General features: G+C 70.8%; 52 protein-coding genes (1 of these 52 only partly in view). 15 read left to right on the top strand and 37 right to left on the bottom strand.

From position 1 onward, the window contains the following. Both AC3RX0_RS16180 and AC3RX0_RS16175 read right to left on the bottom strand, forming a co-directional pair. A protein-coding gene (locus tag AC3RX0_RS16180) for a dihydrofolate reductase (protein ID WP_491507039.1) crosses the window boundary here: on the bottom strand, window positions 1-294 show its 5' portion. The gene continues 222 nt to the left of window position 1, outside the view; the window shows 294 of its 516 coding nt (coding positions 1-294); the start codon lies at window positions 292-294; its stop codon lies off the left edge, out of view. 1 nt (window position 295) lies between these two features. After that, window positions 296-1,123: a thymidylate synthase gene (locus AC3RX0_RS16175; protein WP_491507038.1), complete on the bottom strand. Its 828-nt coding sequence runs from the start codon at window positions 1,121-1,123 to the stop codon at window positions 296-298. A gap of 49 nt (window positions 1,124-1,172) precedes the next feature. Between AC3RX0_RS16175 and AC3RX0_RS16170 the strand changes: the two genes are divergently transcribed. From AC3RX0_RS16170 to AC3RX0_RS16155, 4 genes are all read left to right on the top strand, one after another. Then, complete coding sequence (locus AC3RX0_RS16170; RefSeq protein WP_491507037.1) at window positions 1,173-1,607, top strand: TlpA family protein disulfide reductase; 435 nt, start codon at window positions 1,173-1,175, stop codon at window positions 1,605-1,607. Continuing rightward, a complete protein-coding gene (locus AC3RX0_RS16165; protein WP_491507036.1) occupies window positions 1,600-2,208 on the top strand; it encodes a DUF4395 domain-containing protein in 609 nt (202 codons plus the stop codon). Before AC3RX0_RS16170 ends, AC3RX0_RS16165 begins: the two co-directional genes overlap by 8 nt. 106 nt (window positions 2,209-2,314) lie before the next feature. Further along, window positions 2,315-2,740, top strand: coding sequence for an OsmC family peroxiredoxin (locus tag AC3RX0_RS16160; protein ID WP_491507035.1), 426 nt, complete (start codon window positions 2,315-2,317; stop codon window positions 2,738-2,740). Beyond that, on the top strand, window positions 2,733-3,680 hold the full coding sequence (locus AC3RX0_RS16155) for a TIGR01777 family oxidoreductase (protein WP_491507034.1): 948 nt from the start codon (window positions 2,733-2,735) through the stop codon (window positions 3,678-3,680). The genes AC3RX0_RS16160 and AC3RX0_RS16155 overlap by 8 nt, the downstream gene beginning before the upstream one ends. On the opposite strand, the gene AC3RX0_RS16150 is transcribed toward AC3RX0_RS16155, so the two are convergent. Beyond that, on the bottom strand, window positions 3,644-4,090 hold the full coding sequence (locus AC3RX0_RS16150; protein ID WP_491507033.1) for a tetratricopeptide repeat protein: 447 nt from the start codon (window positions 4,088-4,090) through the stop codon (window positions 3,644-3,646). The genes AC3RX0_RS16155 and AC3RX0_RS16150 overlap by 37 nt on opposite strands. After that, window positions 4,087-4,851, bottom strand: coding sequence for a 4-hydroxy-tetrahydrodipicolinate reductase (dapB, locus tag AC3RX0_RS16145; RefSeq protein WP_491507032.1), 765 nt, complete (start codon window positions 4,849-4,851; stop codon window positions 4,087-4,089). The genes AC3RX0_RS16150 and dapB overlap by 4 nt, the downstream gene beginning before the upstream one ends. A gap of 95 nt (window positions 4,852-4,946) precedes the next feature. Between dapB and AC3RX0_RS16140 the strand changes: the two genes are divergently transcribed. Then, window positions 4,947-5,411, top strand: coding sequence for a GNAT family N-acetyltransferase (locus tag AC3RX0_RS16140; RefSeq protein ID WP_491507031.1), 465 nt, complete (start codon window positions 4,947-4,949; stop codon window positions 5,409-5,411). A 17-nt stretch (window positions 5,412-5,428) separates the two neighbouring features. Here AC3RX0_RS16140 and AC3RX0_RS16135 read toward each other — a convergent pair whose 3' ends face one another. The 3 genes from AC3RX0_RS16135 to AC3RX0_RS16125 all read right to left on the bottom strand — a co-directional run bounded on the left by AC3RX0_RS16135 (window position 5,429) and on the right by AC3RX0_RS16125 (window position 9,729). Beyond that, entirely contained in the window at window positions 5,429-6,031 is a 603-nt protein-coding gene (locus tag AC3RX0_RS16135) for a histidine phosphatase family protein (protein ID WP_491507030.1), read from the bottom strand. Between the two features lie 94 nt (window positions 6,032-6,125). Further along, window positions 6,126-7,199: an aldo/keto reductase gene (locus AC3RX0_RS16130; RefSeq protein WP_491507029.1), complete on the bottom strand. Its 1,074-nt coding sequence runs from the start codon at window positions 7,197-7,199 to the stop codon at window positions 6,126-6,128. A 262-nt stretch (window positions 7,200-7,461) separates the two neighbouring features. Further along, window positions 7,462-9,729 carry a polyribonucleotide nucleotidyltransferase gene (locus AC3RX0_RS16125; protein ID WP_491507028.1) on the bottom strand — a complete coding sequence of 756 codons (2,268 nt, stop codon included), beginning with the start codon at window positions 9,727-9,729 and terminating at the stop codon, window positions 7,462-7,464. 346 nt (window positions 9,730-10,075) lie between these two features. Here AC3RX0_RS16125 and AC3RX0_RS16120 point away from each other — a divergent pair, with 346 nt between their 5' ends. Next, window positions 10,076-10,261, top strand: coding sequence for a DUF5302 domain-containing protein (locus tag AC3RX0_RS16120; RefSeq protein WP_491507027.1), 186 nt, complete (start codon window positions 10,076-10,078; stop codon window positions 10,259-10,261). 197 nt (window positions 10,262-10,458) lie between these two features. Here the strand turns inward: AC3RX0_RS16120 and AC3RX0_RS16115 are convergent, their stop codons facing one another. From AC3RX0_RS16115 to efeU, 5 genes are all read right to left on the bottom strand, one after another. Further along, on the bottom strand, window positions 10,459-11,103 hold the full coding sequence (locus tag AC3RX0_RS16115; RefSeq protein ID WP_491507026.1) for an FMN reductase: 645 nt from the start codon (window positions 11,101-11,103) through the stop codon (window positions 10,459-10,461). After that, a complete protein-coding gene (locus tag AC3RX0_RS16110; protein WP_491507103.1) occupies window positions 11,100-12,296 on the bottom strand; it encodes an LLM class flavin-dependent oxidoreductase in 1,197 nt (398 codons plus the stop codon). The genes AC3RX0_RS16115 and AC3RX0_RS16110 overlap by 4 nt, the downstream gene beginning before the upstream one ends. Window positions 12,297-12,445: 149 nt before the next feature. After that, a complete protein-coding gene (gene efeB, locus AC3RX0_RS16105; protein WP_491507025.1) occupies window positions 12,446-13,819 on the bottom strand; it encodes an iron uptake transporter deferrochelatase/peroxidase subunit in 1,374 nt (457 codons plus the stop codon). Further along, the gene (gene efeO, locus AC3RX0_RS16100; RefSeq protein WP_491507024.1) at window positions 13,816-15,045 is read right to left on the bottom strand and encodes an iron uptake system protein EfeO; all 1,230 of its coding nucleotides are present in this window, start codon (window positions 15,043-15,045) and stop codon (window positions 13,816-13,818) included. The genes efeB and efeO overlap by 4 nt, the downstream gene beginning before the upstream one ends. Continuing rightward, window positions 15,042-16,043: an iron uptake transporter permease EfeU gene (gene efeU / locus AC3RX0_RS16095; RefSeq protein ID WP_491507023.1), complete on the bottom strand. Its 1,002-nt coding sequence runs from the start codon at window positions 16,041-16,043 to the stop codon at window positions 15,042-15,044. Before efeU ends, efeO begins: the two co-directional genes overlap by 4 nt. A 236-nt stretch (window positions 16,044-16,279) precedes the next feature. On the opposite strand from efeU, the gene AC3RX0_RS16090 reads away from it, so the two are divergent. Both AC3RX0_RS16090 and AC3RX0_RS16085 read left to right on the top strand, forming a co-directional pair. After that, window positions 16,280-17,284, top strand: coding sequence for an isopenicillin N synthase family dioxygenase (locus AC3RX0_RS16090; protein ID WP_491507022.1), 1,005 nt, complete (start codon window positions 16,280-16,282; stop codon window positions 17,282-17,284). 161 nt (window positions 17,285-17,445) lie between these two features. Continuing rightward, entirely contained in the window at window positions 17,446-20,478 is a 3,033-nt protein-coding gene (locus AC3RX0_RS16085; RefSeq protein ID WP_491507021.1) for a S8 family serine peptidase, read from the top strand. A 193-nt stretch (window positions 20,479-20,671) separates the two neighbouring features. On the opposite strand, the gene rpsO is transcribed toward AC3RX0_RS16085, so the two are convergent. After that, a complete protein-coding gene (gene rpsO / locus AC3RX0_RS16080) occupies window positions 20,672-20,941 on the bottom strand; it encodes a 30S ribosomal protein S15 (RefSeq protein WP_491501784.1) in 270 nt (89 codons plus the stop codon). Window positions 20,942-21,080: 139 nt separating this feature from the next. Here rpsO and AC3RX0_RS16075 point away from each other — a divergent pair, with 139 nt between their 5' ends. Next, window positions 21,081-21,302 (top strand): DUF167 domain-containing protein, encoded by a 222-nt coding sequence (locus AC3RX0_RS16075; RefSeq protein WP_491507020.1) that lies wholly within the window; start codon window positions 21,081-21,083, stop codon window positions 21,300-21,302. Between the two features lie 81 nt (window positions 21,303-21,383). Next, on the top strand, window positions 21,384-22,691 hold the full coding sequence (locus AC3RX0_RS16070) for an MFS transporter (protein ID WP_491507019.1): 1,308 nt from the start codon (window positions 21,384-21,386) through the stop codon (window positions 22,689-22,691). 78 nt (window positions 22,692-22,769) lie between these two features. Here AC3RX0_RS16070 and AC3RX0_RS16065 read toward each other — a convergent pair whose 3' ends face one another. The 3 genes from AC3RX0_RS16065 to AC3RX0_RS16055 form a co-directional block, all read right to left on the bottom strand. After that, a complete protein-coding gene (locus tag AC3RX0_RS16065) occupies window positions 22,770-23,333 on the bottom strand; it encodes a YceI family protein (RefSeq protein ID WP_491507018.1) in 564 nt (187 codons plus the stop codon). Window positions 23,334-23,472: 139 nt separating this feature from the next. After that, window positions 23,473-23,841: an FKBP-type peptidyl-prolyl cis-trans isomerase gene (locus tag AC3RX0_RS16060; protein WP_491507017.1), complete on the bottom strand. Its 369-nt coding sequence runs from the start codon at window positions 23,839-23,841 to the stop codon at window positions 23,473-23,475. A 182-nt stretch (window positions 23,842-24,023) separates the two neighbouring features. Continuing rightward, window positions 24,024-25,199, bottom strand: a complete 1,176-nt coding sequence (locus tag AC3RX0_RS16055) for a PrsW family intramembrane metalloprotease (protein ID WP_491507016.1) — start codon at window positions 25,197-25,199, stop codon at window positions 24,024-24,026. A gap of 65 nt (window positions 25,200-25,264) precedes the next feature. On the opposite strand from AC3RX0_RS16055, the gene AC3RX0_RS16050 reads away from it, so the two are divergent. After that, window positions 25,265-26,155 carry a fumarylacetoacetate hydrolase family protein gene (locus tag AC3RX0_RS16050; RefSeq protein ID WP_491507015.1) on the top strand — a complete coding sequence of 297 codons (891 nt, stop codon included), beginning with the start codon at window positions 25,265-25,267 and terminating at the stop codon, window positions 26,153-26,155. 22 nt (window positions 26,156-26,177) lie between these two features. Here AC3RX0_RS16050 and AC3RX0_RS16045 read toward each other — a convergent pair whose 3' ends face one another. The 6 genes from AC3RX0_RS16045 to AC3RX0_RS16020 all read right to left on the bottom strand — a co-directional run bounded on the left by AC3RX0_RS16045 (window position 26,178) and on the right by AC3RX0_RS16020 (window position 31,906). Next, window positions 26,178-26,768: a DUF4190 domain-containing protein gene (locus AC3RX0_RS16045; protein WP_491507014.1), complete on the bottom strand. Its 591-nt coding sequence runs from the start codon at window positions 26,766-26,768 to the stop codon at window positions 26,178-26,180. Window positions 26,769-26,921: 153 nt separating this feature from the next. Further along, a complete protein-coding gene (locus AC3RX0_RS16040; RefSeq protein ID WP_491507013.1) occupies window positions 26,922-27,401 on the bottom strand; it encodes a DUF4190 domain-containing protein in 480 nt (159 codons plus the stop codon). Between the two features lie 104 nt (window positions 27,402-27,505). Beyond that, a complete protein-coding gene (locus AC3RX0_RS16035; RefSeq protein WP_491507012.1) occupies window positions 27,506-28,978 on the bottom strand; it encodes an aspartate ammonia-lyase in 1,473 nt (490 codons plus the stop codon). A gap of 136 nt (window positions 28,979-29,114) precedes the next feature. After that, entirely contained in the window at window positions 29,115-30,035 is a 921-nt protein-coding gene (locus AC3RX0_RS16030) for a phosphodiesterase (protein ID WP_491507011.1), read from the bottom strand. A 57-nt stretch (window positions 30,036-30,092) separates the two neighbouring features. Then, a complete protein-coding gene (locus tag AC3RX0_RS16025; RefSeq protein ID WP_491507010.1) occupies window positions 30,093-30,422 on the bottom strand; it encodes a peptidase in 330 nt (109 codons plus the stop codon). Beyond that, window positions 30,419-31,906 carry an inorganic phosphate transporter gene (locus AC3RX0_RS16020; RefSeq protein WP_491507009.1) on the bottom strand — a complete coding sequence of 496 codons (1,488 nt, stop codon included), beginning with the start codon at window positions 31,904-31,906 and terminating at the stop codon, window positions 30,419-30,421. Before AC3RX0_RS16020 ends, AC3RX0_RS16025 begins: the two co-directional genes overlap by 4 nt. A gap of 153 nt (window positions 31,907-32,059) precedes the next feature. On the opposite strand from AC3RX0_RS16020, the gene AC3RX0_RS16015 reads away from it, so the two are divergent. Then, complete coding sequence (locus AC3RX0_RS16015; protein WP_491507008.1) at window positions 32,060-34,189, top strand: S9 family peptidase; 2,130 nt, start codon at window positions 32,060-32,062, stop codon at window positions 34,187-34,189. 22 nt (window positions 34,190-34,211) lie between these two features. Here the strand turns inward: AC3RX0_RS16015 and AC3RX0_RS16010 are convergent, their stop codons facing one another. Both AC3RX0_RS16010 and AC3RX0_RS16005 read right to left on the bottom strand, forming a co-directional pair. Beyond that, complete coding sequence (locus tag AC3RX0_RS16010; protein ID WP_491507007.1) at window positions 34,212-35,240, bottom strand: ATP-dependent 6-phosphofructokinase; 1,029 nt, start codon at window positions 35,238-35,240, stop codon at window positions 34,212-34,214. Between the two features lie 130 nt (window positions 35,241-35,370). Then, a complete protein-coding gene (locus tag AC3RX0_RS16005; protein ID WP_491507006.1) occupies window positions 35,371-37,524 on the bottom strand; it encodes a DEAD/DEAH box helicase in 2,154 nt (717 codons plus the stop codon). A gap of 256 nt (window positions 37,525-37,780) precedes the next feature. Here AC3RX0_RS16005 and AC3RX0_RS16000 point away from each other — a divergent pair, with 256 nt between their 5' ends. Next, window positions 37,781-39,211: an MFS transporter gene (locus AC3RX0_RS16000; RefSeq protein WP_491507005.1), complete on the top strand. Its 1,431-nt coding sequence runs from the start codon at window positions 37,781-37,783 to the stop codon at window positions 39,209-39,211. Here AC3RX0_RS16000 and AC3RX0_RS15995 read toward each other — a convergent pair. The 7 genes from AC3RX0_RS15995 to AC3RX0_RS15965 form a co-directional block, all read right to left on the bottom strand. Then, window positions 39,197-40,183, bottom strand: a complete 987-nt coding sequence (locus AC3RX0_RS15995; protein ID WP_491507004.1) for an SLAC1 family transporter — start codon at window positions 40,181-40,183, stop codon at window positions 39,197-39,199. The genes AC3RX0_RS16000 and AC3RX0_RS15995 overlap by 15 nt on opposite strands. 102 nt (window positions 40,184-40,285) lie before the next feature. Beyond that, on the bottom strand, window positions 40,286-41,137 hold the full coding sequence (locus AC3RX0_RS15990) for an aldehyde dehydrogenase family protein (RefSeq protein WP_491507003.1): 852 nt from the start codon (window positions 41,135-41,137) through the stop codon (window positions 40,286-40,288). Then, complete coding sequence (locus AC3RX0_RS15985; RefSeq protein WP_491507002.1) at window positions 41,134-42,687, bottom strand: aldehyde dehydrogenase family protein; 1,554 nt, start codon at window positions 42,685-42,687, stop codon at window positions 41,134-41,136. The genes AC3RX0_RS15990 and AC3RX0_RS15985 overlap by 4 nt, the downstream gene beginning before the upstream one ends. A 13-nt stretch (window positions 42,688-42,700) precedes the next feature. Next, window positions 42,701-43,702 carry a deoxyribose-phosphate aldolase gene (gene deoC / locus AC3RX0_RS15980; protein ID WP_491507001.1) on the bottom strand — a complete coding sequence of 334 codons (1,002 nt, stop codon included), beginning with the start codon at window positions 43,700-43,702 and terminating at the stop codon, window positions 42,701-42,703. Continuing rightward, complete coding sequence (locus tag AC3RX0_RS15975; protein WP_491507000.1) at window positions 43,702-44,649, bottom strand: sugar-binding transcriptional regulator; 948 nt, start codon at window positions 44,647-44,649, stop codon at window positions 43,702-43,704. The genes deoC and AC3RX0_RS15975 overlap by 1 nt, the downstream gene beginning before the upstream one ends. Window positions 44,650-44,731: 82 nt before the next feature. Beyond that, complete coding sequence (locus AC3RX0_RS15970) at window positions 44,732-45,706, bottom strand: bifunctional riboflavin kinase/FAD synthetase (protein ID WP_491506999.1); 975 nt, start codon at window positions 45,704-45,706, stop codon at window positions 44,732-44,734. Beyond that, complete coding sequence (locus AC3RX0_RS15965; RefSeq protein ID WP_491506998.1) at window positions 45,703-46,146, bottom strand: hypothetical protein; 444 nt, start codon at window positions 46,144-46,146, stop codon at window positions 45,703-45,705. The genes AC3RX0_RS15970 and AC3RX0_RS15965 overlap by 4 nt, the downstream gene beginning before the upstream one ends. Window positions 46,147-46,325: 179 nt before the next feature. Between AC3RX0_RS15965 and AC3RX0_RS15960 the strand changes: the two genes are divergently transcribed. Then, a complete protein-coding gene (locus AC3RX0_RS15960; protein ID WP_491506997.1) occupies window positions 46,326-47,474 on the top strand; it encodes a peptidoglycan DD-metalloendopeptidase family protein in 1,149 nt (382 codons plus the stop codon). A 51-nt stretch (window positions 47,475-47,525) separates the two neighbouring features. On the opposite strand, the gene AC3RX0_RS15955 is transcribed toward AC3RX0_RS15960, so the two are convergent. From AC3RX0_RS15955 to AC3RX0_RS15945, 3 genes are read right to left on the bottom strand one after another with little or no spacing between them, the layout of a single operon-like run. Continuing rightward, entirely contained in the window at window positions 47,526-47,894 is a 369-nt protein-coding gene (locus AC3RX0_RS15955) for a hypothetical protein (protein WP_491506996.1), read from the bottom strand. Further along, window positions 47,891-48,823: a tRNA pseudouridine(55) synthase TruB gene (gene truB / locus AC3RX0_RS15950; RefSeq protein WP_491506995.1), complete on the bottom strand. Its 933-nt coding sequence runs from the start codon at window positions 48,821-48,823 to the stop codon at window positions 47,891-47,893. The genes AC3RX0_RS15955 and truB overlap by 4 nt, the downstream gene beginning before the upstream one ends. Beyond that, a complete protein-coding gene (locus AC3RX0_RS15945; protein WP_491506994.1) occupies window positions 48,823-49,458 on the bottom strand; it encodes a nucleoside/nucleotide kinase family protein in 636 nt (211 codons plus the stop codon). Before AC3RX0_RS15945 ends, truB begins: the two co-directional genes overlap by 1 nt. 52 nt (window positions 49,459-49,510) lie before the next feature. On the opposite strand from AC3RX0_RS15945, the gene AC3RX0_RS15940 reads away from it, so the two are divergent. After that, entirely contained in the window at window positions 49,511-50,425 is a 915-nt protein-coding gene (locus tag AC3RX0_RS15940) for an iron-sulfur binding domain-containing protein (protein WP_491506993.1), read from the top strand. Window positions 50,426-50,474: 49 nt separating this feature from the next. Here AC3RX0_RS15940 and AC3RX0_RS15935 read toward each other — a convergent pair whose 3' ends face one another. The 3 genes from AC3RX0_RS15935 to infB form a co-directional block, all read right to left on the bottom strand. After that, the gene (locus AC3RX0_RS15935) at window positions 50,475-53,822 is read right to left on the bottom strand and encodes a S8 family peptidase (protein ID WP_491506992.1); all 3,348 of its coding nucleotides are present in this window, start codon (window positions 53,820-53,822) and stop codon (window positions 50,475-50,477) included. Between the two features lie 249 nt (window positions 53,823-54,071). Then, window positions 54,072-54,506 carry a 30S ribosome-binding factor RbfA gene (rbfA, locus tag AC3RX0_RS15930; protein ID WP_491506991.1) on the bottom strand — a complete coding sequence of 145 codons (435 nt, stop codon included), beginning with the start codon at window positions 54,504-54,506 and terminating at the stop codon, window positions 54,072-54,074. A 56-nt stretch (window positions 54,507-54,562) separates the two neighbouring features. Then, on the bottom strand, window positions 54,563-56,664 hold a 2,102-nt coding region (infB, locus tag AC3RX0_RS15925; RefSeq protein ID WP_491506990.1), incomplete at its 5' end, for a translation initiation factor IF-2.

The following is a 56,664-nucleotide window of genomic DNA, read 5'->3' as shown; positions in this document are numbered from 1 at the left end:
GTCGGCATCGACGGCGCCGTCGGCGGCGAGCGCGAGGGCTTGGTCGAGCGACGCGGCCCGCTCGGCGCCGTCGGCGTGCCAGGCGTCATCGCGCGTGATCACGATGTTGCGCCGGTGCGGCAGCGGGCGGAATCGGTCGGGGAACGAGTCCCAGGTGCGCCTTCCCATGACGACCGAGCAGCCCAGGGTCAGCTGCTTGAAGTGCGCCAGGTCTTCGGGCACGTGCCAGGGCATGCCGCCGGACGCGCCGATGACACCGTCGCGGGCCTGTGCCCAGATGAGTCCGATGCGCATCTCAGACGGCGACGGCGCCGCGGATCGTCGGGTGATGGCGGTAATCCTCCACCACGAAGTCCTCGTACGCGTAGTCGAAGATCGACTCGGGCGTGCGGGCGAAGCGCAGCGTCGGATACGGGTAGGGCTCGCGGCTCAGCTGCTCGCGCACCTGCTCGAGGTGGTTGTCGTAGATGTGACAGTCTCCTCCGGTCCAGACGAACTCGCCGGGCTCCAGCCCCGTCTGCTGCGCGACCATGAGGGTCAGCAGCGCGTACGAGGCGATGTTGAACGGCACTCCGAGGAACATGTCGGCGCTGCGCTGGTACAGCTGGCACGACAGCCTGCCATCGGCGACGTAGAACTGGAAGAACGCGTGGCACGGGGCGAGCGCCATCTGCGGGATCGCGGCGACGTTCCACGCCGATACGATCAGCCGGCGCGAGTCGGGGGTCTGGCGGATCTGCTCGATGATCTGCGAGATCTGGTCGATGTGCGATCCGTCGGGCGTCGGCCAGGACCGCCACTGCACGCCGTAGACGGGTCCCAGCTCACCATCGGCATCCGCCCACTCGTCCCAGATCGACACGCCGTGCTCCTGCAGCCACCGCACGTTCGACTCGCCGCGCAGGAACCAGAGCAGCTCGTACGCGAGCGACTTGAAGTGCACCCGCTTGGTCGTGATCAGGGGGAACGACTGCGACAGGTCGAACCGCAGCTGCCGCCCGAAGACGCTCGTCGTGCCGGTTCCGGTGCGGTCGCTCTTGTGCGTGCCGCCTGCCAGCACATCGCGCAGCAGATCCTCGTAGGGCGTGGGGATGCTCACATCCGCCACGATACCCGCTGACATAGATCGTCATCCCGAGCCGCGCGGGTCGGAGCCGGGCTACCGTGTGAGCATGCCCCTGTGGATCGCGCTTCTCGCCGTCGTCGGCCTCGTCGCCGTGACCGCGGTCGCCGGCTGGGCCTGGCGCCGCGGCCAGGATCATGCGCGCGCCGTGTCGGCCGGCAGCCTCGACCTCGCCGATCTGGAGCTCGGCGAGCGCGGGCGACGGGCGACGCTCGTGCTGTTCAGCACCGAGTACTGCTCGCGGTGCCCGCAGGTGCGACGGACGCTGGACGCCCTCGCCCACGACCTCGACGGCGTCGCGCACGCCGAGGTCGATCTGACGCACCGGCCCGACCTCGCGACGCGGCTGCACATCCTGCAGACGCCCACCGTGTTCGTGCTCGACGCCGCCGGCGCCGTGCACTCGCGCTTCGGCGGCGCACCGCACCGGCAGGCCGTCGCCGCCGAGCTGCACCGCCTGATCGGAGAACCCGCCCATGTCTGACGCACCCGCCGGCATCGACCCCCGGGGTCCGCGGTTCGTGGCCGCGATCACATCCGTGCTGCTGCTGGTCACGGTCATCCTCGGCCTCACCGGGCTGCCGACCGCGCGGATGTCGGCGCTCCTCGGCCTGTCGGGGTCGCCGGGCGGCCACACGGCGACGTTCGGCTGGTTCGCGTATCGGCCGCTCGATTTCGCCTTCGTCGCGAACGCCTATGCGCTGCCCGCCATGCCCCTCACCGCCCGCGTGCTCGACCCCGCCTTCCTGCTGCTGCTCGCGGTCGCCCTCCTGTTCCTGTGGGGCGTGGCCTGGCCCCGCACCGCGCCGTGGGGTGTGCTGTTCCGCCGGCTCGTGCAGCCGCGTCTGGCCCGGCCCGATGAGCTCGAAGACCCGCGCCCGCCCCGCTTCGCGCAGGGCGTCGGCCTGTTCGTCAGTGCGATCGGCCTGGTGCTGCAGCTGGTCGGCGTGCCGTGGGCCCTTCCGATCGCCGCGGCCGCTGCGTTCATCGCGGCGTTCCTCAACGCGGCCTTCGGCTTCTGCCTCGGCTGCCAGCTGTACCTGCTGCTGCAGCGGGTCGGCGTCTTCGGCCGCGCCGCAGCGTAGGCAGCTCGGCCGCGGTGTCGTCGGGCGGCCGTCGCGAACGCCATGAGCCGCGATTAGGCTGGGCGGCACACGACCGACGACCCCCACCGAAGACGGAGGAACATCCATGAGCGTCACCAGTGAAGCCGCGGCCCAGTGGAGCGGCAGCCTGTTCGAAGGATCCGGCCAGGTGAGCCTGACCAGCTCCGGCCAGGGCACGTTCCCCGTGAACTGGAAGGCGCGCAGCGAAGGCTCCGAATCCGTCACGACGCCCGAAGAGCTCATCGCCGCCGCGCACGCCTCGTGCTACTGCATGGCGCTGTCGAACGCCCTGGCGCAGAACGGCACCCCGCCCGAGAACCTGCAGGCCACGGCATCCGTCACCTTCACACCCGGCACCGGCATCACCGGCAGCCACCTGAACGTCTCGGCCACGGTGCCCGGCATCAGCGAGTCGGATTTCGAGCGGCTCGCCGACGAGGCCAAGACCGGCTGCCCGGTCTCACAGGCGCTCGCCGGCATCGAGATCACCCTCGAGGCGTCGCTTGCCTGAAGCCCCTGTACGCTCCCGCCGCATCATCGTGGCGGGAGCGTCCGGCCTCATCGGCACGGCCCTGGTGGCCGCGCTCGAGGCCGACGGCGTGCACGTCACCCGGCTCGTGCGCCGTCCCCCGCGCCGCCCCGACGAGGTGCGATGGCTCGCCGACGCCCGGCCGCTCGACCCGGAGGTGCTCGCCGGCGCCGACGCGGTCGTATGCCTGAACGGCGCCTCGATCGGGCGGATGCCGTGGACCGCGGCGTACCGCAGCACGCTGCTGTGGTCGCGCATCACGCCGACGCGCACGCTCGCCACCGCGATCCGTGCGCTGGGGGTGGATGCCCCGGCCTTCGTCAGCGCGTCGGCGGTGGGCTTCTACGGCTCGGCGCCGGGCGCGACCCTCACCGAACGAGCCGCGAAGGGCGACACGTTCCTCGCCGACCTGTGTGCGGAATGGGAGCACGCCGCCCGGTCGGCGGGGCCGCATGCCCGGGTCGCACTGCTTCGCACCGCACCCGTGGTGCACGCCGACGGCGTGCTCAAGCCGCTGCTGCTGCTCACCCGGCTGGGACTCGCCGGTCCGATCGGGCGCGGCACCCAGGCCTGGCCCTGGATCTCGCTCGAGGACGAGGTGCGCGCGATCCGGCATGTGGTCGACGGCGGCCTCGCGGGCCCGGTGAACCTTGCCGGCCCGACACGCGCCACCGCGAACGATCTCGGCTTCGCGCTGGCGAGGCGGATGAACCGCCCGTACCTGGTCCGCGCACCCGCGTGGGCGATGCGCCTCGTGCTGGGAAGGCCCGCCGCCGACGCCGTGCTGCTCACCGACGCGCACGTGGTGCCCGCCGCCCTCGAGGCATCCGGATTCACGTTCTCGCACCCCACCGTCGAGGACGCGATCGCCGCGGCCGTACCCGCTCAGGCCCGGTCGGCCGCCTCGAGCCTCAGCGACTGACGGATCGCGCCGCGGGCGCGCTTGCGGTCGCCGGCGGCGTCGTACGCGAGTCCCAGCCGGTACCACGCGCGCCAGTCGTCGGGGTGCTCCTGCACCTCGTCGCGGTAGTGCGGGAACACCGCGTCGGCATCGGCGCGGATGACCCGGCCGCTGGGGTGCACGGCCACGTCGTCGTCGGGCAGTCCGCCCTCGGCCTCGAGCCTGCGCCCGACCCGCTCGGCCCGCACGCCGAACCACAGCTCGCGCCCGACCGCCCACGCGCCGACCGCGGGGATCACGATGAGCGCCGCGCCCATCGCAATGGCCGCCGGCCGGCCGCTGGTCATCAGCAGCCAGGCCCATTGCCCGATCACGATGATGTAGAGCACGAGCACCGCCGCGATCAGGGCGACCGAGACGCGCGTCTTCATGCGCGATCGGCGCCCGCCGCGGGCGCGCCGATGCCGATGTCGAGAAAGCTGTCGAGTCCGACCACGACGCCGCGCACGTCGAGTGCGCTTCGCAGCGCGAGGCGGATGCCGGGTGCGTACGCGGTGGCGGGGTCGACCGTGTCGTGCACGATCGACAGCGACTCACCGGGGCCCGAGAGGATGACCTCCTGCCGGGCGACGACGCCGGGCCGGCGCAGCGAGTGCACCGGGACCGAGGCGACCTGCTGGCCGCGCGCCCGCTGGTCGGCGTGCGGCGCGAGCACCGGCCCCTGAGACGTTCGGGCGGCGGCGATCAGCTCGGCCGTGCGCACCGCGGTTCCGCTGGGCGAGTCGACCTTGGTCTCGCGATGGGTCTCGACGATCTCGGCCGACGGGAAGAACGGGGCAGCCGCGGCCGCCAAGGCAGAGCCGAGCACCGAGCCGAGCGAGAAGTTCGGGATGAAGACCGCACCGGTGCCGGCGGCCTCGACGAGGGGACGGACCAGGGCGATGCGCTCGGTGGACCACCCCGACGTGCCGACCACGATCGCGATGCCCCGCTCGGTGGCCGCTCGCACCACGTCGACCGAGACGGCCGGGGTCGAGGCATCCACCACCAGATCCGCGCCGTCGATCAGCGCGATGTCGTCGCGCGACGACAGGGTCGCGTGCACCTCGAAGCCGGGTTCGGATGCCACGACCTCGCGGATGATGCCGCCGAGCTTGCCGGTGCCGCCCACGATCGCCACACGTGTCGTCATGCTTCCAGCCTACGTTGCGCGGGGAGGGGGATGCGGCAGCATGACGCCGACGGCATATGAATGCCGCCGCGCGCCCGCGGGCATACGCTCGAAAGATGGCGTCGCTGTCTACCGTCCCCGTCGACTCCCCCGTCGCACGGGACCTTCTCGCCCAGTACGTCGCGATGCGCGCGGACACCTTCCCCGGTCAGTACACGTCGGCGACCCCGCCGCGCGCGATGTTCGAACCGCCGGCGGGCCTGTTCCTCGTCGTGCACGACGACGACGGCGCGGCGGTGGGCTGCGGCGGCATCCGCCGGCTGCACGACGACGACGGGCGGGTCCGCTTCGAGGTCAAGCATCTGTTCCTCACCCCGGCCACCCGCGGACGCGGCTGGGGGCGGCTGCTGCTGGACGGGCTCGAGCGCCACGCCCGCGCGTGGGGCGCGACCGACCTGGTGCTCGACACGCACCACACGCTGGCGGCCGCCGGCGGCCTGTACGCGTCGTCGGGCTTCGTCGAGATCGAGCCGTACAACGACAACCCCAACGCGACCCGCTGGTACGGCAAGGCGCTCTGACCGGGTCGGCTCGCAGCTCACACCGGCAGCGGCTCGGGCAGCCCCGTCTGCAGCTCGAACGGCAGGTGCGCCAGGTCGTTGTGGGTCAGCAGGCTCCACGGCCGACCGGCCTTCTGCGCGATGACGGTCAGCCCGCAGTGCGCCTGGTTGAGCGTCATCCAGCGCCACTCGGGCATCTGCAGCACCTCGCGCACGAACCAGCTGATCACGAAGTTGTGCGTGATCAGCACCTCGTGCACGTCACCGGGTTTGCGCACCAGGAACGCGCTGATCGCATCGTTCATCTGCGCGCGCCCCGCCTCGATCTCGGCGTCGGTGACCGACCCGAAGAACGGCTCGTAGACCGCCGGAGTCTCCTCTGTCATTCCGGTGGGCACGCAGTCGAACAGCAGCGCGGACGGCTGCGGGTCGACGGAGGGAAGACGCGCGGCGACCGCACGCGCTGTCTCGGCGGCGCGCTCGAGCGGCGAGTGCCACACCGCCGACAGGGGAAGTCCCGAGAGTCGGTCGGCGAGCGCCTCGGCCTGGCGCTTGCCGCGCGCCGACAGCGGCCCGTCGGCGACCCCCTGATCCGCGTCCTGATGCTCGCCGTGCCGCACAAGGTAGATGTAATGCGTCACGCCGTCTCTCTCTTCATCGGGAGGTTCACCGAGCCTGAAGGCCCTCTTCCACACTAGGCGAGGTTCGGACCCCTCGGGTCGCCGAACCCCGTGCTTATTCGGCCGCGCGCGCGATCTCGGCGAGGTGGGCTCGGCTGAGCGGCACGCCGACGCCGCGGACCAGTTCGTCGACCTGAGCGGGCGCGTAGGCGCTCACGATCGGGGCGGTCACGATCGGCTGGGCGAGCAGCCAGGCGACGGCCACCGCGGCGGTCGGCACCGACAGCTCCGCGCCGATGGAGTCGAGGGCCCGGAGAGTCCGGTTGCCGCGGCGGTTCATGCTGCCGGCCAGCTGCGAGCCGCGCACCGATCGCACCACGGCGCTGCGCGAGCGGTGCCGTCCCGACAGGAACCCGTGCTCGAGCGCATGTGACGGCGTCACCGCCATCGACTGGGCACCCGCGACGAGCTTGAGGTCGCCCTCGAAGTCGCGACGCCGCAGCACGTTGTACGGCACGTCCAGCACGGTGATCCGCGGGTAACCGGCCGACGCGAGGATCCGCGCCTCGACGAGCTGCTCGGGGGCGAACCCGTACGCCCCGATGGCGCGCGCCTTGCCGGTGTCGACGAGCCACTCGGCGGTGGCGAGGGTCTCCTCCATCATCACCATGCCGCCACCCGCGTTCAGATAGAGCACGTCGATGCGGTCGGTGCCCAGGCGGGTGAGGGATGCCTCGACCCCGCGGACGAGGTTCACCGGATCCAGTCCGGTGTGATCAGGGTGGGCGCCCACGCGCACGGCGACGACGACCTCGTCGCGCACGCCGCGGGTGCGCATCCATTCGCCGATGATGTGCTCGCTGCGGCCGCCGGCGAAGCTGTCGGAGGTGTGCACGGCGTCGCCGCCGCGCTCCAGATACGCGTCGAGGATCTCGTGGCTGGACTCGATGTCGACGTTCCAGCCGAACTCGGCCCCGCCGAGCATCAGGGGGAAGATCCTGTGCCCGGTCTCGCCCAGGGCGACCCGCAGGTCGGCCCCGACGGCGCGACCCTGCACCGGGATCGGCGCGGACGGATGCGGCGTGGCGGCGCGCTCGGGTGTGGGAACCGCGGATGGGGCGGGCGCGGCACCCGCCGCGGAGTGCCCCCCGGTTGCTCGCGCGTCGGACCCGACACTGAAGTCCGCCATACCCACCCCCTCACGAATCGCCATGATCCGTGGCCGCTGTTCGTGTGCGCCCCCCGGCGCGTACTTCGAGCGTAGGTGACGGCCCCGACCTTGAAGGGCACTGAAGCAGCGCTGGGGTAAACATTCCGTAACGCTTTGGCCGCCGCGCGCGAATTCGTCCCCTCTGCAGTGGACGAAGGGCGGCGGACGAAGGGGATCCGGCCGGCCGAAACGAAAGGCGCCCGTGCCCCACGAGGGGGCACGGGCGCCGGGTGACTCTCGCTCAGGCCTCGGCCGGAGCGGCCTCCGTCTCGGCGGGGGCCGCCTCGGCGGCCTCTTCGAGCACCGGCTCGAGCGACAGCTTGCCGCGGTCGTCGACCTTGGTGATGCGCACGAGCAGCTTCTGCCCGACCGACAGGACGTCGTCGACGTTCTCGACGCGCTTGCCGCCGGTGAGCTTGCGGACCTCGCTGACGTGCAGCAGGCCGTCCTTGCCGGGCAGCAGCGAGATGAACGCGCCGAACGTCGCGATCTTCACCACGGTGCCGAGGAACTGCTCGCCGACCTCGGGGTTGGTCGGGTTGGCGATCGCGTTGACCTGGGCGCGGGCGGCCTCGGCCGACGGGCCGTCGGTCGCGCCGATGTAGACGGTGCCGTCCTCCTCGATGGAGATCTCGGCGCCGGTCTCGTCCTGGATCGCGTTGATCGTCTTGCCCTTCGGGCCGATCAGCTCGCCGATCTTGTCGACCGGGATCTGCACGCTGATCACGCGCGGCGCGGTCGGGGCCATCTCGTCGGGCGAGTCGATCGCGGCGTTGAGCACGCTCAGAATCGTGATGCGCGCATCGTGCGCCTGCTGGAGGGCAGCCGACAGCACCGACGACGGGATGCCGTCGAGCTTCGTGTCGAGCTGGATCGCGGTGACGAACTCGCTCGTGCCGGCGACCTTGAAGTCCATGTCGCCGAGGGCGTCCTCGGCTCCCAGGATGTCGGTCAGGGCGGCGTAGCGGGTCTCGCCGTCGACGGTGTCGGACACGAGGCCCATCGCGATGCCCGCGACCGGAGCGCGCAGCGGCACACCGGCGTTCAGCAGCGACAGGGTCGACGCGCAGACCGAGCCCATCGAGGTCGAGCCGTTGGACCCGAGGGCCTCGGAGACCTGCCGGATCGCGTACGGGAACTCCTCGCGCGAGGGCAGCACCGGCACGAGCGCGCGCTCGGCCAGGAACCCGTGACCGATCTCGCGGCGCTTGGGGCTGCCGACCCGGCCGGTCTCACCGGTCGAGTAGGGCGGGAAGTTGTAGTGGTGGATGTAGCGCTTGTGCGTGACCGGCGACAGCGAGTCGATCTGCTGCTCCATCTTCAGCATGTTCAGCGTGGTGACACCCAGGATCTGGGTCTCGCCGCGCTGGAAGATGGCGGAGCCGTGCACGCGCGGGATGACCTGCACCTCGGCGTCCAGCGGACGGATGTCGGCAAGGCCTCGCCCGTCGATGCGCACGCCCTCGGCGAGGATGCGTCCGCGGACGATCTTCTTCGTGACGGCCTTGTACGCGGCCGAGAACTCGGAGGCCGCGATCTCGTCCAGCGACCCGTCGGCGATGGCCGCCGACAGCTGCTCCTTGACGCGGTCCTTGACCGCGTCGTCGGCGTTCTGGCGCTCGATCTTGTCGGCGATCTGGTAGACGCCCACGAGGTCGTCGTACGCGCGCTGGGCCACGAAGTCGTAGGTGGCCTGCGAGTAGGGCAGGAACACGGGGTACGACTGGATCTCCTTCGCGGCGGTGTTCGCCACGACGTTCTGCGCCGCGACGAGCTCCTTGATGAAGGGCTTGGCTGCCTCGAGGCCCCCGGCGACGATCTCTTCGCTCGGCTTGGTGGCGCCGGCCTTGATGAGGTTCCAGCTGTTCTCGGTGGCCTCGGCCTCGACCATCATGATCGCGACGTCGCCGTCCTCGAGGACGCGACCGGCGACCACGAGGTCGAACACGGCGTCTTCGAGCAGCTTGGCGTTCGGGAACGCGACCCACTGGTCCTCGTGCTCGCCGTGACCGGGGATGAGCGCCAGGCGCACACCCGCGATCGGGCCCGAGAACGGCAGACCCGAGATCTGCGTCGACAGCGAGGCGGCGTTGATCGCCAGCGCGTCGTAGAACTCGCCGGGCGCGATCGACAGGACCGTGACGACGATCTGCACCTCGTTGCGCAGGCCGTCGACGAACGACGGACGCAGGGGGCGGTCGATCAGACGGCACACCAGGATCGCGTCGGTCGAGGGGCGGCCCTCACGGCGGAAGAACGAACCGGGGATCTTGCCGGCGGCGTACGAGCGCTCCTCGACGTCGACGGTCAGCGGGAAGAAGTCGAAGCCTTCACGCGGGTGCTTGCCGGCGCTGGTGGCCGACAGCAGCATGGTCTCTTCGTCCAGGTAGGCGGCGACAGAGCCCTGCGCCTGCTGGGCGAGACGCCCGGTCTCGAACCGGACGGTACGGGTGCCGAAGCGGCCGTTGTCCAAAACGGCCTCGGCGGCGGTGATTTCAGGACCTTCCAAGAGGTCTCTCCTTCTTTGTTTAGACTCGTCCGCGCGTCTCGCGGGCGAGTGATCCGAAGGAGCAGCAGGCAGATATGAGCGCACGGTGGCGCACGAAAGGCGCACGCCGCCGCGACGACCGCCCGCGCTGGTCACCAGTAGAAGATCACCCTCGGGCCGACGGTCTCGGGCCGGAGAGGAACCCACCACAGGAGACCAGCTTCCTGCCGGTCTGCTCCTGGAGAGCTCAGTGTTCATTTGAGCGGATGCCAGACGGCAACCTTCACGAGCCTACCAGGGGTTCCGGCATACGAGATCTCCGTCGCGCGGGATGGCGGGAGTCGAGCCCCTCGCCTAGGGTTGGGGCATGAGCGACGACGACACCACGCAGTCTGCGGCATCCGACGAGATGAAGCGCAAGTTCCGCGAGGCGCTCGACAGGAAGAACGCCCAGAGCCGCAACGGCGAAGCGCACCTCGACGGTCAGAGCGCCGTGCACGAACCGCACGGCCGGGCCGGCCACAAGCGCGAGTTCCGCCGCAAGAGCGGCTGAGCCGAGTGTGACCCTGACACGGTGCGACTGGCTCACCGGGCTGCAGCAGCCGGTCACCCGCGCCCGACGGCCCCGCCCCGATCGGCCGCGTGGCAGCGTCTCACAGGGTTCGGACGATCGCGCGAAGTTCGGATGCGTTCGCGTGTTCGGCTCCGAACTTCGCCGGATTCTCCGAACTCTGTGAGACGCGCGCCAGCTCAGTCCCCCGCGAAGCCGCCGAGCAGGTTCTCGAACGAGTTGCCGCCGCGCAGGTAGTTCGCCGGATCGAACGGGTCGGACGAGGTCGCCGGCTCGCGCCGTGCGACGGCGTCGGCCAGCTCGGCGGCACCCTTCTCGATACGGCCGCCCAGAGGCGCGACCCGGTCGCCGGTGCCGCCCCAGTCGTCGGACGCCGCGAACACACCCGTCGAGACGGCCTCGGCGTGCAGGTAGGCCAACAGCGGACGGATCGCGTAGTCGATCGCGAGCGAGTGGCGCGGCGTGCCGGCCGTGGCGCCGATGAGGACGGGCTTGCCGATCAGCGCGTCTTTGTCGATCACGTCGATGAACGACTTGAACAGGCCCGAGTAGCTGGTCGTGAAGATCGGCGTGACGACGATGATCGCGTCGGCCGAGACGACCGTGTTGATCATCGACTCCAGCTCGGGGGCGGCGAAGCCGGTGAGCATGTTGTTCGTGATCTCGTGCGCGTAGTCGCGCAGCTCGAACGTGTCGATGGATGCCTCGATCCCGCGTTCGCCCAGGTGCCGCAGCGTCGCCTCGGCCAGACGGTCGGCGAGCATGCGGGTCGACGAGGGCGTGGAAATGCCCGCCGAGACGACGGCGATGCGCCGGGCGCTCATCGAGTGCCGCCCAGACCGAACGCTGCACCGGCGGGGGCGGGGCTGTCCTGGTAGGGCGAGCCGCCGGTGACGTTGTCGCCGCGGTTCGCGTTCGGGCGGGGCTGGCGCACGGGCCCGTCGCCGTATGTCGCCGTGACGAGCGATGCATGGGTGGGGGCGTCCGGCACGGTCGCGGGCCGGTTCTTGGCGAGCTCCTTGCGCAGCACCGGCACGACCTCGCCGCCGAGCAGGTCGAGCTGCTCGAGCACCGTCTTCAGCGGCAGGCCGGAGTGGTCGATGAGGAACAGCTGACGCTGGTAGTCGCCGAACAGGTCGCGCATGCCGGCGTAGCGGTCGATGACCTGCTGCGGCGAGCCGACGGTCAGCGGCGTCATCTTCGTGAAGTCCTCCATCGACGGGCCGTGGCCGTACACCGGCGCGTTGTCGAAGTAGGGACGGAACTCGTTGACCGCATCCTGCGAGTTCTTGCGCATGAACGCCTGGCCGCCCAGACCCACGATCGCCGTCTCGGGTGCACCGTGGCCGTAGTGGGCCCAGCGCTGGCGGTACAGCTCGATGAGGCGCTGGTAGTGCTCGGCAGGCCAGAAGATGTTGTTCGCGAAGAAGCCGTCGCCGTAATAAGCGGCCTGCTCGGCGATCTCGGGCGTGCGGATCGAGCCGTGCCACACGAACGGGGGCACCCCGTCCAGCGGCCGAGGCGTCGAGGTGAAGCCCTGCAGCGGCGTGCGGAACTTGCCGTCCCAGTCCACGACGTCCTCACGCCACAGCTTGTGCAGCAGCGCGTAGTTCTCCACGGCCAGCGGAAGTCCCTGGCGGATGTCCTTGCCGAACCAGGGGTAGACCGGACCGGTGTTGCCGCGGCCGAGCATGAGGTCGGCGCGGCCGCCGGACACGTGCTGCAGCACCGCGAAGTCCTCGGCGATCTTCACCGGGTCGTTCGTGGTGATGAGGGTCGTCGAGGTGGAGACGATCAGCCGCTCGGTCTGAGCCGCGATGTAGGCGAGGGTGGTGGTGGGAGACGACGACCAGAACGGCGGGTTGTGGTGCTCGCCGATCGCGAAGACGTCCAGCCCCACTTCTTCGGCGTGCTTGGCGATCGTGAGCGTCGCCTGGATGCGCTCCGCCTCGCTCGGGGTCACGCCCGTGGTCGGGTCCTGGGTGACGTCGCTGACCGAGAACAGGCCGAACTGCATTCCTGCGTCCGCCGCGCTCTCTTTCGTCGTGTTCCCGCTCATTGAAGTCTCGCTTTCCGGGATGCCGTGGCATCCGTTTCTATGCAACTGAATGTATCTGATAGAACGTGGTGCCGTCGAGATTATTCCTCACGGTCGAGAGGGCGGACTCAGGCGGTGCCGAACAGCCCCGCGCCGACGTACGAGCCCGCCTTCGCCCCGGGCGGGACCGCGAAGATCGCCGAGCCGACGTGCACGAGGTACTCCGCCAGCAGGTCCTTGGCCACCGAGCGCTGCACGCGGATGAACCGGTCCGGCGTGCGCTGATAGGAGAGGAAGAACAGGCCCGCCGACAGGTCGCCGGTCAGGTCGTTGCCGCCCACGAAGTTGTAGCCGCGGCGCAGCAGTCGGATCCCCTGGTTGAGATCCGGATGCGCGAGGCGCGCGTGCGCCTTCGGATCGATCGCGGGGCGGCCCGAGGCATCCTTCTTGTGGAAATCCAGCGCCGTGAACTCGGTGCCGCCCGACAGCGGTGCACCCTCGCCCTTGTCGCGGCCGATGATCTGCTCCTGCTCGATCAGCCGCACGCGGTCCCACGTCTCGATGCGCTGGCGGATGTTGCGCACCGCGAGGTACGAGCCGCCGGCCAGCCACGCGGGACCCTCGGCGGCGGTGGCCCACACGTGGGCGTCGAGCGCTTCGGGGTCGTCGGCGAGGATGTTGGCCGTACCGTCCTTGAAGCCGAACAGGTTGCGCGGGGTGGACTGGTCGGCCGTCGTCTTGGACGTGCGCCCGAACCCGAGCTGCGACCAGCGGATGCGGGCGCGGCCGAACGCGATGCGGCTGAGGTTGCGCACGGCGTGGAACGCGACCTGCGGGTCGTCGGCGCACGCCTGGATGCACAGGTCTCCCCCGCACAGCTGCGGATCGAGCTGCTCGCCGACGAACGGCGGCAGATCCTGCAGCTGCGCCGGGCGCTGTGCGGCCAGGCCGAACGCCTTGTTCGCGAACAGGCCCGGGCCGAAGCCGAACGTGATCGTGAGGGCCGCAGCCGACAGGCCGAGCGCCTCGCCGGTGTCGTCGGGCGGGGCCTGCGGCGAACCCCCCACGGCGCCGGTGGCGGTGACGTCCAGGCCTTGCGTCATGCGCGACGACGCGTAGGTCCAGTCCTTCAGCAGTGACACGAGGTCGTCGCGGGTGGCGTCGTCGGCCATGTCGAACGCCGCGAAGTGCAGGTGCTCCTGCACCGGGGTCGCGATGCCGGCCTGGTGCGCGCCGTAGAACGGGTGCACCAGACCCGTCCCGTGCGTCGCGGACGAGGCGATGCCCGCGCCGATCGCCGCTCCCCCGATGCCGCCCACGACGAGCCCGCCGGCGCCGGCGCCGAGCATGCCGAGCAGGCCGCGGCGGCTGAGCCCGGTGACCTTCGCCTCGGCCGCCGGCGCCTCCGTCCCCGGTGCCTCTGTCCCCGGCGGCTGGGCGTCCGTCGGCTCGGTGTCCGTCGGCTCGGTGCCCGTCGGCTCGGTGCGCCTGCCGTCGCTCATGCCAGGATCGTCTGCGTCAGCTGCGACAGCGGCTCCGCGAGCCGGTTGATGAGGTCGGTGAGGTCGCGGCGGTCCTGGTCGGTGAGCTTGCCGTAGGCGACGTAGCCCTTGTCGGCGTCGCCGTACGTGGCGAGCTTGGCCTGCAGGGCCGCATAGCCCTTGTCGATCTCGGCGACCAGCGCCTTGCCCTCGGCGCCCGAGGACTCGGCCAGGTCGCGCACGAGCGAGAAGGCCATCTTCGAGCCCTCGACGTTGGCGGCGAAGTCCCACAGGTCGGTGCCGCTCCACCAGTCCTCTTCGCCGGTGATCTTGTTCTTGGCGACCTCGTCGAGCAGGCTGATCGCACCGTTCGACAGCCGCGCGACCCCGTCGGCCTCGAGCGTGGAGACGAACTCGCCGCCGTGCGCGTAGTCGTACAGCGACTGCACGTCGGTCACCAGCTGCGCGCCGGTCTTCGCCCGCTCGGCCGGCGTCGACGGTGCCCAGTCCTTCCATGCGGGAGTCGCGTCGTCGGCGTTGACCGCGTCCTTCGCGGGCACCCACAGATCCTTCTCGATGCGGTGGAAGCCGGTCCACGGGATGCCGTCGGCCTTCGCATCGACTTCGCGGAAGTCGATCTTGGGGTCGAGGTCGCCCAGCGCCTCGGCGATCGGCTCGATGCGCTCGTAGTACGACCGGACGCGCGGGAACTGCTCCTTCGCGGCGGCGTCGTCGCCCTTCTCATAGGCGGCGGCGAACGTCTTGACCGCCGGCAGCAGCTGCCCCGCCTGGTCCTTGACGAATGCCGCGTACAGGTCGACGGCCTTCTTCTTCTGCGCCGCGTCCGATCCCGAGACCTCGACCTTGCCGCCGGCGACGGTGAACGCCGCCTTGCCGACGCCGTCGCCGACCATGCCGGGCTTGCACAGCGTGTAGTAGTCGCCGGGCTGGGCCACCAGGGTCAGCGTCCGTTTCGCACCCGGTGCGATGTTCTCGACTTCGCCGACGATGCGCAGGCCGTCCTGGGCGAGCAGGTAGAACTCGGTGACCTGGCTGCCGGTGTTGGCGATGTCGAAGGCAAGGGTGCCGCTGGCGGCCCTGGAGGCCGAGACCGTGCACGCCGTGTCGGTGGCGGTGACCGTCAGCGCGTCAGACGCGGCGACGTCGCTCTTGGCGACGCAGCCGGTCAGGGCGAGGGCGGCGACGCCGACGGCGGCGGACAGGGCGAGGGCGCAAGGCGCGGTCATCGGGCTCCTTGATGCGAGGGTGCTGTGCTCGGGGAAACGGTGGTCGGTGCAACGGTGCTCGGTGAGACGGCCCGCGCCGACACGGATGGTTCGGTTCGGGATGCCGCGGCCGGCGCGGTCGCGGTGCTCGCGGGCGCGCGCAGCCCGCGCAGGAAGAAGGTGCCGACGAGCGCGACGTAGAGCACCCAGGCGATCACCTGGACCCAGCTCATCTGCGGCATGAACCCCACGAGCGCCTGGAGCACCACCGCAAGCGCGCCGCCGGGAGCGACGACCGACGAGACGTCGAACGCCCAGCCGAACGGGAGCCCGGCCCACCCGACCGCGACGGTGCCGTGCGTCGTGATCGGGGCGAGCGCCGTGAACGGACCGGGGACGACGCCGGCCTCCTGCAGGTCGTGCAGCGCGTAGGCGAGGACGCCCGCGGCGACGATGACGAGGAACCCGCCCGTCCACGCGAAGAACAGCCGCAGATTCAGCCGCAGCATGCCCTTGGCCAGCGCCCACCCGGCGACGGCGGCGACCACGAAGCCGAGCACGGCGCCCAGCAGCACTGTCGGCGACGACCCGAACGACTGCGTCATCGACCACAGCAGCAGCGCCGACTCGACGCCCTCGCGCGCGACCGAGACGAAGCCGACCAGGATGAGCGCCCAGATGGTGCCGGACGCGAGCGCCCGGTCGAGGTGGCCCTCGAGCGCCTTCTTCATGTGCCGCGAGGTCTTCTGCATCCAGAAGATCATCCAGGTGACCATGGCGACGGCCACCAGCGACAGCGTGCCGCCGAGGATCTCCTGCCCCTGGAACGTCATCGCGTACTCGCCGAACGTGAGCACGGCGCCCACGCCGACGGCCAGCGCGATCGCCAGGCCTACTCCGATCCACAGTCGCGGCAGCACGTCGCGGCGGCCGACGCGGCTCAGATACGCGGCGAGGATGCCGACCACGAGGGCCGCTTCGAGGCCTTCGCGCAGGCCGATGAGGAACGTTGCGAGCACGGGGTGTCCGATCTCGATGTGTGGGGGAAGGTCGGCTGCCCTCGCGTCGTGCGACGCCCGCGCTCCGCGGACCCGTTCATGTCAGGTAAGGCGAACCTCAGTAAGTTAGACCTTACCCGCTCCCCCGCCGGGTGCTCAACCCGCAGACTGCGACCGGCCGCGTCACATTCCGACCCGGGCGTTCACGTGGGGCAACACGGCGCGCGCGAGCCGCGGCATCCCTCTACCGTCGGACCATGACGTCGCTGAACCTCCCGATCCTCGACCTGTCGCTGCTCGACGCCGGCCCGGCCGCCGCCGCCCGCTTCCGCGACGAGCTGCGCGCCGCCACCCGAGACGTCGGGTTCTTCTACCTGACCGGAACGGGCATCACGGACGCGCTCGAGGAGCGTCTGCTGCGCACGGCACGAGCGTTCTTCGCGCTGCCCGAGGCCGACAAGCTCGCGATCGAGAACGTGAACAGCCCGCACTTCCGCGGCTACACGCGGGTCGGCGGCGAGCGCACGCAGGGCCGGGTCGACTGGCGCGAGCAGATCGACATCGGGCCCGAGCGCGCGGCCGTCGACTGGGACGGCGCACCGGGCTACGCGCGGCTGATCGGTCCGAACCTGTGGCCGGCGGCCCTGCCCGAGCTGCGCGAGGTCGTCGGCGAGTGGGAGGATCGCCTGCGCGGCGTCGCCCGCCGGCTGCTGCGCGCCTGGGCCCTGGCGCTCGGCGCCGACGAATCGTACTTCGACGCGCACTTCGGCGAGCCCTCGACCCTGACGAAGATCGTGCGGTACCCGGGCGTCGACGACCCGGCGCCCCGGCAGGGCGTGGGCGCGCACAAGGACTCCGGGGTGCTCACTCTGCTGTGGGTCGAGCCGGGCAAGGGCGGGCTGCAGGTTCAGCGCGCCGGCAGGTGGGTGGATGCCCCGCCCGTGCCGGGTGCGTTCATTGTGAACATCGGCGAGCAGCTCGAGTACGCGACGCAGGGATACCTCACCGCGACGAACCACCGGGTCGTGTCCCCGGCCTGGCCGGACGAGCGCATCTCGGTGCCGTTCTTCTTCAACCCGCAGCTGGATCGCCGGCTGCCGCTCATCGAGCTGCCGGCCGAGCTGGCGGCGCAGGCGCCCGGGGTGACCCGTGATCCGGCCAACCCGATCCATGCCCTGTACGGCGAGAACGCACTGAAGTCGCGCCTGCGCGCCCACCCGGACGTCGCGGCGCGCTGGCACGCCGACCTCATCGCGGGGTGACGCACGTCGGCTGAAGAGCATCGCATTCGGCCGATTATGAAGATTCTCTCAGGTTTCACTCAGTCGAGACACAGGGTCGGCTACGGTACGGGGAAGTCCGCGCTGGGCGCGGGTTCACCGAGTCTCGACGAAGAGACCCGATCCCGAGGGAGAGATTGAGCATGACGAGATCACAGTCTCGCAAGCGGTTCGCGGCCGCTGCCACCACAGTGGCAGTGGCCGTCGCCATGCAGATGGGCACGTGGGCCCCCGCGTCGGCGGCGCCGTCCGGCGACCCCGCAGACGGCGGACCACAGGTCGACAAGAGCGCGACGGGCAGCTACATCGTCGTGATGAAGGCCGACCCGCTGCTGCGCTCGGTCGACAGGCAGGACCTGAACGGCGCGGTGGCGAAGACCAAGCGCAGCGCGATGAAGAAGTCGCACGACAAGGTGCTCGAGGATGCCGGGGTCCCGGCGTCCCGTCAGACCACCGACTTCACGAACGCGCTCAACGGGTTCGCCGTCTCGGTCGATCAGAAGTCCGCCCAGCGCCTGGCCAAGCAGGCCGGCGTCGCGGCCGTGATCCCCGACGAGATGCGCTATCCGCAGGCCGTCGCGGAGCAGGTGCAGGCCGCGAAGGACGACCCGACCGTCGCCAATGCGCTCAACGAGTTCCTCGGTCTCACCTCGAAGAAGGGCGCCTACGCGAGCAGGATCGACGGCAGCGGAACGATCGTCGGCGTCATCGACACCGGCATCTGGCCCGAGCAGCCCATGTTCGCCGACGACGGCACCCTGCCCGCCGGCAAGACGCTCGCGCCCGTGAACGGCACCACGTGCGATTTCGGCAACACCGCGTGGAACCCGAACGACACGCCGTTCAGCTGCAACCACAAGATCATCGGCGCCCGCCAGTTCCTGGACACCTACAAGGCGAACACCGGGCTGAGCCGCGACGAGTTCGACTCCGCGCGCGACAACGAGGGTCATGGCACGCACACCGCCTCGACCGCCGCCGGCGGCGCCGACGTGCAGTCCGAGGTGTTCGGCGTGACGAAGGACATCGTGTCGGGCATCGCCCCGCGCGCGCAGATCATCGCCTACAAGGCGTTGGGCGACGCGGGCGGGTACAGCTCCGACCTGTCGGCAGCGATCGACCAGGCCGTCGCCGACGGCGTGGACGTCATCAACTACTCGATCGGCGGCGGTGCCCGTGTGGTCAGCTCCGACACGATCTCGTTCCTCTACGCCGCGGACGCCGGCGTGTTCTCGGCCGTTTCGGCCGGCAACAACGGGCCCGGCCCGAAGACCATCGGCGGCCCGTCGAACGTGCCGTGGGTGACCGCGGTCGGGGCGACGACCCTGCCGCGCAACTACGCCGGATCCGTCCATCTGGGCGACGGTCAGGTGTTCAACGGCACCTCCATCACGCTCGGCACGGCACCTGCTCCGATCGTCGACGCGGCCAGGGCGGGCCTGCCCGAGGCGGCCGACCCCGGCCTGTGCATCGAGGACTCGCTGGACCCCGCGAAGGTCACGGGCAAGATCGTGCTCTGCGAACGCGGGCAGAACGGCCGGGTCGCCAAGAGCGCGGAGGTCAAGCGCGCGGGCGGCATCGGCATGGTGCTGTTCAACGCCGTCGACGTCGACACGATGTTCTCGGACGACTTCGCCCTGCCGACGGTGATGACCGACAAGACCCCCGGCGAGCAGATCCGCACCTGGGTCAACGGGCAGAAGAACCCGACGGCGCAGCTGGTCAACGACGGTGTGAACACGCTGCCGATGTACAGCCCGACGATGGCGTTCTTCTCCAGCCGCGGCGAGACGGTTCCCAACGCCGACATCATCAAGCCCGACATCAGCGCCCCCGGCGCCCAGATCATGGCCGGCAACACGCCGTTCCCGTCCGATGCGAGCGCGCCGTCGGGTGAGCTGTGGCAGGCGATCGCGGGCACGTCGATGTCGAGCCCCGTCGTGGCCGGCACGTATGCGCTGCTCAAGCAGGCGCACCCGAACTGGTCGGCGGCGACGGCGAAGTCGGCACTGATGACGCAGGCGTACACGGCGGTGCGCGACAACGACCGGGTGACGCCGGCCACGCCGTTCGCCACCGGGTCCGGATTCGCGATGCTCGGCGAGCCGGCGAAGAAGGGATCGGCCTTCCAACCGGGTCTCGTCTATGACGCCGATTTCAATGACTACCTCGGATTCCTGTGCGCTGAGGGCCGGACGGCGTTCGCGAACCCCGCGGCCACCTGTGCGGCGCTGGCGAACGCGGGGATCCCCACGACGGCGGCGAACCTGAACTACCCGTCGATCGGCGTCAAGGACGTCGCGGGCTCGGCCACCGTGACCCGCACGGTCACCAACGTGTCGGCCAAGAAGCTGTCGGCGGATGCTGTCGTGCAGTCGCCCGAGGGCTACGCGGTCTCGGTGTCGCCGTCGTCGCTGCAGATCGAGCCCGGCGCGTCGGCCTCCTTCACCGTCACGGTGGAGAACACCGGAGCCGCGGTGGGCGCGTGGAAGTTCGGAGCGCTCACCTGGAAGGGCACCGGCTATGAGGTGCGCAGCCCCATCGCGCTGAAGGGCGTCGCGATCCAGGCACCGGCGACGGTGCACGGGACGGGCACGAGCGGCACGGCGACGGCGGAGGTGGCCCTGGGTGTGTCGGGGGCGTTCACCGCGACCGCGCACGGTCTGGTCGGCACCACGCACAACAACGCGACGGTGACGCAGGACCCCGACCAGACCTTCCCGAGCGCCGACGACGACCTGGGCGTGACGAAGATCGCGTTCTCGCTGTCGGGTGTGGACCACGCGCGCTGGAAGCTGCAGCTGCCCGACCCGTACGACCTGGACGTCTATCTGGTGCGCGACGGCAAGGTCATCGCGAAGTCCACGAACGGCGGCACGGACGAGCAGATCGATCTGGATCAGCCGGCCGACGGGACGTACACGATGTACGTGCACGGCTGGGCCGTCGGGGCGACGCCGGTCTCGTTCGACCTGCAGTCGTGGCTGGTCCCGACGGCCTCGGGCGGCAGCCTCGCCGTGACATCGGGTGCATCCGTCCAGGTCACGGCCGGTGACGTCGTGCCGGTGGGACTGGCGTGGTCCGGTCTGACGGCGGGTGACAGCTACCTCGGCTCGGTCGCCTACGCCGTGGACGGCAGGCGGGTGGGCACGACCGTGGTCGAGGTCGCCGGCTGACCGTCGGCATCACGAGCAAGGGCCGCCGGCTTCGGCCGGGGGCCCTTGCTCGTGCGCCCGTCGGGAACGACGAAGGCCGCCCCACACTCCCCACGCCACTCCACACATCGCTACGCGATGCGCGGAGCCTCCGGCGCGTGGGCCCAGGGGCGGCCTTCCAAGAATGTTTGGAGCGATTGAACGCTGGTTGCGATTAGCGGCGCAGCCCCAGGCGCTCGATCAGCGACCGATAACGGTTGATGTCGATGTCCTGGAGGTAGCCCAGCAGACGACGGCGCTGACCGACGAGCAGGAACAGACCACGACGCGAATGGTGGTCGTGCTTGTGCTCCTTCAGGTGCTCGGTCAGGTCCTTGATGCGCTGCGTCAGCATCGCGACCTGCACCTCGGGGGAACCGGTGTCACCGGGGTGCGTCGCGTACTCTTCGATGATCGCCTTCTTGACCTCTGCATCCAGTGCCATAAAGCGGTCCCCTCTCTGGTCGTTGCGCGGTGCCCGACGCCTGATGCGTGAGCTCTCTTCATCCGCGGCCGATCGAACGGCAACCGAAGAAGTCTACCGCATACCACCGGCATCCCCGCACGCGGCTAACCTCGACGGCATGCAGCTCACGGTGCGCGTCAAACCCGGCAGTCGCAAGGGGCCTCTCGTGGCAGAGGATGCCGAGGGCCTCGTGGTGCACGTGCGCGAGCGCGCGGCCGACGGCGCCGCGAACAAGGGCGTCGAGCGGGCCCTGGCCGCCCACTTCGGCGTGGCGCCGAGCCGGGTGCGCATCGTGCGCGGGCATGCGTCGCGCCTCAAGCGCATCGAGGTCGACGAGTGACGGCAGCGGCCGGCTGAGCGCCACGCGCCAGGCCGGGCGCTACCCTCGAATCGTGCGACATACCCCGCGGGTGCCCCGGTGATGGCACGCCTGTCTCGCGACCATTTCATCGACCTGCGGCCTCTGACCACCTCCCCCGCGTTCGCGCGCCTGTGGGCGGGGTCGACGCTGTCGGGCCTGGGTGGGCAGCTCACGCTCGTGGCCGTCATGCTGCAGATGTACGCGCTCACGCACGACACGTTCGCCGTGTCGATGATCGCCGTCGCGGGCCTCGTGCCGATGGTGCTGGCAGGCTTGTACGGCGGCATGCTGGCCGACGCGTTCGACCGCCGGATCGTCGCGCTGGCCGCGGCATCCATCACCTTCGCCTCCACGCTGCTGCTGGCGCTGCTGACCTGGTTCGGCGGCGAGACCCAGTGGTGGCTGTATGCGCTGAGCATCGTCAACTCGGCGGCCAACTCTATCGTCATGGCCGCGCGCACCGCGATCGTGCCGCGGCTGATCCCGGTCGAGCTGCTGCCGGCCGCCTCGGCGCTGAACGGCATCGCGTTCGGGCTCATGGTCATGGCAGGTCCGGCACTGGCGGGTGTGCTCGTGGCGACCACCGGATACGCGTGGACGTACACGATCGACGTCGCCCTGATGACGTCGCTGTTCCTCGGGCTGTGGACGCTGCCGGCGATCCGGCCCGAGGGCACGATCGTGCGCCCCGGGCTGGAATCGCTGAAAGACGGATGGCGGTTCCTGCGGCGCGCCTCGAACATCCGCGCACAGTACCTCATGGACATCACGGCGATGACGTTCGGCCAGCCGCTGACCCTGTTCCCGGCGATCGGGGCGGTCCTTCTGGGCGGCGGGGCCATCACGACCGGCGTGCTCACCGCGGCCGTCGCGGCCGGGACCCTGCTGTCGAGCCTGTTCTCGGGCCCGATCGGGCGCGTGCGCCACCACGGGCTGGGCATCGAGCGCGCGGTGATCGCGTATGGCGCGGCCATCGCCGCGTTCGGACTCGTGCTGGTGGCCGCGACCGCCGGCTGGTTCGCACCGCCCCACGTCGGAGCGGACTCGGCGAACATCGTGCTGATCGGCGCCGCCGCGCTGCTGCTGGCCTGCTCGGGCGCCGCCGACAACGTCAGCTCGATCTACCGCAACACGATGATGCAGGCGGCCGTGCCCGACGCCATGCGCGGCCGCCTGCAGGGCGTGTTCATCGTGGTGGTCGCCGGCGGCCCGCGCGTGGGCGCGCTCTACGCCGGCACGCTCGCCACGTTCACGGCGCTGTGGTTCCCCCCGCTGCTGGGCGGGCTCATCGTGATCGGGCTGGTGGCCGTGCTCGCCCGCATGCACCCGCGGTTCCGCGAGTACGACGCGCTGCACCCTGTTCCCTGAGGTGTGGCATGCGCTGTCCGCAGACGCGAGACGACCCCGACCGGCTGGGGTCCGGTCGGGGTCGTCGGGTGCGCGGGATCAGGCCTGCAGGGCGCCCTGCAGGTCGAGCTCGATGGTGACGTCCTTGCCCACGAGCACGCCGCCGGTCTCGAGCGCGGCGTTCCAGGTGAGGCCGAAGTCCTCGCGGTTGATCACGGTCTTGGCGGTCGCACCGGCCTTGTAGTTGCCGTACGGGTCGGCGCCGAAGCCGCCGAAGTCGAAGTCGAACGTGACCGGCTTGGTGGTGCCGCGGATGGTCAGGTCTCCGTCGACGAGGAACTCGCCCTTCTCGATGCGCACGCCGGTCGAGCGGAACTCCATCGTGGGGTGGTTCTCGGTGTCGAAGAAGTCGGCCGAACGCAGGTGGCCGTCGCGGTTCTCGTCGTTCGTGTCGACGCTGGACACGTCGACGCTGGCCTCGACACGCGCCTCGAGCGGGTTCTCGGGAGCGTAGAGGGTGGCGCTCTTGACGCCGAACTTGCCACGGACCTTCGAGATCATCATGTGGCGCACGCTGAACTGCACCTCGCTGTGCGCGGGGTCGAGCGCCCACGTGCCGGGCTTGTATCCTGCGATCTCGGGAGCGATGGTCGAGTCGGTCATATCCGTCCTTATCGGTCTGGGGAGCGCCCGTGCGGCGCGTTCAGAGAGGTGTAACGGACGGCTTCCGAGATCTATTCCGATGAATACGAAAAAAGATGGATGCCTCGTCCGAGGCATCCATCTTCCGTCTGTCGCCGGCTCAGCCGACGGAGATGAGGTCGATCACGAAGATCAGGGTCTTGCCGCCCAGGAAGTGGCCGCCGGCGGGACCGTAAGCCAGGTGCGGCGGGATGACGAGCTCGCGCCGACCGCCCTCCTTCATGCCCGGGATGCCGTCCTGCCAGCCCTGGATCAGGCCCCGCAGCGGGAACTGGATCGACTCGCCGCGGTTCCACGACGAGTCGAACTCCTCGCCCGACTCGTACTCGACGCCGGCGTAGTGCACCGTGACGGTGTCGCCGGCCTTGGCCTCGGCACCGTCGCCGACGATGATGTCTCGGATGACGAGCTCGGTCGGAGCCGGCCCTTCGGGCGCGTCGATCTCGGGCTTCGTGCGGTTGTCAGTCATGGGTTCCATCCAACCCGACGGCGTCCATGCGGTCAACGCGAGCGGGGATGCTTGACGGGTCCGGCGGGCCGTGTCATCCTGGTGACAGGTCAACTCAGCGCTCGGGAGACACGCAGGCATCGCCGCGGCACCGGGCGCTGAGTCTCGTTGCGGGTCGGCTCGACGCGTGCCCGCAGGGGCGGTCACGGGGCGAACAGGGCCCGCCGCGCGGCGACGGTGCGGACCAGGAGCGTCTGCTGATCGGCGGCCGCGCCCGGGTCGCGGCCGGTCACGATCCGCTGGCGGACGGCGGCGAGGGTCGTGGCATCGGCGATGAATCCGCGCATCAGCGCGGTGCGATCGCCGCGCAGCGTGCCCGCCCAGGCGAGGGCCGCCCGCCGGCCGTGGGAGGTGGCGAGCATGTCGACCTCCTGCGGCGTGAACCAGCCGGCCGTCGCATACTCCCCCAGCCGTTCCCGGGTCAGCCGTCGCTCCTCGCGGCGCAGCAGTGCGATCCCGATGATGAACAGGACGAACAGCGGCACCTGCAGCGTGGCGTACAGGGCGAAGAAGTCGAAGAACTGCGCCGAGACGTTCCAGACGGCGTGCAGGGCTGCGGCCCCGAGCACGCCGAGCAGCCACGGTCCGACGGCGGCGGACGTTCGCAGGCCGCGGCGCGCGGCCAGTCCCACGGCGAAACCCGTGACCGAGGTGAACATGACGTGCGCGAACGGCGAGAGCAGGCCGCGCAGGATGAACGTCGTCGTCAGCTGCGAGGCGCCGCCCTCGATCATGCTCACCGCGAAGTACTGGATGTTCTCGGTGAAGGCGAATCCCGCCGCGACCAGCGCTCCGTAGACGATGCCGTCCACCGGCCCGTCGAACGCGCGCCGCGCGGTGGCGAAGACGAGGAAGACGCCGAGCCCCTTCGCGAACTCTTCGATCAGGGGCGCCTGGACCACGGCCTGGAGCAGTTCGCGCAGGTCGGTCCGGGCAGGTCCCAGGGCGAGCGTGAGCAGCAGGTCGACGCCGAGGGCGATGGCGATGGCCGCGACGGCTCCCCACGCGAGGGCGAGGGCGACGAGACTGCGCGGTTCGGGCTCCCAGCGGTCGATGAAGCGGACCGTCAGCAGCACCGCGGCCAGCGGTACGAGGGCGACGATCATGCCGATGATCGCGGCCCCCGGTCCGAGGGCCTCGAGGAAGTACGCCACGAGACCCAGCAGCGCCACCGCGACCACCGCGATCAGCCACGGCACGGCACGGCGCCCCTTCGAGGCGAGCTGTGGCAGCGCGGGCACGGTGACTGCGGTGGGGCCGGTGGGCACCGGGGCGTCGTGCTGGGTGTAGCCGCGGGCGAACGGCGAAGGGAACGACATGACGATCAGCATAGGAGCCGTCGCCCGCCGCCTCTCGCGAGACGGCCCGGCGGTAGGTTGGAAGGATGCGCTTCGCCCACGTGATCGTCCCCGGACGCGCCTCCGAGACCGACTCGGCGCGCGCGATCCCGACCCTCGCGGTGGTGCAGGACGGCGTCGCCCTTCCGGTGCGGGAGCTGCTCGAGGGCGGGCCGTCGACGCTGCAGGAGCTGATCGACGGCGGCGACGACCTGCTGGATCGTGTGCGCCGGGCGGCAGCGCGCGGCGGGGCGGGGCATCCCCTCGACACGGTGACCTACGCCTCGGCCGTGCTCGCACCGCCGGTCGTGCTCGCCGTGGGGCTGAACTACGCCGCGCACTCCAGCGAGCTCGGCCTGAAAGCCGACACCGCGCCGACCGTCTTCACGCTGTGGCCGAACTCGCTCACCGGGCACGACGCCACCACGACCTGGAACCGGTCGCTGAGCGAGTCGGTCGACTACGAGGCCGAGCTCGGAGTGATCGTCGGCCGAGCCGCCAAGGACGTCTCGCCGGATGACGCGCTCGCGCACGTCTGGGGGTACACCGTCGTCAACGACATCACCGCCCGCGACATCCAGTTCGCCGAGGCCCAGTGGTCGCGGTGCAAGTCGTTCGACGGCTTCACGCCGACGGGGCCGTTCGTGGTGACCGCCGACGAGATCGACGACCCGCAGGATCTGCACATCTGGACCGTCGTGGACGGGCACCGGGTGCAGGATGCCTCGACCGCTCAGATGATCCGACCGGTCGCGAAGCTGGTGTCACACCTGTCTCAGTCGGCGACGCTGCAGCCGGGCACGCTGATCTCGACGGGGTCGCCGGGCGGGGCCGGCTACTCCCGCGATCCGCAGATCTTCCTGCGCGACCGCTCGACCGTGACGGTGGCCGTCGGCGGCATCGGAGAGCTGACCACCCACTGCCGCATTCTGGACTGAGGGCGGGCCGCTCCCGCGCGGATCACCGGTATGAGTTCAAGAAGTCGGCGCAGCTGAGCGAGATGCCCCAGATGTTCACGTACCCCGACGGGTCGGCGGTGCAGAGGTTGACGGCGTTGGCCAACGAGACGAAGAACGCGATCGCGACGAAGAGGCCGATGATCGAGAGCACCAGCAGGATCGCGCCGATGATGATCGCCGCCAGGGCGAAGCCGTTCTTGAGTCCCGCCTTCCTGCTCTGCACCATCGCGACGATGCCCAGGATCAGGCCGATCAACGACGTGATGCCGGTGACCAGGCCCGCCAACGACAGGATGAACGCGACGATGCCCATCGTGCGACCGGGGATCGTCGCCGGCTGCTGTCCGTAGGCGGGGGCCGCCGGCGGATAGGACGGGACCTGCCCGTACGCGGGCTGCTGTTGTCCGTACGTCGGGGGCTGTCCGTACGCCGGAGGCGGCACCTGACCCGCCGCCGGCTGACCGTACGCCGGCGGCGCGGGAGGCGTCGGGGCCTGCGGCTGCTCGGGCTGCGCGGCTTGGCCCGGCGGCTGCTCGGGCTGGGCCGGACCCTGCTCGGGCTGCGGGTTCTCGGGGTCGGGAACGTTCGTCATGGCCACGCCTTCCGGTAGGGATGCCGCGTGCACGCGGTCTGCTCCCCCACGCTACCGCCTCGGCTGCGCCGCACGCTCAGGACGCGGGGCATCCACACCGAACGACGCTGCGGCGGGACCGTTCGGCCCCGCCGCAGCGTCGGATGCGCCCGTTCAGGAGCAGGTGTAGGTGACCCCGCCGACGTCGTGGACACCCGGGCCGAGCTGGTTGCAGATCTCGGCGAGCTGACCGGCGACGGCGAACCCCGCGACGACGACGATGACCAGCACGATGGCGCCGATCACGAGCAGCACCGCACTGATGATGACCGCGGCGAGAGCGAGCCCGTTCTTCTGACCGGCGCGCCGGCTCTGCACGAGGGCGACGATGCCCAGGATCAGACCCAGGAGCTGGAACACGAACGCCAGGACGAACGCGACGATGCCGAGGGTGCGGCCGGGGTTCTGCGCCACCGCGGCCTGGCCGTACGCCGGCGGGGCGGGCGGGTACGCGGGAGCCTGCCCGTACGCCGGTGCGGGGGCGGGCGCCTCGGCGTAGGGCGGAGCGGCGGGCGAGGGCGGTGCGGCGGGCGGCGGCCCCGGCTGCGGGGCGGGCCCGGGCTGCGGGGTCTCGGAGTCGGGCGCGTTCGTCATGTACCTGGCCTTCCGGTGTGCGGACACTACGGCCCCACGCTACCGGCGCGTGCGCGCGGTACGACGCAGCGCGGGCACGCCGTGTCGCACCGCGAGCCGGTGGATCAGTGCGCCTCGTCGGCGACGACGTTCTCGGCCGGCTGCACGACGGGGATCTCGGTGGTGATCGCCTCCAGGCCCGACAGACGCGCCGGCGAGAGCTGCTTGGTGACCTCTTCGCGGCTCATCAGGCCCGCCTCGACCACGAGGTCGGCGACGTTGCGGCCGGTCAGCAGCGCGGTCTTGGCGAGGGCGGCCGAGGCGGCGTAGCCGATGAACGGGGTCAGCGCCGTGACCACACCCACCGACGAGCCGACCATGGCGCCCAGGCGCTCGCGGTTGGCGGTGATGCCGTCGACGCAATTGACCCGCAGTGTCCACATGGCCTGACGCATCCAGGTGATCGACTGGAAGATCGAGTGCGCGATGACCGGCTCGAACGCGTTCAGCTGCAGCTGCCCTGCCTCGGCTGCCATCGTGACGGTGACGTCGGCGCCGGCCACCGAGAAGGCGACCTGGTTGACGACCTCGGGGATGACCGGGTTGACCTTGCCGGGCATGATCGACGAGCCCGCCGCCATCGCCGGCAGGTTGATCTCGCCGAGGCCCGCCTGCGGACCGCTGGAGAGCAGTCGCAGGTCGTTGCAGATCTTCGAGAGCTTGATCGCGTTGCGCTTCAGCGACGACGAGAACGACATGAACGATCCGGTGTCGCTGGTGGCCTCGACCAGGTCGCTCGCCGTGGACAGGTCCACGCCCGAGATCTCGCGCAGGTGGCGCAGCACCGCCGGCGCATAGCCCGGGTGGGTCGTGATCCCCGTGCCGATCGCGGTGGCGCCCATGTTGATCTCGGTCAGCAGGCTCGCGTTCTCGGTCAGGCGGCTGAGGTCCTCGCCGAGGGTCGTGGCGAACCCGTGGAACTCCTGCCCGAGGGTCATCGGGACGGCGTCCTGCAGCTGGGTGCGTCCGACCTTGAGGATGTCGTGGAATTCGACGGCCTTCGCCAGGAACGACTTGCGCAGCAGGTCGAGCTCGTCGAGCAGACTCTGCAGCAGGAGCGACAGACCGACCTTGATGGCCGTCGGGTAGACGTCGTTGGTGGACTGGCTGCGGTTGGTGTCGTCGATCGGGGCGAGGAACGCGTAGTCGCCCTTCTCGCGGCCGGCGAGCTCGAGGGCCACGTTCGTGACGACCTCGTTCGCGTTCATGTTCGTCGACGTGCCGGCCCCGCCCTGGATGACGCCGACCACGAACTGGTCGTGGAACTTGCCCTCGATGATCAGCTGGGCGGCGCGGTCGATGAGATCCGCCTTCTCGGGCGGCAGGACGCCGATCTCGCGGTTCGCGCGCGCCGAGGCCTGCTTGACCATCGCGAGCGCCCTGACGAAGTCGTCGTAGACCGAGATCGGCCGCTTCGCGATCGGGAAGTTCTCGAGGGCCCGCGCCGTGTGGATGCCCCAATAGGCATCGGCGGGGATCTCCATCGAGCCCAGCGAGTCGGTCTCGGTGCGAGTGCGCATCGTTGCGTCCATAGCCATGTGTGTCAGCATCCTTGTGGGTCACGGCGAATCGGGATGCTTCGAGCCTACCCGTCCGCTCCTCCGCGCCCGGTGTACGTGACGTACAGCGCCGCCGCCCGTACTGTACGCGACGTCGTGCCGGTCGCGACGAAGTTCAGGGCCGCCGCCGCGGCGCCTTGCGCGAGAACGCCTCGAGCCGCTCCTGCGGGCTCAGCGCCGCCATGCGGGCCACCCACTCCTCGTTGAACACGTCCGCGGTGGGGGCGTCGATCGCGGGCACCACCGCGTGCGTGATCGTCTCGTCGTACACGTGCACGAGGTGGAACGACTGACCGGCATCCATCCCGTTGACCTCGGCTGCGGGGCGCGCGAGATTCATGGTGTAGCACGTGGCGGCGCACACGCTCACGGGCACGCCGGCGAACATGCCGTGCGTGGAATAGTGCAGGTGACCGGCGAGGATGCCGCGCACGTCGGTGCCCGCGATCACCGACGCCAGGGCGTCCTGGTGGCGCAGTTCGAGGATGTCGAACAGCGGGATGTGCCCGGGCAGCGGCGGATGGTGCATCGCCAGCAGGGTGCCCAGGGGCGCCGGCTCCGCCAGCTGCTCGCCGAGCCACTCGAGCTGCGCGGGGTCGAGGTCCCCATGGTGCCATCCGGGCACCGACGAGTCGAGCGCGATCAGCCGCAGGCCGCCGAGATCCCACACGCCGGTGACCGGCTCGTCGCTGGGCGTCCCGCCCAGCAGCGCCTCGCGCAGCTCGGGTCGCTCGTCGTGGTTGCCGGCGACCCACACCACCGGTGCGCCCAGCCGCTGCGCGACCGGTTCGACGGCCGCCTTCAGCGCGAGGTACGCCTCCGGTTCGCCGAGATCGGTCAGATCGCCCGTGAACACGAGCGCGTCGGGGCGCACCGCCAGCCGTTCGATGGCCGCGAGCGTGCGCCCGAGGTTCGCCGACGTGTCGTACCGGCCGACCAGCGGACGGTTGCCGCCCAGCAGGTGCGTATCGCTGACATGCACGATCGTGCGCAGTGCGGGCGCGTGCGCGCTGAAACGGGCGGATGCGGCATCCATGCCCCTCAGCCTAGGGGTCCGCGACCGCGCCGCCCAGACGTGTCGGCGGCGGGATCGTCAGTGCAGGACGATGAGCAGGATGCCGCCGAGCACGGCGAGTGCGCACAGGATGAACGACACGCAGGCCCCGACGAACGCGAGGTTCTTCTGGCCGCTCGTGAGCGGGCTCTTGCGGGCCGCCTTGGCCGCGGCCTTCTCGGCACGGGCGGCCTCTTTCGGCGAGATCACGGTGATCGCGTCGGTGAACTCGGCCGGGGCGACGACGGGCACCCGGCCCGCGCGCACGAGCAGACGCAGACCGATCGCGTAGAAGCCGACGACGAGCACGGCGCCGATCAGGGCGGCGATGAAGACCTGCAGGAATGCGAACCAGTCGATCGTGATCATTTCGAGCCCTTCTCGGCGGCCGACTTCTCGGCGGCCGATTTCTCGCCGCCGCCCTGCTTCTTGCCGTCGGCCTTCTTCTTCTTGCCGTCCGCCTTCTTCTTCCTGCCGTCCGCCTTCTTCTGCGCGTCGGCGTGCTTCTTGCGCTCGGAGCTCTTCTTCGCGTCGGCCTTCGCCTTCGCCTTCTTCTCGGCCTTGGCGCGCGCCTCCTCCTCGGCGCGCCGGCGCTCACGCTCCCGCTCCTCGGCCTTGCGCCGCGCCTTCTCCTCGGCCTTGCGCCGCTCCTCCTCGCGGATGATGGCGCGCTGTCGGCGGGTGGGCGGCGGGTTCTTCTTGACCTTGACCGCGCGCCCCGACTCGGCGACGTCGCTCATCGCGTTCGCCGCCGTCACCTCGTCGCGCTTGGAGCGCAGGAACAGACCGACGATGATCGCCAGCGCCAGGAGCGCGTCCACGAGGATGCCCCAGGTTCCGAGCCATCCGACGATGAGGGCCGCCACCGCTCCCACCGCGGCCGCGGCCGGCAGCGTGAGCAGCCAGCCGACCGCGATCTTGCCGGCCGTGCCCCAGCGCACCTTCGAGCCGCGCCGTCCGAGCCCCGAGCCGATGACCGAGCCCGAGGCGACCTGCGTCGTCGACAGCGCGAAGCCGAGCGCGCTCGAGGCGAGGATCGTCGCGGCCGTCGACGTCTCGGCGGCGAAGCCCTGCGCAGGCTTGATGTCGGTGAGCCCCTTGCCGAGCGTGCGGATGATGCGCCAGCCGCCGAGGTAGGTGCCCAGGGCGATCGTGAACGCACACGCGAGGATCACCCAGATGTGCGGCTCGGCCTGGTTCTTGTTCTGCCAGCCGACCGTGATCAGCGCGAGGGTGATGATGCCCATCGTCTTCTGCGCATCGTTCGTGCCGTGCGCGAGGGCGACCATCGACGAGGTGAAGATCTGCCCCCAGCGGAAGCCGCTGCGCCCGTCGGGCTTGCCGTCGTATCGGCGGGTCATGCCGTACGCCATGCGCGTCACGAGGAACGCGATGATCCCCGCCGTCAGCGGCGAGAGCACGGCAGGCAGGATGATCTTGCTCAGCAGCACTCCGAAGTTGATGCCGGACAGGCCGAACCCGACGAGGGTGGCGCCGATCAGGCCGCCGAACAGCGCGTGCGAGGAGCTCGACGGAAGGCCCAGCAGCCACGTGAGCATGTTCCAGGCGATCGCGCCGATGAGGCCGGCGAAGATCATCGGCAGGAAGGCGACCGGGTTCGCCATGTCTTCGACGGGGATGAGCCCGTGCGAGACGGTCTGCGACACCTCGGTGGACAGGAACGCCCCGACCAGGTTCAGGCCTGCGGCCAGGCCCACGGCGACCTTCGGTTTGAGCGCGCCGGTCGCAATGGGCGTCGCCATCGCGTTGGCCGTGTCGTGGAATCCGTTCGTGAAGTCGAAGAAGAGTGCCAGGGCGATGACCAGCACGACGATCAGGGCTGCGGTTTCCACCGTTCGCTTTCCGGGAGATGCGGGCAGGGTTCGGCCGACGGGATCGGCGATGCGAACGAAGAGTTCACGGAGTCGCGGCCCCGGCTTCCCGGGACACAGAAATACTCTCACGTGAGGGCGGGATCCGTGAACCGCCCGCTAGCGTGGACTACCGTGACCGAACTCAGTGCCGCCGCTGCGGCATCCGTCTCCGCCCCCGTCGCCGACCGCCGTCCCGTCGCACGCACCCATCACGGCGACACGTTCGAGGACCCGTACGAGTGGATGCGCGCGAAGGACGATCCGGCCGTGATCGCGCACCTCGAGGCCGAGAACGCATACACCGACGCGCGCACCGCGCACCTGGCACCGCTGCGCGAGAGCGTCTTCGGCGAGATCAAGGGCCGCACGCAGGAGACCGACCTGTCGGTGCCCACGCGCCGCGGCGACTGGTGGTACTACGGCCGCACCGTAGAGGGACAGCAGTACGGCATCCAGTGCCGCGCTCCCCTGGCCTCGCCCGACGACTGGACCCCGCCCGAGCTCGCTCCGGACGTGGACGTGCCCGGCGAGCAGGTGCTGCTGGACGCGAACGTCGAGGCCGAAGGCCACGAGTTCTTCTCGCTCGGCACCTTCGAGGTCTCGAACGACGGGACCCTGATGCTCTACGGCGTGGACATCGCCGGCGACGAGCGCTACACGCTGCGCGTGCGCGACCTGCGCACCGGACAGAACCTGCCCGACGAGATCCCCGGCACGTTCTCGGGGGCATCGCTCTCGCCCGACGGCCGGTTCGTCGTGTACTCCACCGTCGACGAGGCGTGGCGCCCCGACACCGTGTGGCTGCACGAGCTGGGCACGCCCGTCGCCGACGATGTGACTCTGTTCCACGAGCCCGACGAGAAGTTCTGGGTGGGCGCGGGCTTCACCCGCAGCGACAGGTACCTCGTGATCGGGCTGGGCTCGGCCGTCACGAGCGAGGAGTGGATCCTCGACGCCGACGACCTGCGCGGTCAGCCGCGCGTGGTGTGGCCGCGTGAGGAGGGCGTCGAGTACGACAGCGACCACGCCGTCGTGGACGGCGAGGACGTCCTGTACATCCTGCACAACAAGGACGCCCTGGACTTCGAGCTGGTGCGGGTCGCGGCATCCGACCCCGAAGGCTCGCGCGAAGTCGTCGTGCCGCACACCCCCGGGCGGCGCCTGCTGGGCCTGTCGACGTTCCGCGACTTCGGCGTGATCGGCTACCGCCGCGAGGGTCTCGCGCGCATGGGCATGTTCGACTACGCCACGAGCCGGATCGACGAGCTCACGTTCGACGAGCCGCTCTACGCCGCCGGCACCGCCGGCAACCCGGAGTGGGCGCCGCCGGTGATCCGCCTGGTCTACACCTCGTTCGTCACCCCGGGAACCGTGTACGACTACGTCGTCGACACCGGCGAGAAGCTGCTGCGCAAGCGCGAGCCCGTGCTCGGCGGCTACGACCCCGCCGACTATGCGCAGGAGCGCGTGTGGGCCACGGCCGGCGACGGCACGCAGGTGCCCGTCTCGCTCGTGTGGAAGCGGTCGTTCGGCCACCCCGGCGACGCGCCCCGCCCGCTGCACCTGTACGGCTACGGCTCGTACGAGCACTCGATCGAGCCGGGCTTCTCGATCGCGCGCCTGAGCGAGCTCGACCGCGGCGTCGTGTTCGCCGTCGCCCACGTGCGCGGCGGCGGCGAGATGGGCCGGCAGTGGTACGAGGACGGCAAGATGCAGCACAAGCGCAACACGTTCACCGACTTCGTGGACTGCGCGCGGCATCTCGTCGACGCCGGGATCACCTCACCCGACCGCATGGCCGCCGAGGGCCGGTCGGCCGGCGGCCTGCTCATGGGCGCCGTGGCGAATCTCGCGCCCGAGCTGTTCGCCGGCGTTCTGGCCGGGGTGCCGTTCGTCGATGCGCTGACCAGCATCCTCGACCCGTCGCTGCCGCTGACGGTCGTGGAGTGGGACGAGTGGGGCGACCCGCTGCACGACGCGGGCGTGTATGCGTACATGAAGTCGTACACGCCGTACGAGAACGTGCGGGAGGATGCCGTGTACCCGCGCGTGCTCGCGGTCACCTCGCTGAACGACACCCGCGTGCTGTACGTCGAGCCGGCCAAGTGGGTCGCCCGGCTGCGGGAGGTCGGCGCCGACGCGCTGTTGAAGTGCGAGATGGTCGCCGGGCACGGCGGCGTCAGCGGCCGCTACAACGCCTGGCGCGAGCGCGCGTACGAGCTGGCCTGGCTGCTGGACGTCCTCGGCGTCGCCGAGGCGTAGCCCCCGGCATCCGCCCCGCGACTCAGCCGAAGAGGACGGCGGCCTCGTCGTAGCGGTACCGGGGCACCGTGTTCAGCTCGCCGAGCGCCTCGGCAAACGGCACGCGGACGATGTCGGTGCCGCGCATCGCGACCATCTGGCCCCACGCCTCGTCGACGATCGCGTCGGCCGCGTGCAGCCCCAGCCGGGTCGCCAGCACCCGGTCGAACGCCGAGGGCGATCCGCCGCGCTGGATGTGGCCGAGCACCGTCGAGCGGGTCTCGATACCGGTGATGCGCTCGATCTCCGGCGCGATCACCTCGCCGATGCCGCCCAGGCGCGGGCGGTTGAAGGCATCCAGGCCCTTGTCGCTGTACGCCTCGTCCATTCCGGTCAGCGTGAAGCCCTCGGACACGACGACCAGCGGCGCACGACCGCGGTCGTGTGCGCGGGTCACCAGCTCGCAGACGTCATCGATCGACATCGGCACCTCGGGGATGCAGATCGCGTGCGCCCCTGCGGCCATGCCGGCGTGCAGCGCGATCCATCCGACGTGGCGGCCCATGACCTCGGCGACCATGCAGCGCTGGTGCGAGTCGCCGGTGGTGCGCAGGCGATCCATCGCGTCGGTCGCGATGTTCACCGCGGTGTCGAAGCCGAACGAGTAGTCGGTGGCGCGCAGATCGTTGTCGATCGTCTTGGGAACGCCGATGACGTTCAGGCCGTCCTTCGACAGCCGGTCGGCGGCCGCGAGCGTCCCCTCGCCGCCGATGGCGATGATGCCGTCCAGACGGTGGCCGTACAGGGTCTTGGCGATGTTCTCGGCCCCGCCGCGCGGTCCCTCGTACGGGTTCGTGCGGCTCGTGCCGAGGATCGTGCCCCCGACCTTCGACAGGCCTTTGACCTCGTGGCGGGTGAGGGGGAAGAAGTCACCCTCGACCACACCCCGCCAGCCGTCGCGGATGCCCACGAACTCGAGGTCGTACGTCGTCGTGCCCTTGAGCACGATGCCGCGGATGACCGCGTTCAGGCCGGGGCAGTCGCCACCGCTGGTCAGGATGCCGATCTTCATGCTTGTCGTCCTCGGGTCGGAATGGGGATGCCGGCGACGCTGCCAGGATCGACCTTAGCGCGCCCCGCAGCCCGCCCGCGGTCGCGACCGGGGCGGTGCGCAGGCCGCCGCGATCACGACCGGAGGCGGATCACTCCCCGCCCAGGGCCTGGCGGGTCAGGTGCATGAGCGCCGACAGCTGCACCGAATCGCTCGAGGTCGGATCGACCGCCTCGCCGTCGAGTGCACGGGCCGCAAGCCCCTGCTTCGAATCGATGAGCTCGGCGATCTTCGTGTCGATCGTGTGCGCGGCGATGATCCGCCACGCCGTGACCGGCTCGTCCTGGCCGATGCGGTGCACGCGGTCGATCGCCTGCGTCTGCTCGGCGGCGGTCCAGCTGAGCTCGGCGAGCACGACGTTCGATGCGGCCTGCATGTTCAGGCCCACGCCGGCGGCGGTCAGCGAGCAGACCGCCACACCGACCTCGGCGTCGTTGTTGAACGCGTCGATCGCCTCTTGCCGAGCGGGAGTGGACTGGTCGCCGCGCACCGAGACGTATTTCAGGCCGGATGCCGCGAAGTGGGCTTCTGCGGCATCCATCACGTCGATGTGCTTGGCGAAGAAGACGACCTTGCCGACCGAGCGCTGCAGCTGCACGGCGTAATCGGCGGCCAGCAGGGACTTCGCCTGACCGATCTTGCGGACCATGGTGAAGACGTTGTCACCGCCGGTGCCGGCCGCCTTCGACTCGTCGAGCTCGTTCTGGGCGACCAGGCGCACGATGTCGCCGTCGATCTCGCCGGGGGCCAGGCCCCGGTCGCCGCGCGCCTCGATGATGCGACGGTATCGCGCGGCCAGGCGCTCGCCGAGCTCGTGCTCGGCCTGACGGATCGAGCGGCCGTACTCGTCGTCGAGCTCCACCGGCAGATCGGCGATGAGCTTGTCGGGCAGGTCGGCTGCGACATCCTTCTTCTTGCGACGCACGATGCCCATCGAGATGACCGCGTCGCGTGCCTCGGGGTAGAACGCCTTGTCGGCGGGGGTGAGCCCGGTCGCGTCGAGCTTCTGCATGAGCTCGGCGCCCGGCTTCTCGCCGTTGGTCCAGCCAAGGAACCGCCAGATCGCGTCGAAGTCCTCGACGTCGTTGATCAGGGGGGTGCCGGTCAGCGCCAGCAGCAGCGGCCGGCGCACCTGCTCGCGGATGCGCCCGGCCAGCGCCAGCACGTTCTGCGACCGCTGCGAGGAGAGGTTCTTGATGAAGTGCGCCTCGTCGACGACCAGGCCCTTCAGTCCCAGACCGCCCAGCCACGACAGATGCCGGTCGAGGATCTCGTAGTTGACGATGAACACGTCGGCGAAGGCATCCACGTCCTCGCCGTCGCCCGAGATCACCGTGGCGCGGCGGTGCGGCGTCCACCGCTCGACCTCGCGCGCCCAGTTCATCTTGACGACGTTGGGGACGACCGCCAGCAGCGGGTACGCGTTGGCCACGGATGCGGCCAGCACGGACTCGGCGGTCTTGCCCAGGCCCGGCTCGTCGGCGAGCAGGAACGAGCGGTGGCCGGCGCGCACCGCCTCGAGGAATCGGGACTGGTGCGCCATCACTTCCAGGCCCTTCGGCGACAGCCGGTCGAACTCGGGGACCGGCGGCAGGTCCATCGTGGCCGCTCCCCCGCCGGCGCCGGTGGCGAACGACTTGTAGAGCGGGCCCATGAGCTCCCAGCCGTCGAGGCGGCGGCGGGGCGTGGGTCCGGCGGCGCGCATCGAGAGGTCGGGTGCGAGGAACGGGTTGGCGTCGCGACGCGCCTCGATCTGCGGCGGGGTCACCTGACGCTCGGCGAGCGCCGCCGGCACCACCGTCGCCTGCACCGGAGCGACGTCCGTGATGATGAGCTCGTCGGGGGCCAGTTCGGCACCCGATTCGAGCAGCCAGTCGCGGCGCATGCGCTTGGCGACCGGCGACGTCGCCTGGTCGGCCTCGAGCAGCTGGATCAGCGACGTGTCGCGCGCGGCGGTCTTGGCGAGGATCGTCGCGACGCCGTCGAGACGCTTGAGCAGCTCGCTGCGCACGGCGTCGGGCAGGTCGGCGTCGGCCTTGACCCGGGCGCGCTCTTCGCGCACCAGGAATGCGATGACCTGGAACTTGACCCGGTTGGTCGGGCCGAGCTTGCCGCGCTGCGCCTTGGCCTCGACCTCGCGCACCTTGCGGGCGAGGATCGGGATGATGGGCGCCTCGTCGTCGCGCCGTGCGGACGACGACTTCCGGCGGCGTGCGGAAGTCTGGGCGGGTGCCGTGGTCGGCATGCTCCTCCTGAGCGTGAGGTCCGGAAGCCCCGGGTGTGCGCCGGTGCGACCGGATGGGCTGCGATGCCCCGCACGCGCTCGAACGGGGGCGCAGACGGGGCGGGACGCATCGGCCTGCAACCGTCGCTTCGGCGTCGTGCCGCTGATGATCCCGACCGCTATTCTACGGCATTCCGGCTGTCGGCATGCGGTGCGCGCCGCGAGTCGCGTCCGGAAGGCCCTGTCGGGTGTCGCAGGCGTGGCCTATGGTTTTGGCGTGGACGAGGCGGCGAACGCGAGCGGCCGGGCAGGCGAGTCGACGAGTGCCGCGGGCCCGACCGCACGGACGCGGCGGCTGGTGCTGCTCATCGCCATCCTCGCGTCGTTCGTGTCGTTCCTGGACGGCACGGTCGTCACCGTGGCCCTCCCCGCCATCCAGCGGGAACTGGGCGGAGGTCTGGCGACGCAGCAGTGGGTCGTCGACGCCTACCTGATCACGCTGGGCTCGCTGATCCTGGTGGCAGGATCGCTCAGCGACGTGTTCGGACGCATGGTCGTGCTGCGCGTGGGCCTGATCGGCTTCGGTCTCACCTCGATCGCGGCCGCCGTCGCGATCGATCCCCTGTTCCTCATCGTCGCTCGCGGACTGCAGGGCATCGCCGGCGCGCTGCTCGTGCCGAGTTCGCTCGCGCTGATCACCTCGACATTCCGCGGCCCTGCGCAGGCGCGCGCGATCGGCACGTGGACCGGCGCCACCACCGTCGCGATGCTCGTCGGCCCGGTCCTGGGCGGCGTGTTCGTCGACCTCGTCTCGTGGCGGCTCGTGTTCCTGATCAATGTCCTGCCGATCGGCGTGACGCTGTGGCTGCTGGCGATCCTGCACCAGCGCGACCGGCGCCTGCCCGACGCGACCGTCGACTGGCTCGGCGCCGTGCTGTGCACGGCGGGGCTCGGGGGAACCGTCTTCGCGCTCATCGAGCAGGAGCGACTGGGCTGGTCGTCGCCGGCGATCTGGGGATCGATGGCCGGCGGCGTGCTGTGCATCGCGGGGTTCCTGGTGCGCCAGCGCTTCGCGCGCGAGCCGATGATGCCGCTCGCGCTGTTCCGCATCCGCAACTTCTCAGCGGGCAACCTCGCGACCGCGTTCATCTACGGCGCGCTCTCGCTCAACGGCCTCGTGCTGACCGTCTATCTGCAGCAGGGCGCAGGACTGCCTGCGACCCTGGCGGGCCTGGCGAGTCTGCCGTCGACGATCATCATGATCCTGTTCAGCTCGCACGTGGGCGCATGGGCGGGCAAGCTCGGGCCGCGTCTGTTCATGACGGCCGGTCCGATCGTCATGGCGGGCGGAGTCGCGCTGCTGCTGACGGTGCGCGAAGGCTTCGACTACTGGCTGCAGGTGCTGCCCTCGGTGATCGTCTTCGGCATCGGGCTCACCCTGACGGTCGCGCCGTTGACGGCGGCGATCCTCGGGGCGATCGACACCTCCCGCAGCGGCATCGCCTCGGCCGTCAACAACGCCGTCTCGCGGATCGCGGGACTCGTCGCCGTCGCCCTGCTCGGCCTGATCGTCGGCGGCGTGCTGAACCTGCAGGGGTTCTGGCATGCTGCGATCGTGACCTCCGCGATGTTCGCCCTCGGCGGGGTGATCTCGTTCGCGGGCATCCGCAACCCGCGCGTGTCGCCGGGCTCCTCACCGACCGCATGATCGGATCGCTTGAGCCCCGCGGGCGCCGCCGATGATGTGCACGGCCGCGATCGCCACCCACACGACGAGCGTCTCGACGGCGACCGCCACAGCCAGCGGCCCGACGCGCAGCGCCGGCGCGAGAGCCGCGACCTGGGCGGTCCCCAGCGCATAGACCCCGCTTGAGAACGCCGGTGGCCACGCTCCGCCCAGACGCCGCCGACGCCACAGCGCGCGCAGGCTGCCGACGGCCATCGGCACGAACATCGCCGAGGCCACGGCCCAACAGCACACCGCGGTCGCCGCGAGCGCGCCGGTTCGGCCGGGGACGACCGCGCCGACGTGTCCGAGCGCATCGGCGGCCAGTCCCCCGCATCCGGTGACGATCCACCAGGCGACGCCGGGCGCGCCCGCGAGGCGATGGCGCACGACGCGCACGGTCGCCGCCACGAGAAGCAGCGCGTACCCGACGACGCCGGACCACACGCACCACACGGCCACGGTCACCGACGCCGACGCCTCAGCCGGTGCAGCGGTGCGAACGAGCACCACGGCGGCCGCGGCATCCGCCAACAGCGCCGCCGGCGCGATGAACCAGACACCGTTCACCGCGGCGAGCCCCGGACGCGTCCACGGCAGCCGCCCGATCACCGCGACCAGCAGAACCGCAGTGGACGCCCACGCCGCCCAGACGCATCCCGTGCGCAGCACGGCGATCGCCGGTGCGCCGTCCGCGGCCAGGGCCACGGCGATCACACCGAGCCCCACGGGAATCGTGAAGTGCCCGAACCCGACGCGCAGCGCATCCGGCCGGCGGATGCCGGCGACGCCCTTCACGGTGACCGCGGCCGCGATCAGGACGGTCAGGGCCACGAGCACCGGCGCCCAGGTCGTCAGGCCCACGAGGTCGCACAGCTGCGCGGCCGCGCCGGTGGCCATCACCGCTCCGAACGGCAGACCGGTGCCGCTCTTCGCGGACCGCCGGACACTCATCTCACTGTCGAGTCTGGCACGGCTGCGCCCCGGCCGCCGCCCGAGCCGCGTCTCACAGGGTTCGGAGGATCGCAGCCGGACAGCAGGATCGGGATGCCGGGACTACAGCATGCTCTTGGGGTGCCACACCGTCTTGACCTCGGTGAAGGCCGCGATCCGCTGCGGCGAGGCGACCGGGTCGCCCGGCACGAGCACGCGCTTGAGGGTCTCGGCGGCGCGCATCTGCAGGTCGATCCAGTCGATCTCGCCGGCGCCCGCGAGATCCAGCGCGTTGACGTCGGCGTGGTCTGCGAGCCAGGGGCCGAGCTCGGCGGGCGAACCGGTCAGGACATTCACGACTCCCCCGGGCACGTCGCTGGTCGCCAGCACCTCGGCGAGGCTGATCGCCGACAGCGGGAACCGCTCGCTGGCCACCACGACCACGGCGTTGCCGGCCACGAGCGCCGGTGCGAGCACCGCCACCAGCCCGAGCAGAGCGGAGTCCTGCGCAGCGATGGCGGCGACCACGCCGGTGGGCTCGGGCGCAGAGATGTTGAAGTAGGCGCCCGCGACGGGGTTCAGCCCCCCCGCGACCTGTGCGTACTTGTCGCACCAGCCGGCGTACCACACCCACAGGTCGACCGCCGCGTCGACCTGGGCGCCTGCGGCCGCAGGCGACACGCCCTCCTGCGCGACGATCTCGTCCACGAACTGCGCGCGACGGCCCTCGAGGATCTCGGCGACGCGGTACAGCACCTGCCCCCGGTTGTAAGCCGTCGCCCCCGCCCAGCCGGACTGCGCCGAGCGCGCGGCGCGCACGGCGTCGCGGGCGTCCTTGCGGGAGGCCTTGGCCGCGTTCGCGAGGAATGCGCCCTTGGCCGAGACGACCTCATACGTGCGGCCTGACTCGCTGCGCGGGAACGCCCCGCCGATCGCGAGCTTGTAGGTCTTGGGAACGGTCAGTCGGGCGCTCATCGCGAGACCTCCTTGCGGCTCTTGCGGGCGGGCTTGTCCGCCGCCGTCGTTTCGGCCCGCTTCGCTCGCGCAACGGCCGGGCTGGACGTCACCCGCTCGACGGCGGGCGCCGAGCCGGCGGGCTTGAGATAGGCGGCCAGGCCGTGGCGGCCGCCCTCGCGGCCGTAGCCCGACTCCTTGTAACCGCCGAAGGGCGAGGCCGGATCGAACCGGTTGAACGTGTTCGCCCAGACGACCCCGGCGCGCAGCCGGTCGGCGACGGCCAGGATGCGCGAGCCCTTGTCGCTCCAGATGCCCGCCGACAGGCCGTACGGCGTGTTGTTGGCCTTGGCGATGGCCTCGGCCGGGGTGCGGAACGTGAGCACCGACAGCACCGGTCCGAAGACCTCTTCGCGTGCGATGCGGTGGGATGCCTCGACCCCCGTGAAGATCGTCGGGGCGAACCAGAACCCCTTGTCGGGAATCGCGCAGTCGGCGGTCCAGCGCTGTGCGCCCTCCTGCTCGCCGGCGTCGCTCAGCGTGCGGATGCGGTCGAGCTGGGCCGACGAGTTGATCGCGCCGATATCGGTGTTCTTGTCGAGCGGGTCGCCGAGGCGCAGGGTCGACAGCCGCGACTTCAGCCGGTCGATGACCTCGTCGTGGATCGATTCCTGAACCAGCAGGCGGCTGCCCGCGCAGCAGACGTGCCCCTGGTTGAAGAAGATGCCGTTGACGATCCCCTCGATCGCCTGGTCGATGGGCGCATCGTCGAAGACGATGTTGGCCGCCTTGCCGCCGAGCTCGAGCGTGAGCGACTTGCCCGTGCCCGCAACAGCGCGCGCGATCGAACGGCCCACTCCCGTCGAGCCGGTGAAGGCCACCTTGTCGACGTCGGGATGCCGCACCAGGGCCGCTCCGGTCGCCCCGGCGCCGGTGACGATGTTGACGACTCCGGGCGGAAGGTCGGCCTGCTGCAGGATCTCGGCGAAGATCAGCGCCGACAGCGGCGTGGTCTCGGCCGGCTTGAGCACGACGGTGTTGCCGGACGCCATCGCCGGCGCGATCTTCCACGCGAGCATGAGCAGCGGGAAGTTCCACGGGATGACCTGGCCGGCCACGCCCAGCGAGCGCGGGTCGGCGCCCAGGCCCGCATAGTCGAGCTTGTCGGCCCAGCCGGCGTAGTAGAAGAACCAGGCGGCGACCAGCGGCACGTCGACGTCGCGGCTCTCTTTGATCGGCTTGCCGTTGTCGAGGCTCTCGGCCACGGCGAGCTCGCGCGCCCGCTCCTGCACGAGCCGTGCGATGCGGAAGAGGTATTTGCCGCGGTCGCGGCCGCTCATCTTCGCCCACACCTTGGCGTGCGCGCGGCGCGCGGCCGCGACGGCGGCGTCGACGTCGGCGTCCGAGGCGAGTGCGATCTCGGCGATGCGCGACTCGTCGGCGGGCGAGATGGTCGTGAACGAGCCGCCGGTGCCGTCGACGAACTCACCGTCGATGAACAGGCCGTACCGCTCTTTCAGGTTCAGGATGCTGCGCGACTCGGGGGCCGGCGCGTACTCGAGGAAGCTCATGCTCAATCCCTTGTCAATCGAGAGTGACGTAGTCGGGGCCGGAGTACCGGCCGGTGGACATCTTCTGCCGCTGCAGCAGCACGTCGTTGAGCAGGCTCGACGCGCCGAAGCGGAACAGGTGCGGCTGCAGCCACTCCTCGCCGACCGTCTCGGCGACCGTGACGAGATACTTCACGGCATCCTTCGACGTCCGGATGCCGCCCGCCGGCTTCACGCCGATGCGCTCGCCGGTCAGACGCCGCCAGTCGCGCACGACCTCGAGCATCAGCAGCGTCACCGGCAGCGTCGCCGCGGGCGACACCTTGCCGGTGGAGGTCTTGATGAAGTCGCCGCCGGCGAGGATCGCGAGCCACGACGCGCGCTTGACGTTGTCGTACGTGTTCAGCTCGCCGGTCTCGAGGATCACCTTCAGCGAGGCGGACGATCCGTCGGCCCGGTGACAGGCCTCTTTCACCTGCACGATCTGGTCGAACACCTGCGAGTACCGGCCGGCCAGGAACGCGCCGCGATCGATCACCATGTCGATCTCGTCGGCGCCGGCGGCCACCGCGTCGCGCGTGTCGGCGAGCTTGACCTCGAGCGAGGCCCGTCCGCTCGGGAACGCCGTCGCGACCGCGGCCACGCCGATCTTCCCCTCGTCGGGGTCGCCGTGCCGATCGCCGAGCGCTTCGATCGCATACGGCACCATGTCGCCGTACACGCAGACCGCCGCCACGGGCGGGCAGGCCGGGTCCGTGGCATCCGGGTGCTGCGCCTTCGCGACCAGCGAGCGCACCTTGCCCGGCGTGTCGGCGCCCTCGAGCGTCGTCAGGTCGATGAGGCCGATGATGCGGTCCAGCGCCCACGCCTTCGAGGTCGTCTTGATCGATCGGGTGCCGAGGGCTGCCGCGCGCTGCTCGAGGCCGACGGCATCCACCCCCGGCAGTCCGTGCAGGAAGCGCCGGAGCGTGCCGTTGTCGGGCGCGCCCCCCAGGACGTCGACCGCGGTGCGGCGACTGAGTTCGCGTGTGGTCATCACTCCTCCAGAAGTGCTCGGGCGGTGGTCTCGTCGGTCACGATCACGGTGCACAGCCCGGTCCCGACGACGGTGCGGGCGAGGTCGTGCTTGGACGCGCCCGAGGTCACGAAGACGGCGACGTCGGCCTGGCGCAGCCGCGCGAGCGGCATTCCCACGGTGCGGGCGTCCAGGGCCGGGTCGACGATGTTGCCGTCGGCGTCGAGATAGCGGCCGAGCACGTCGCCGACCGCGCCGCGCTGCCGCAGGCGTCGGATCTCGGCGACGTCGAGATAGCCGTTGTCGACGTGCGCGGACGATTCGTCGCACACCCCGGCCGAGAAGACGTACGCATCGGCCGCGGCGGCACGGGCGAGGACGCCGGCCACGGTGCGGTCGGCCTGGATCGCCTGCGCCGTCTCCTCCTGCTCGAGGATCGCGGGGCTCGGCAGCAGCACCGCCTCACCCGACGCGCGTTCGGCGATCGTGGAGGCCAGGTGCGCGGCGCCGCCGGGGCGACGGTTCACGCTCACACCCCCGTTGACCTGCACGACGGTGACGCCGTGCGCCCAGCCGCGCGGCAGGTGGTCGGCGACGGCGGTCAGGGTGCGGCCCCAGCTGACCCCGAGCGTGCGGGGCACCGGCCGCAGCGCACGCAGGTGGTCGGCGGCGGCCTGCGCGACCCGGTCGCCGAGCGCCGCGGGGTCGTCGGCGGCGGGGACCACGACGGCGTCGCTCAACCGCTCGAAGCGTTCGACGAGCGCGCGTTCGACGCCCAGGCGCCTCGCGCCGGGATGGACGATCTCGATGCGCACGATGCCCGATTCGCGGGCCTGGGTCAGCAGTCGCCCGACCTTCCAGCGCGAGATGCCCAGCAGCGCGCCGACCTCGTCCTGCGTCTTGCCGGCGTCGTAGTACAGCTCGGCGACGCGGACCGAGAGCAGCTCTTCGTCCACGGCGGTCTCCACGCATCCGAGAATACGCGGCATCCCGCATTCGCGCACCGTCGTGCGCATATGAGCAGTAACCGCGGCGACGGCTGCTCATCCGTCAGTCCAGCAGCACCCGCACGCGCTCGACGTCGTCGGCCATCTGCGCCTTCAGCGCGTCCACGCCGTCGAACGCGACCATGCCGCGCACCCGCTGCACGAACTGTACTTCGACGTCGTGGCCGTACAGGTCCAGGTCGGTCTGGTCGAGCGCATAGGCCTCGACGACGCGGACGGGCACGTCGTCGAACGTGGGGTTGGTGCCGACGCTGATGGCCGCGGGGTGCCTGACCCCGCGGCGTGGGATGCCGGGGCCCGCGCCGTCTGTCGGGCCCTCGTCGACGAGCCACCCGGCATACACGCCGTCGGCGGGGACGAAGCCCTCCATGTGCGGCGACAGGTTCGCCGTCGGAAAGCCAAGCTCCCGCCCGCGCTTGAGACCGTGCACGACCTCGCCCCACACCGCGTGCGGCCGGCCGAGCAGATTCGCTGCGGCTGCCACGTCGCCGTCGGTCAGCAGCTCGCGGATCCAGGTCGACGAGACGCGCCGCTCGGCGATGTCGGCGCGCACGTCGTCGATCAGGTCGACCCGGTACCCGAACCGCTCCCCCAGCTGCTCGAGCATGGCGGGACTGCCGGCACCGCCCTTGCCGAACCGGAAGTCCTTGCCGACCAGCACGGTCTGCACGCGGAGGGCACCGACGAGGACCTGCTCGATGAACTCCTCCGCGGGCTGGGCGGCCATCTGTGCGTCGAAGCGCAGCACCAGCACGGCGTCCGGACCGGTCTCGGCCAGCAGATCGAGCTTCTGGTGCAGCCCGATCACGTCTTCAGGACAGATGTCCGGTCGCAGTGTGGCCAGTGGATTGCGGTCGAACGTGACCGCCACGACCGCGGCGCCCGTGGCCGCGGCATCCGTCTTCGCGCGCTCCAGGATCGCGCGGTGACCGGCGTGCACGCCGTCGAACTTGCCGATCGCGACGACGGAGGGCCCGAACTCCGCGGGCACCTCGGCCGGGTCGCGGAAGACGATCACCGCGCGACCGCCGACGGCGTCTCGGCAGCGGTCACCGGCCTGTGCGCGATCAGCCACCACAGCCCGAAGAAGGGCAGCACGAGCGGGACGAACACATATCCCATGCCGAAGAACGACCACACCGTCGCTTCGGGGAACAGCTCGGGACGCACGAGACTGAGCGTGCCGATCGAGAGCACGCCGACCATCTCGAACAGGATCGCGACCCACGCGATGCGATACCAGACGCGTGAAGCCGACAGCACGAGCGCGAGGGTGGCGACGATGTAGACGACGGCGGAGGCCGCCGAGAGCGTGAACGCGAGCGGGGCATGATGGAACCGCTCGATGATCTGCACGAGCGAGCGGCCCGTGGCGCCGAGGGCCAGGATGCCGTAGACGACGACGAGGACGCGGCCGATGCCGGTCATGCGGCGACGGGGGCTGGATGGCGTTGACATGTCACGTCGATCCTAACTTCCGCCGCGCCGGCCCCTCACCGCGCCTGCACCATCTGGCTCGTCAGTCTCTTACACCTCACCAATATCAGCAGTAGACAGACACACCGTTAGATGACAAACTTCTAATGCCGGTACCCGACCGCATCCCTGTCCATCTCCTCACCACCGAAGTGCCTCTCATGCGATCGACCCGTACCATTCTGCCCGCCGTGCTCGCGGCCGCAGCCCTCACCATCGCGCTGGCCGCCCCGGCCCCGCCCGCCGTCGCCGCCGACCTCCAGATCGTCGACGTCGCGCAACCCGCTCCCCCGGCCGCGACGACGTTCACCACGCCGCTGCGGGTGGGCTACACCGTGTCGTCCTTCTACGGGCCACGGTGCATGCCGCTGCCCGGCGCATCCACGTTCCACGAGGGTCTCGACATGGCGGCGCCCCGCGGCACCCCCATCTATGCCATCGCCGCCGGGGTCGTCGTCGCGACCGTCGACGGCACGACGTCGCGGGCGGGGTATGTCAAGCTGCGCCACTCGATCGGCGGGGTGACGTACACGTCGATCTACTACCACATCTGGAAGTCGACGACCCGGGTCAAGGTGGGTCAGGTCGTCGCCGCGGGCCAGCGCATCAGCGAAATCGGCTCGAGCGGCGTCTCGAGCGGCCCCCACCTGCACCTGGAGATCTGGCAGGGCGAGCCGGGATCGGCCCATTCCCTCGACCCCGCACCGTTCCTGAAGGCGCGCGGCCTCGATCTGTATCGCGGGGCCCGGGCGGTCACCGCCACCAGGCCGCCGGCCTCGTGCACGTACTACGCCACCACGTCGGTCAACTTCCGCACGGGTCCGTCGACGGCGACCGCCGTGATCCGCACGCTCACGGTGGGGACCGCGATGGTGCAGGTCCCGGGTCGGGCGACGAACGGCTTCCTGTCGGTGCGCATCGGCACCCAGGGCGGCTGGATCTCGTCGGCCTATGTGTCGCCCACCAAGCCGCGCGTGGTCGCACCGACTCCGACGCCCGCGCCGACGGCCGCCGCGCCGGCCCCGGCCAGCGTCTCGCCGAAGCCCGTCGTCTCCACCGCCCCCGCTCCCAAGCCCGCCGTCGTCAGGCCGAAGCCCAAGCCCGTGGTCGTGGCGCCCGCGCCGGCGACCTACAAGACCACGGCCGCGCTCAACCTGCGCACGTCACCGTCGCTGAAGGGCGCGAGGATCCTGGTGATCCCCCGCGGCGCCTCGGTCGGAACGATCAAGGCCACGAGCGGCGTGTGGCGCAAGGTCGTCTACAAGGGCAAGACCGGCTGGGTGCACTCCGCCTACCTCAAGAAGCGCTGAGCACTCGCAGATTCGAGGGCAACGTCTCGCGGGCGGGCGGGCGCGGCGGGGTCAGGCGCCCTGGATGGTCCAGATGACGTGCATGCGCCAGACCATCACGGCGACGGCGAGGGCGGCGATGCCCATGATGACCGTGCTCCAGCGGCTGCGCTCGATGAGCGCCCACACGGCGCCGGCGGGCGGCAGCAGCACCGCTGAGACGAGGTACACCCAGAACTCGAGCAGGCTGCCGGTGGGCGGGTTGCCGGCCAGGGGCGCGACGACGGCGATCACGACCTGGGCGATCAGCAGCAGTTCGAGCACGGCGAGCGCCCCGACGCTCAGGTCGCTCGGCCGCCGTCCGGCAAGGCCCAGCACGACGCACAGCACGCCGCCGACGGTCGCCACCGCGACGGTGACGAGGGTGAACCACAGGATCATGGATGCTGCTCCTCGGGCATGTTCATGATGCTCTTGACCTCGGACCCGCGGCGCTCGACGACGCCGATCAGCACACCCTCGGGGTCGATCGCCGCAGCGCGCGGCCCGTCGAAGGCGAGGCCCGCGACGCGCTTGCCGTGACGCAGGTCACGGGCGCAGTCGGCGTCGACGTGCAGTGCCGGCATGACGGCGGCGGCGATCTCGCCGGCCGCGCGCAGCGGGGCCGCGACCAGGGCCTCGGGCAGCGCGGCGGGCGCCGCGGCGCCCACGGCGTCCTCCACGGCGAACGGGCCGACGCGGGTGCGCCGCAGTGCCGTGAGATGGCCGCCCACGCCCAGATCCTCGCCCAGGTCGCGGGCCAGCGCCCGGATGTAGGTGCCGCTGGAGCAGTCGACGACGACGTCGAGGTCCAAGCATCCCTCGCTGCGTCGCTGGGCCCGCACGTCGAAACGCGAGACGACCACGTCCCGGGCCTTGAGCTCGATCGCGGCGCCCTCGCGGGCCAGGTCGTAGGCGCGGCGCCCGTCGATCTTGATCGCCGAGACCCGGCTGGGCGCCTGCGCGATCGGGCCGGTCAGGCGCGCGATCCCTGCGGCGAGATCGTCGTCGGCGATCGCAGCCACGGCCACGGCGTCGGCGCGTGCGACGATCTCGCCGTCGGCGTCGTCGGTGGCGGTGGACTGGCCGAGGCGGATCGTCGCCTCGTACGTCTTGTCGAGGCCGACCAGGAACGTCAGCAGCCGGGTCGCCGCCCCCACGCCCAGGGTGAGCAGGCCGGTCGCCATCGGGTCGAGCGTTCCCGCATGCCCGATCTTGCGCGTGTTCAGCGCACGCCGCGCCCGGGCGACGACGTCGTGGCTGGTCATCCCCGGGGGTTTGTCGACGAGCAGGATGCCGTTCGGGGCGGGCGCCTGCGCACGGGCCGGCATCAGCAGGAGTCCCGGAACACCTGTGCGGGCCGCCGCGGATCCGAGACGTCGACGATCGCCGACGCGTTCTCGGCGGGCTGGTCGGCCAGGTAGGCGACCTCTGCCGGCGTGTACGGCGCGTCCGCGGAGCGGCCGGGGCGGTCGGCGAATGTGGGCTCGGGCAGCTCGAGCCAGACCGAGAAGTGCCAGATGCCGCGCAGGCGCCTGGTGTTCAGGTATGCGCCGTCGACGACGACGATCGCATCGTCGGGAGCGGTCACCCAGCGCGCTTCGAACGGCTGATTGCGGCGCGCGTCCCACCCCTTCAGCTGGAAGCCCGTCGTCGCCGAGGTCTGCCGCCCATTGCGGAAAGGGTCGACGAGCACCCGGCGGAACAGCTCCTCGTCGAACCCCGCCGGCGTGCGCTCGCCGTCGCCGCGCTCCGCGCGCGGGAGCAGGAAGTCCTCGGCGTTCGCACGGAAGACGGCCGAGTCGTCCTCGCCGAGGATCGCGGCGAAGTCGTCGGCGAAGGGCCGGGTGGGAACGCCGGGCAGTGCGTCGACCGCCACGAGCAGGCGGCCGGCCGGATGGTTCTGCCGCAGCTGCGTGCGCAGATCGCGCAGCAGCGTGTTCTCGGGCGTGATCGGCAGGCGCATGGATCCAGCTTATTCGGCCGGGTCGGGGCGCCGATCGCCATAGGCTGAACCGGTGCCCGATACCGCCGTCGACCCCACCGCGCCGCTGGTCGCGACCCTTTCGGCGCCTCTTGTGACCTGGTACCGCCGGAACGCCCGCGATCTGCCGTGGCGCCGGGACGCGTTCCACGAACGCTACGGCGCCTGGGGAGTGCTGGTCAGCGAGTTCATGCTGCAGCAGACGCCCACCGCCCGGGTCATCCCGCACCTGGAGGCCTGGCTCACGCGCTGGCCGACGCCCGGGGCGCTGGCCGCCGAGCCGCCCGCCGCGGCGGTGCGGCAATGGGCGAACCTCGGCTATCCGCGTCGGGCGCTGTGGCTGCACCGTGCGGCGACGCAGATCCGCGACGAGCACGACGGCGTCGTGCCACGGGACGTCGACGCGCTGCTGCGCCTGTCCGGCGTCGGCGACTACACGGGCCGCGCGGTCGCCGTGTTCTCGTACGGGAACCGGCATCCCGTCGTCGACACCAACACCCGCCGCGTGCTCGCACGGGCAGTGGACGGGGTGTCGCGGCCCGGCCCGCCGTCGCCGCGCGACCTGGTCCGAATGGGCGCGGCACTGCCCGCAGACGACACCGATGCCGCCGTCATGAACGCCGCCACGATGGAGCTCGGCGCCGTCGTGTGCACGGCGCGCGCGCCGCGCTGCGACATATGCCCGATCGCGCATGCGTGCGCGTGGCACGCGGCCGGCCACCCTGACACGGGCGACACGCGGCGCAAGCAGGCGCGGTACGAGGGCAGCGACCGGCAGGCACGCGGCGCGGTGCTGAAGGCGCTGCGGGATGCCTCGTCGCACGCGATCGTGCACGAGGCGGTGATCGCCGACTGGCCGGATGCCGGACAGCGGGACCGCGCGATCGACTCGCTCATCGTCGACGGACTCGTCGAAGCCGAAGACGGCATGCTGCATCTGCCGCGCTGACAGGCGAACGGCCCGGCGCGTCACCGCGCCGGGCCGTTCGCTCAGAGCCTCAGCCGCCGAGCTTCACCACCTCGGCACGCCGGCCGCTCGCGCCGTGCAGGTGCAGCACCAGAGCCTGATCCTTGTGGCCCTTGGCGTTGCCCTTGCCGTTGCCGTCACCGAGCGTGGCGCGGGTGTACGGGATGGCGGTGCCGCCCTGGTCGGCGTACAGCGGCGAGTCGACGGCGATCGTCGGCTTGACCACGTTGTACGAGACCGGGCCGACGTCGTCGATGTCGCCGTTCGCGTTGACCGCGTAGTAGCTGTACGTGCCGACCGAGTAGGTGATCGGGAACGACTTCGTCTTCTCTGTGACCCCGATCATCGCCGGCCACACCGGGATGTTCAGCACGTTCGTGTCGAACACATTGGTGTTGACGTCGGCGAACGTGAAGTTCACCGGCTCGAGGTCGATGGCTTTGCCGGTGTTCAGGTCCACGAGGTTGGCCAGCAGCACGTCGGTGCCGCTGTAGTTCTGAACGTAGACCTCGTAGTCGGGCTTGCCGTCACCGGTCGTGTCGATGTCGACGTAAGGGATCGTCGAGTTGCCGACCGTCGCCCAGTCGCCGTACGTCGCGATCGAGAACCACAGCCACCCGTCCGCGTAGCTGCCGTTCTGATCGGGCGAGGACCCGGCGCCCACGTAATGCAGGTCGCCGGCCGTGGCCGTCTCGTTGACCGTGCAGTTCTGCGTCACCTTCTCGCCGCACGCCGGCAGCTTCGGGCTGGTCGCGCCGAGCGTGGCCACCGACAGCAGCGACTGGTAGCCGGCCGCGTCGTCGCCCTGGCTGACGCCGGTGCCCGAGGTCACCAGCGCGCGCTTGTCGCCCACGTGTGCGTCGGCGGTCGTCGTCTGCGACGCGGGCTTGGCCGCACCGTACACGGGCACTCGCAGCGGGGCGGCCGAGGAGCCGTCGACGTCGATCATCAGCCGGCCCGAGGCATCCGCCACGAACTGACGCGCCACACCGAGCTGCTTCTGCTCCATCGTCGGGTCGATCGTGTTGCGCAGCTTCGCGGTCGTGATCGTCATGGTGACGGTGACCTTCGTGGAGCTGCCCGCCGCGACCGTGACGGTGCTCGGCGTCACGGTGTACGCCACACCGGGCTGCGTGTTGCTGCCGTCGTACGACAGGTCTGCGGTGACCGCCTGGTCGCCCGTGTTCTGCAGAGTGACGCTGCGGGTCTTCGTGACCGTCGCCTCGGTGGCCGGGGCCTCGACGGGACCGAACGACGCCGAAACGCCGCCGGGGACGTCCTCGGAGTACGCGAGCAGCGTGTTGCCCACCGCCGCCAGCGCGTCCACGCGGCCGGCGCCGTCACGGGCCGGGCTGTAGACGTCGCCGGCACGATCCTGACCCGCGTAGAGGTCATGGCCGGCGGTGTTCATGATGTCGGCCTTGACCTGCTCCGGCGTCCAGTCGGGGTGCGCGCTCTTGACGAGGGCGGCGATGCCCGCGGTGTGCGGGGTGGCCATCGACGTACCCGACATGTTGACTGCGCCGTCGCCCGAGCCCAGGCCCGCCGACAGGATCGTGTCGCCGGGGGCGCTGACGTCGGGCTTGACCACGCCGATGCTGCCGTGCGTGCCGCGCGACGAGAACGAGCTGATCAGATCGTCGATCGACGGGTCCACTGCGTCCACGCCGAGGGCGAGCGAACCGTCGAACGTGACCCGCAGCGCACCGGCCTCGAGAGCCGGCCGCAGCTGGTCGGTCGCCGGCTTCGTGAGCTGGAACACGGGGATGTCGGCGTCACCGGTGATCCCCGCCGTGAACGGGTTGACGTCGCCGGTGAAGATCGCGCCGATGGCACCGGCGGCCTTCACGTTGCCGGCGCGCGCGGCCGATCCGCAGCGGCGCGAGGCGTCGTTGGAGTCCCAGGTCAGCCAGGCGACCTTGCCGGTGACGGCGGCGGCGTCGGCGGCCGAGAGCGGGGCGCAGCCGTCCGCGTCCGCCGCGGACAGGGCGACCACGTCGCCGGTGACCGGGGCGCTGCTCGACCACGGGTACGCGATGGAGTTCTGCCCGGCGACGATCCCGGCGACATCGGCCGGGGCGTCGACCTTCAGTCCGTCCAGCTGCTGGAACGAGTCGACGGAGCTTGCGACGGCCAACGAGCGGATCGCATTGCCCGGCGAGCCGCCGGTATCGGTGAGGTCGCCGTTGTTGCCCATCGCGATGACCGGCAGCACGCCTTGCTTCGCGAGCTCGTCGACGACATCGTTCTCGGGGTCGTCCGCGGTCGCGTAATCAGAGCCCAGCGACATGTTGACGATGTCGGCCTTCACCATCGAGCCGTCGCCGTTGAGGTCCAGCGACCGGTCGAGGGCCGGGATGACGACGTTCGTCGATCCGGTGCAGCCGAACACCTTCAGCGCATACACGGTCGCCTCGGGCGCCATGCCCGGCACGACCTTCATCTTGGCGATGTCGTCCGACGTCAGTGTCGAGTAGTCGCCGGTGAACGTCGAGCCGTCGGCGTTCTCGCCGTAGCCGGCAGCGATGCCGGCGACGTGCGTGCCGTGCGGACCGCAACCGATCGGGTCGGGGTCGGGGTGCGCGATCGGCTGATAGTCGTCGGCATTCGGGTCGGCGTTGTAGTCGTCGCCCGAGAAGTCGTAGCCGCCGCCGACCTTGACCTTCGCCATGGCCGTGAGCGCGCTGTACCAGTCCGGATTCGTGCTGTTGGCGTGCGCGGCGTTCCACGCCGCCTTGGTGCCGGGGCCGCCGAAGTCGGCGTGCGTGTAGTCGAGGCCGGTGTCGATGACGGCGATCTTCACGCCCTCGCCCGTGTTGTGCGTCTGCTGCCATGTGGCGACCGTGTTCGTGAGGTCGGAGCCGTTCGCATTGTCGGTGTGCTTGGGCACCAGCGGGGTGATCTTCACGACGTCGCCGCGGTCGGCGATCGCGCGGATGGCCGCGATGTCGGCGTTGATCGCCACACCGGGCAGGGCGTTGCCGACCTGCCACAGCTCCCTTGCCGAGCGGTCCTTCTTCTTGGCTTCGCCCACCACCGCGGCCGACTTCGCCGCGGCGGCCTTCTTCGCGGCCTTGGCGCTGGCCTTCTGCGCGCTCTTGCTCCCGCCCCTGGCGGCCGCGGCATCGGCCGCGTCGGCGGCGCCCTGGCCGCTGAGCTGCACGAACACCGCGTGCCGACCGGTCATCCGGTCGAGCCCCGCGGCCAGCTTCGACGCTGAGAGCTTGCCGTGGGGCGCGGTGCTGATCGCGGGTGCGGGTGCCGGATCGCCGGCTGTGCCGGCGGCGCTGGCGACGCCCGGCCACATCATCGCACAGGCGATGGCGGCCGCAGAGGCGACGGCCAGCGTGCGCCCTCGGTGACGGAATTGGCTGGTCATGTGATGACACTCCTTCGTGCCGAACGCTCGGCCGGGCGACGGGGCCGTTCCCCGCGGACCGTCAGCGCCCACGGGTGTGGGAGCCTGCCGAGACACGGACGCAGATCACGCTATCGGTCGCAGGCCGATCACCACCACTGCCCGTTGCGGAGTGTCGGGAGCATTCGCGTCGCTCCGGAATTCGGAGCCGACGGCCGGGCGCGTCAGGCCGCAGGGCCCGCCGTGTGCGTCACGGTCGCCGCGCGCGATTCACTCGGCGTCGTCGTACTCGCGCGGCTTGACGTACGGGTCGGCGTCGCCGGCGTGGGTCGCGCCGGCGGCCAGGCCCGCCACAGCGGCATCGCGCTCGGCGGCCTCGCGCAGCAGGTCCTCGATGTGTCCCGCGCTCTCGGGGATGGCGTCGTGGATGAACTCCAGCGTCGGGGTCAGGCGCACGCCCAGCTGCCGGCCCACCTCGCTGCGCAGCAGCCCGGTCGCGGCGCGCAGCGCGTCGGCGGTGTCCTGCCGCTCCTTCTCGTCGCCGAGCACGGTGTAGAACACCGACGCGTGCTGCAGGTCACCCGTCACGCGGACGTCGGTGATCGTGACGAAGCCCAGTCGCGGGTCGCGCAGACCCTTCTCGAGCCGCTGCGCGATCAGGACGCGGATGCGGTCGGCCAGGCGTGCCTGTCGCTCTGAAGACATGATTCCTCCTGAAGGCGCGGGGGACGCCGGACGGCGTCCCCCGCGCAGGTGCGGCCTCAGCCGCGGGGCTTCTCCACCATCTCGGTGGTCTCGATCTCGTCGCCCACCTGGATGTCGTTGTACTTGCCCAGGCCGATACCGGCTTCGAAGTCCGTGCGGACCTCGGTGACGTCATCCTTGAACCGGCGCAGCGACTCGATGGCCAGCCCGTCCGCGATGACCACGCCGTCGCGGATGACGCGGGCCTTCGCGTTGCGGGTGATGGTGCCCGAGCGGACGATGACACCGGCGATGTTGCCGAACTTCGACGAGCGGAACACCTCGCGGATCTCGGCCACACCCGACTGGACCTCTTCGAACTCGGGCTTGAGCATGCCCTTGAGCGAGTTCTCGATGTCTTCCAGCGCCGAGTAGATGACGGAGTAGAAGCGGATGTCGACGCCCTCGCGCTGAGCGCGCTCGCGTGCCTTCTGGTCGGGACGGACGTTGAAGCCCACGATGATCGCGTTGTCGATCGTCGCCAGGTCCACGTCCGACTCGGTGATCGCACCCACACCGCGGTGCAGGATGCGCAGCTGCACCGAGTCGTCGACCTCGATCTTCAGCAGCGACTCCTCCAGCGCCTCGACGGCACCGGACACGTCGCCCTTGATGATGAGGTTGAGCGACTCGACCTTGCCCTCTTCCAGCGCCTTGGTGAAGTCTTCGAGCGAGATGCGCTTGCGGGCCTTGGCCAGCTGCGCGTTGCGCTCGGCGGCCTCGCGCTTCTCGGCGATCTGGCGCGCGGTGCGGTCCTCGTCGGTGACGATGAACGTGTCGCCGGCGCGCGGGACGGAGTTCAGACCCTGCACCTGCACCGGACGCGACGGGGCGGCCTCTTCGACCGCGTCGCCGTTCTCGTCGACCATCGCACGGACGCGGCCGAAGGCCGTTCCAGCCACGATCGCATCGCCGACCCGGAGCGTTCCGGACTGGATGAGCACCGTCGCCACCGAACCGCGGCCCTTGTCGAGCTTGGCCTCGATGGCCACACCGCGGGCGGCCTTGTTCGGGTTCGCACGCAGATCGAGACCCGCGTCGGCCGTCAGCAGCACCGCGTCCAGGAGGTCCTGGATGCCGATGTTCTCGCGAGCCGAGACATCCACGAACATGACATCCCCGCCGTACTCCTCGGCGACCAGGCCGTACTCGGTGAGCTGCTGGCGCACCTTGGCCGGGTTGGCGTCGGGCTTGTCGATCTTGTTCACCGCGACCACGATCGGCACGTTCGCCGCCTGGGCGTGGTTCAGCGCCTCGACCGTCTGCGGCATGATGCCGTCGTCGGCGGCGACCACGAGGATCGCGATGTCGGTGACCTGTGCACCACGGGCGCGCATCGCGGTGAACGCCTCGTGACCCGGGGTGTCGATGAACGTGATGGCTCGCTCGACGTCCTCGTGCTCGGTCCAGATCTGGTACGCGCCGATGTGCTGGGTGATGCCGCCGGCCTCGCCCGCCACGACGTTCGTCTGCCGGATGGCGTCCAGCAGGCGCGTCTTGCCGTGGTCGACGTGGCCCATGACGGTGACCACCGGGGGACGGATCTCGAGGTCGGAGTCGTCCTCGTCGGCCAGCTCCTGCTCGAGGTCCAGACCGAAGCCCTCCAGGAGCTCTTTGTCCTCGTCCTCGGGCGAGACCATCTGGATCTTGTAGCCGAGCTCGGCGCCCAGCACCTCGAACGTGGCCTCGTCGAGCGACTCCGTCGCCGTGGCCATCTCACCGAGGTTGAACAGGATCGTCACCAGGGTGCCCGGCTGCACGGTGTAGCCGCGCAGCGCCTCGAGCTTGTCGGCGAAGTCGGAGATCGACGCGCCGCGGCGCAGGCGGATGATCTCGCCATTGCCCTTCTGGACGTTGACGCCGCCGACGACCGGCGCCGACCGCATCTCGAACTCTTGCCGCTTCGCCCGCCTCGACTTGCGCTGCTTGGACTTGCCGCCGCCCTTGCCGAAGGCACCCGCGGTGCCGCCGCCGGGACCGCGACCGCGGCCACCGCCGCCGGGACGACCGGCGAAGCCGCCGCCGGGACGACCGGCGAAGCCGCCACCGGCGCCACCGGCACCGGGAGCGCCGCCGCCCGGACGACCGGGCCGCTGCTGGAACGGGGCACCGCCGCCCG

The organism is Microbacterium sp. W1-4-2, assembly GCF_058349885.2.
This window is presented reverse-complemented; position numbering and strand designations above follow the sequence as displayed.

Coding starts and splice junctions, on each gene's coding strand:
- AC3RX0_RS16175 (WP_491507038.1), bottom strand. CDS start 1,123: ATGTCAGCGGGTATCGTGGCGGATGTGAGCATCCCCACGCCCTACGAG.
- AC3RX0_RS16170 (WP_491507037.1), top strand. CDS start 1,173: ATGCCCCTGTGGATCGCGCTTCTCGCCGTCGTCGGCCTCGTCGCCGTG.
- AC3RX0_RS16165 (WP_491507036.1), top strand. CDS start 1,600: ATGTCTGACGCACCCGCCGGCATCGACCCCCGGGGTCCGCGGTTCGTG.
- AC3RX0_RS16160 (WP_491507035.1), top strand. CDS start 2,315: ATGAGCGTCACCAGTGAAGCCGCGGCCCAGTGGAGCGGCAGCCTGTTC.
- AC3RX0_RS16150 (WP_491507033.1), bottom strand. CDS start 4,090: ATGAAGACGCGCGTCTCGGTCGCCCTGATCGCGGCGGTGCTCGTGCTC.
- dapB (WP_491507032.1), bottom strand. CDS start 4,851: ATGACGACACGTGTGGCGATCGTGGGCGGCACCGGCAAGCTCGGCGGC.
- AC3RX0_RS16140 (WP_491507031.1), top strand. CDS start 4,947: ATGGCGTCGCTGTCTACCGTCCCCGTCGACTCCCCCGTCGCACGGGAC.
- AC3RX0_RS16130 (WP_491507029.1), bottom strand. CDS start 7,199: ATGGCGGACTTCAGTGTCGGGTCCGACGCGCGAGCAACCGGGGGGCAC.
- AC3RX0_RS16120 (WP_491507027.1), top strand. CDS start 10,076: ATGAGCGACGACGACACCACGCAGTCTGCGGCATCCGACGAGATGAAG.
- AC3RX0_RS16115 (WP_491507026.1), bottom strand. CDS start 11,103: ATGAGCGCCCGGCGCATCGCCGTCGTCTCGGCGGGCATTTCCACGCCC.
- AC3RX0_RS16110 (WP_491507103.1), bottom strand. CDS start 12,296: ATGCAGTTCGGCCTGTTCTCGGTCAGCGACGTCACCCAGGACCCGACC.
- efeB (WP_491507025.1), bottom strand. CDS start 13,819: ATGAGCGACGGCAGGCGCACCGAGCCGACGGGCACCGAGCCGACGGAC.
- efeO (WP_491507024.1), bottom strand. CDS start 15,045: ATGACCGCGCCTTGCGCCCTCGCCCTGTCCGCCGCCGTCGGCGTCGCC.
- AC3RX0_RS16090 (WP_491507022.1), top strand. CDS start 16,280: ATGACGTCGCTGAACCTCCCGATCCTCGACCTGTCGCTGCTCGACGCC.
- AC3RX0_RS16085 (WP_491507021.1), top strand. CDS start 17,446: ATGACGAGATCACAGTCTCGCAAGCGGTTCGCGGCCGCTGCCACCACA.
- rpsO (WP_491501784.1), bottom strand. CDS start 20,941: ATGGCACTGGATGCAGAGGTCAAGAAGGCGATCATCGAAGAGTACGCG.
- AC3RX0_RS16075 (WP_491507020.1), top strand. CDS start 21,081: ATGCAGCTCACGGTGCGCGTCAAACCCGGCAGTCGCAAGGGGCCTCTC.
- AC3RX0_RS16070 (WP_491507019.1), top strand. CDS start 21,384: ATGGCACGCCTGTCTCGCGACCATTTCATCGACCTGCGGCCTCTGACC.
- AC3RX0_RS16065 (WP_491507018.1), bottom strand. CDS start 23,333: ATGACCGACTCGACCATCGCTCCCGAGATCGCAGGATACAAGCCCGGC.
- AC3RX0_RS16060 (WP_491507017.1), bottom strand. CDS start 23,841: ATGACTGACAACCGCACGAAGCCCGAGATCGACGCGCCCGAAGGGCCG.
- AC3RX0_RS16055 (WP_491507016.1), bottom strand. CDS start 25,199: ATGTCGTTCCCTTCGCCGTTCGCCCGCGGCTACACCCAGCACGACGCC.
- AC3RX0_RS16050 (WP_491507015.1), top strand. CDS start 25,265: ATGCGCTTCGCCCACGTGATCGTCCCCGGACGCGCCTCCGAGACCGAC.
- AC3RX0_RS16045 (WP_491507014.1), bottom strand. CDS start 26,768: ATGACGAACGTTCCCGACCCCGAGAACCCGCAGCCCGAGCAGGGTCCG.
- AC3RX0_RS16040 (WP_491507013.1), bottom strand. CDS start 27,401: ATGACGAACGCGCCCGACTCCGAGACCCCGCAGCCCGGGCCCGCCCCG.
- AC3RX0_RS16035 (WP_491507012.1), bottom strand. CDS start 28,978: ATGGCTATGGACGCAACGATGCGCACTCGCACCGAGACCGACTCGCTG.
- AC3RX0_RS16030 (WP_491507011.1), bottom strand. CDS start 30,035: ATGGATGCCGCATCCGCCCGTTTCAGCGCGCACGCGCCCGCACTGCGC.
- AC3RX0_RS16025 (WP_491507010.1), bottom strand. CDS start 30,422: ATGATCACGATCGACTGGTTCGCATTCCTGCAGGTCTTCATCGCCGCC.
- AC3RX0_RS16010 (WP_491507007.1), bottom strand. CDS start 35,240: ATGAAGATCGGCATCCTGACCAGCGGTGGCGACTGCCCCGGCCTGAAC.
- AC3RX0_RS16005 (WP_491507006.1), bottom strand. CDS start 37,524: ATGCCGACCACGGCACCCGCCCAGACTTCCGCACGCCGCCGGAAGTCG.
- AC3RX0_RS15995 (WP_491507004.1), bottom strand. CDS start 40,183: ATGAGTGTCCGGCGGTCCGCGAAGAGCGGCACCGGTCTGCCGTTCGGA.
- AC3RX0_RS15990 (WP_491507003.1), bottom strand. CDS start 41,137: ATGAGCGCCCGACTGACCGTTCCCAAGACCTACAAGCTCGCGATCGGC.
- AC3RX0_RS15985 (WP_491507002.1), bottom strand. CDS start 42,687: ATGAGCTTCCTCGAGTACGCGCCGGCCCCCGAGTCGCGCAGCATCCTG.
- deoC (WP_491507001.1), bottom strand. CDS start 43,702: ATGACCACACGCGAACTCAGTCGCCGCACCGCGGTCGACGTCCTGGGG.
- AC3RX0_RS15965 (WP_491506998.1), bottom strand. CDS start 46,146: ATGTCAACGCCATCCAGCCCCCGTCGCCGCATGACCGGCATCGGCCGC.
- AC3RX0_RS15960 (WP_491506997.1), top strand. CDS start 46,326: ATGCGATCGACCCGTACCATTCTGCCCGCCGTGCTCGCGGCCGCAGCC.
- AC3RX0_RS15955 (WP_491506996.1), bottom strand. CDS start 47,894: ATGATCCTGTGGTTCACCCTCGTCACCGTCGCGGTGGCGACCGTCGGC.
- truB (WP_491506995.1), bottom strand. CDS start 48,823: ATGCCGGCCCGTGCGCAGGCGCCCGCCCCGAACGGCATCCTGCTCGTC.
- AC3RX0_RS15945 (WP_491506994.1), bottom strand. CDS start 49,458: ATGCGCCTGCCGATCACGCCCGAGAACACGCTGCTGCGCGATCTGCGC.
- AC3RX0_RS15935 (WP_491506992.1), bottom strand. CDS start 53,822: ATGACCAGCCAATTCCGTCACCGAGGGCGCACGCTGGCCGTCGCCTCT.
- rbfA (WP_491506991.1), bottom strand. CDS start 54,506: ATGTCTTCAGAGCGACAGGCACGCCTGGCCGACCGCATCCGCGTCCTG.